Origin of the sequence: Parafrankia soli, from assembly GCF_001854695.1 — a bacterium.
GTDB classification, from domain to species: domain Bacteria; phylum Actinomycetota; class Actinomycetes; order Frankiales; family Frankiaceae; genus Parafrankia; species Parafrankia soli.
This window is the reverse complement of the sequence record NZ_MAXA01000224.1, coordinates 1-57,671: the sequence shown is the minus strand read 5'-3', so window position 1 is coordinate 57,671 and position 57,671 is coordinate 1. Positions and strand designations below refer to the sequence as shown.

General features: G+C 71.9%; 51 protein-coding genes and 1 pseudogene (1 of these 52 running past the window's edge). 30 read left to right on the top strand and 22 right to left on the bottom strand.

The window, feature by feature from the left end; all coding sequences use genetic code 11:
* A protein-coding gene (locus BBK14_RS39025) for a sacsin N-terminal ATP-binding-like domain-containing protein (protein WP_071064926.1) crosses the window boundary here: on the bottom strand, positions 1-2,864 show its 5' portion. The gene continues 1,246 nt to the left of window position 1, outside the view; the window shows 2,864 of its 4,110 coding nt (coding positions 1-2,864); the start codon lies at positions 2,862-2,864; the stop codon falls past the left edge of the window.
* Between the two features lie 153 nt (positions 2,865-3,017).
* Here BBK14_RS39025 and BBK14_RS20770 point away from each other — a divergent pair, with 153 nt between their 5' ends.
* From BBK14_RS20770 to purM, 3 genes are all read left to right on the top strand, one after another.
* The gene (locus BBK14_RS20770; RefSeq protein WP_071064925.1) at positions 3,018-4,028 is read left to right on the top strand and encodes a sterol carrier family protein; all 1,011 of its coding nucleotides are present in this window, start codon (positions 3,018-3,020) and stop codon (positions 4,026-4,028) included.
* Between the two features lie 393 nt (positions 4,029-4,421).
* Complete coding sequence (gene purF / locus BBK14_RS20765; protein WP_071064924.1) at positions 4,422-6,398, top strand: amidophosphoribosyltransferase; 1,977 nt, start codon at positions 4,422-4,424, stop codon at positions 6,396-6,398.
* Entirely contained in the window at positions 6,392-7,555 is a 1,164-nt protein-coding gene (purM, locus tag BBK14_RS20760; protein WP_083391126.1) for a phosphoribosylformylglycinamidine cyclo-ligase, read from the top strand. Before purF ends, purM begins: the two co-directional genes overlap by 7 nt.
* A gap of 383 nt (positions 7,556-7,938) precedes the next feature.
* Here the strand turns inward: purM and BBK14_RS20755 are convergent, their stop codons facing one another.
* Complete coding sequence (locus BBK14_RS20755) at positions 7,939-8,145, bottom strand: DUF3073 domain-containing protein (RefSeq protein ID WP_018503970.1); 207 nt, start codon at positions 8,143-8,145, stop codon at positions 7,939-7,941.
* Between the two features lie 299 nt (positions 8,146-8,444).
* Entirely contained in the window at positions 8,445-9,545 is a 1,101-nt protein-coding gene (locus BBK14_RS20750) for a Leu/Phe/Val dehydrogenase (RefSeq protein WP_071064923.1), read from the bottom strand.
* Between the two features lie 415 nt (positions 9,546-9,960).
* Here BBK14_RS20750 and BBK14_RS20745 point away from each other — a divergent pair, with 415 nt between their 5' ends.
* The 3 genes from BBK14_RS20745 to BBK14_RS20735 all read left to right on the top strand — a co-directional run bounded on the left by BBK14_RS20745 (position 9,961) and on the right by BBK14_RS20735 (position 13,343).
* Positions 9,961-10,791 carry a DUF8083 family protein gene (locus tag BBK14_RS20745; RefSeq protein WP_020464584.1) on the top strand — a complete coding sequence of 277 codons (831 nt, stop codon included), beginning with the start codon at positions 9,961-9,963 and terminating at the stop codon, positions 10,789-10,791.
* Between the two features lie 152 nt (positions 10,792-10,943).
* Positions 10,944-11,150: a developmental transcriptional regulator BldC gene (gene bldC / locus BBK14_RS20740; RefSeq protein WP_071064922.1), complete on the top strand. Its 207-nt coding sequence runs from the start codon at positions 10,944-10,946 to the stop codon at positions 11,148-11,150.
* A gap of 438 nt (positions 11,151-11,588) precedes the next feature.
* Positions 11,589-13,343: a carboxylesterase/lipase family protein gene (locus tag BBK14_RS20735; protein WP_241831711.1), complete on the top strand. Its 1,755-nt coding sequence runs from the start codon at positions 11,589-11,591 to the stop codon at positions 13,341-13,343.
* On the opposite strand, the gene BBK14_RS20730 is transcribed toward BBK14_RS20735, so the two are convergent.
* Entirely contained in the window at positions 13,307-14,227 is a 921-nt protein-coding gene (locus tag BBK14_RS20730; protein WP_071064921.1) for an SAM-dependent methyltransferase, read from the bottom strand. The genes BBK14_RS20735 and BBK14_RS20730 overlap by 37 nt on opposite strands.
* A 426-nt stretch (positions 14,228-14,653) precedes the next feature.
* A complete protein-coding gene (locus BBK14_RS20725) occupies positions 14,654-15,085 on the bottom strand; it encodes a VOC family protein (protein ID WP_071064920.1) in 432 nt (143 codons plus the stop codon).
* Between the two features lie 260 nt (positions 15,086-15,345).
* On the opposite strand from BBK14_RS20725, the gene BBK14_RS20720 reads away from it, so the two are divergent.
* Together BBK14_RS20720 and BBK14_RS20715 are read left to right on the top strand one after the other, a co-directional pair.
* On the top strand, positions 15,346-16,233 hold the full coding sequence (locus BBK14_RS20720) for a DUF4184 family protein (protein ID WP_241831710.1): 888 nt from the start codon (positions 15,346-15,348) through the stop codon (positions 16,231-16,233).
* On the top strand, positions 16,131-16,799 hold the full coding sequence (locus BBK14_RS20715; RefSeq protein WP_241831729.1) for a helix-turn-helix domain-containing protein: 669 nt from the start codon (positions 16,131-16,133) through the stop codon (positions 16,797-16,799). Before BBK14_RS20720 ends, BBK14_RS20715 begins: the two co-directional genes overlap by 103 nt.
* On the opposite strand, the gene BBK14_RS20710 is transcribed toward BBK14_RS20715, so the two are convergent.
* The 6 genes from BBK14_RS20710 to BBK14_RS20685 form a co-directional block, all read right to left on the bottom strand.
* On the bottom strand, positions 16,748-17,584 hold the full coding sequence (locus BBK14_RS20710) for a methyltransferase domain-containing protein (protein ID WP_071064918.1): 837 nt from the start codon (positions 17,582-17,584) through the stop codon (positions 16,748-16,750). The two genes, BBK14_RS20715 and BBK14_RS20710, sit on opposite strands and share 52 nt — an antisense overlap.
* A 139-nt stretch (positions 17,585-17,723) precedes the next feature.
* Complete coding sequence (locus tag BBK14_RS20705; protein WP_241831709.1) at positions 17,724-18,347, bottom strand: SCO family protein; 624 nt, start codon at positions 18,345-18,347, stop codon at positions 17,724-17,726.
* A gap of 142 nt (positions 18,348-18,489) precedes the next feature.
* Entirely contained in the window at positions 18,490-19,662 is a 1,173-nt protein-coding gene (locus tag BBK14_RS20700) for a glycoside hydrolase family 6 protein (protein ID WP_071064917.1), read from the bottom strand.
* A 120-nt stretch (positions 19,663-19,782) separates the two neighbouring features.
* The gene (locus BBK14_RS20695; protein ID WP_338045482.1) at positions 19,783-21,369 is read right to left on the bottom strand and encodes a galactose oxidase early set domain-containing protein; all 1,587 of its coding nucleotides are present in this window, start codon (positions 21,367-21,369) and stop codon (positions 19,783-19,785) included.
* Between the two features lie 27 nt (positions 21,370-21,396).
* Entirely contained in the window at positions 21,397-24,075 is a 2,679-nt protein-coding gene (locus BBK14_RS20690) for a glycosyltransferase family 2 protein (RefSeq protein WP_071064915.1), read from the bottom strand.
* Between the two features lie 86 nt (positions 24,076-24,161).
* Positions 24,162-24,722 (bottom strand): Trp biosynthesis-associated membrane protein, encoded by a 561-nt coding sequence (locus tag BBK14_RS20685; RefSeq protein ID WP_241831707.1) that lies wholly within the window; start codon positions 24,720-24,722, stop codon positions 24,162-24,164.
* A gap of 750 nt (positions 24,723-25,472) precedes the next feature.
* On the opposite strand from BBK14_RS20685, the gene BBK14_RS20680 reads away from it, so the two are divergent.
* Both BBK14_RS20680 and bluB read left to right on the top strand, forming a co-directional pair.
* A complete protein-coding gene (locus tag BBK14_RS20680) occupies positions 25,473-26,621 on the top strand; it encodes a thiolase family protein (RefSeq protein ID WP_071064913.1) in 1,149 nt (382 codons plus the stop codon).
* Between the two features lie 40 nt (positions 26,622-26,661).
* Complete coding sequence (bluB, locus tag BBK14_RS20675) at positions 26,662-27,348, top strand: 5,6-dimethylbenzimidazole synthase (protein ID WP_071064912.1); 687 nt, start codon at positions 26,662-26,664, stop codon at positions 27,346-27,348.
* 104 nt (positions 27,349-27,452) lie between these two features.
* On the opposite strand, the gene BBK14_RS20670 is transcribed toward bluB, so the two are convergent.
* Positions 27,453-28,457 (bottom strand): ATP-binding protein, encoded by a 1,005-nt coding sequence (locus BBK14_RS20670; RefSeq protein ID WP_071064911.1) that lies wholly within the window; start codon positions 28,455-28,457, stop codon positions 27,453-27,455.
* Between the two features lie 556 nt (positions 28,458-29,013).
* On the opposite strand from BBK14_RS20670, the gene BBK14_RS20665 reads away from it, so the two are divergent.
* From BBK14_RS20665 to BBK14_RS20655, 3 genes are all read left to right on the top strand, one after another.
* The gene (locus BBK14_RS20665; protein ID WP_020464569.1) at positions 29,014-29,352 is read left to right on the top strand and encodes an indolepyruvate ferredoxin oxidoreductase subunit alpha; all 339 of its coding nucleotides are present in this window, start codon (positions 29,014-29,016) and stop codon (positions 29,350-29,352) included.
* 179 nt (positions 29,353-29,531) lie between these two features.
* Positions 29,532-29,930 (top strand): pyridoxamine 5'-phosphate oxidase family protein, encoded by a 399-nt coding sequence (locus tag BBK14_RS20660; protein WP_198541365.1) that lies wholly within the window; start codon positions 29,532-29,534, stop codon positions 29,928-29,930.
* 60 nt (positions 29,931-29,990) lie between these two features.
* Positions 29,991-30,434: a nuclear transport factor 2 family protein gene (locus tag BBK14_RS20655; RefSeq protein ID WP_071064910.1), complete on the top strand. Its 444-nt coding sequence runs from the start codon at positions 29,991-29,993 to the stop codon at positions 30,432-30,434.
* Positions 30,435-30,508: 74 nt separating this feature from the next.
* Here the strand turns inward: BBK14_RS20655 and BBK14_RS35645 are convergent, their stop codons facing one another.
* Positions 30,509-31,015 carry a hypothetical protein gene (locus BBK14_RS35645; RefSeq protein WP_157904311.1) on the bottom strand — a complete coding sequence of 169 codons (507 nt, stop codon included), beginning with the start codon at positions 31,013-31,015 and terminating at the stop codon, positions 30,509-30,511.
* Positions 31,016-31,372: 357 nt separating this feature from the next.
* Here BBK14_RS35645 and BBK14_RS20645 point away from each other — a divergent pair, with 357 nt between their 5' ends.
* Entirely contained in the window at positions 31,373-31,876 is a 504-nt protein-coding gene (locus BBK14_RS20645; protein ID WP_071064908.1) for a PPOX class F420-dependent oxidoreductase, read from the top strand.
* A gap of 459 nt (positions 31,877-32,335) precedes the next feature.
* Positions 32,336-33,538, top strand: coding sequence for an amidohydrolase family protein (locus tag BBK14_RS20640; RefSeq protein WP_071064907.1), 1,203 nt, complete (start codon positions 32,336-32,338; stop codon positions 33,536-33,538).
* A gap of 223 nt (positions 33,539-33,761) precedes the next feature.
* Here BBK14_RS20640 and BBK14_RS42315 read toward each other — a convergent pair whose 3' ends face one another.
* On the bottom strand, positions 33,762-34,211 hold the full coding sequence (locus tag BBK14_RS42315; RefSeq protein WP_420849179.1) for a helix-turn-helix transcriptional regulator: 450 nt from the start codon (positions 34,209-34,211) through the stop codon (positions 33,762-33,764).
* 906 nt (positions 34,212-35,117) lie between these two features.
* On the opposite strand from BBK14_RS42315, the gene BBK14_RS20630 reads away from it, so the two are divergent.
* Both BBK14_RS20630 and BBK14_RS20625 read left to right on the top strand, forming a co-directional pair.
* On the top strand, positions 35,118-35,984 hold the full coding sequence (locus BBK14_RS20630) for an LLM class flavin-dependent oxidoreductase (RefSeq protein WP_071064905.1): 867 nt from the start codon (positions 35,118-35,120) through the stop codon (positions 35,982-35,984).
* Between the two features lie 91 nt (positions 35,985-36,075).
* Complete coding sequence (locus BBK14_RS20625) at positions 36,076-37,458, top strand: FAD-binding oxidoreductase (protein ID WP_071064904.1); 1,383 nt, start codon at positions 36,076-36,078, stop codon at positions 37,456-37,458.
* Positions 37,459-37,538: 80 nt separating this feature from the next.
* Here BBK14_RS20625 and BBK14_RS20620 read toward each other — a convergent pair whose 3' ends face one another.
* The gene (locus tag BBK14_RS20620; RefSeq protein WP_131802367.1) at positions 37,539-37,883 is read right to left on the bottom strand and encodes a hypothetical protein; all 345 of its coding nucleotides are present in this window, start codon (positions 37,881-37,883) and stop codon (positions 37,539-37,541) included.
* Positions 37,884-38,413: 530 nt separating this feature from the next.
* Here BBK14_RS20620 and hrpB point away from each other — a divergent pair.
* Positions 38,414-41,074, top strand: coding sequence for an ATP-dependent helicase HrpB (gene hrpB / locus BBK14_RS20615; RefSeq protein ID WP_071064902.1), 2,661 nt, complete (start codon positions 38,414-38,416; stop codon positions 41,072-41,074).
* 101 nt (positions 41,075-41,175) lie between these two features.
* On the opposite strand, the gene BBK14_RS20610 is transcribed toward hrpB, so the two are convergent.
* From BBK14_RS20610 to BBK14_RS20600, 3 genes are all read right to left on the bottom strand, one after another.
* Entirely contained in the window at positions 41,176-41,394 is a 219-nt protein-coding gene (locus BBK14_RS20610; RefSeq protein ID WP_071064901.1) for a cold-shock protein, read from the bottom strand.
* Positions 41,395-41,681: 287 nt separating this feature from the next.
* Complete coding sequence (locus BBK14_RS20605) at positions 41,682-42,668, bottom strand: cold-shock protein (RefSeq protein WP_083391141.1); 987 nt, start codon at positions 42,666-42,668, stop codon at positions 41,682-41,684.
* Positions 42,669-42,749: 81 nt separating this feature from the next.
* Positions 42,750-43,589 carry a class I SAM-dependent methyltransferase gene (locus BBK14_RS20600; protein WP_241831706.1) on the bottom strand — a complete coding sequence of 280 codons (840 nt, stop codon included), beginning with the start codon at positions 43,587-43,589 and terminating at the stop codon, positions 42,750-42,752.
* A 281-nt stretch (positions 43,590-43,870) separates the two neighbouring features.
* On the opposite strand from BBK14_RS20600, the gene BBK14_RS20595 reads away from it, so the two are divergent.
* A complete protein-coding gene (locus tag BBK14_RS20595; protein ID WP_071065041.1) occupies positions 43,871-44,440 on the top strand; it encodes a hypothetical protein in 570 nt (189 codons plus the stop codon).
* Between the two features lie 59 nt (positions 44,441-44,499).
* Here the strand turns inward: BBK14_RS20595 and BBK14_RS20590 are convergent, their stop codons facing one another.
* The gene (locus BBK14_RS20590; protein WP_071064900.1) at positions 44,500-45,177 is read right to left on the bottom strand and encodes a response regulator; all 678 of its coding nucleotides are present in this window, start codon (positions 45,175-45,177) and stop codon (positions 44,500-44,502) included.
* Positions 45,174-46,388 (bottom strand): sensor histidine kinase, encoded by a 1,215-nt coding sequence (locus BBK14_RS20585; RefSeq protein ID WP_241831705.1) that lies wholly within the window; start codon positions 46,386-46,388, stop codon positions 45,174-45,176. The genes BBK14_RS20590 and BBK14_RS20585 overlap by 4 nt, the downstream gene beginning before the upstream one ends.
* Positions 46,389-46,658: 270 nt before the next feature.
* On the opposite strand from BBK14_RS20585, the gene BBK14_RS20580 reads away from it, so the two are divergent.
* The 4 genes from BBK14_RS20580 to BBK14_RS20565 all read left to right on the top strand — a co-directional run bounded on the left by BBK14_RS20580 (position 46,659) and on the right by BBK14_RS20565 (position 50,661).
* Positions 46,659-48,830 carry an MMPL family transporter gene (locus tag BBK14_RS20580; protein WP_071064898.1) on the top strand — a complete coding sequence of 724 codons (2,172 nt, stop codon included), beginning with the start codon at positions 46,659-46,661 and terminating at the stop codon, positions 48,828-48,830.
* A gap of 131 nt (positions 48,831-48,961) precedes the next feature.
* Positions 48,962-49,168 (top strand): hypothetical protein, encoded by a 207-nt coding sequence (locus BBK14_RS20575; RefSeq protein ID WP_071064897.1) that lies wholly within the window; start codon positions 48,962-48,964, stop codon positions 49,166-49,168.
* 234 nt (positions 49,169-49,402) lie between these two features.
* Positions 49,403-50,038 carry a maleylpyruvate isomerase N-terminal domain-containing protein gene (locus BBK14_RS20570; protein WP_071064896.1) on the top strand — a complete coding sequence of 212 codons (636 nt, stop codon included), beginning with the start codon at positions 49,403-49,405 and terminating at the stop codon, positions 50,036-50,038.
* Positions 50,039-50,247: 209 nt separating this feature from the next.
* Positions 50,248-50,661 carry an NUDIX domain-containing protein gene (locus BBK14_RS20565; protein ID WP_241831704.1) on the top strand — a complete coding sequence of 138 codons (414 nt, stop codon included), beginning with the start codon at positions 50,248-50,250 and terminating at the stop codon, positions 50,659-50,661.
* Between the two features lie 41 nt (positions 50,662-50,702).
* Here the strand turns inward: BBK14_RS20565 and BBK14_RS20560 are convergent, their stop codons facing one another.
* On the bottom strand, positions 50,703-51,152 hold the full coding sequence (locus tag BBK14_RS20560; protein ID WP_071064894.1) for a nuclear transport factor 2 family protein: 450 nt from the start codon (positions 51,150-51,152) through the stop codon (positions 50,703-50,705).
* Between the two features lie 32 nt (positions 51,153-51,184).
* Positions 51,185-51,838 carry a helix-turn-helix domain-containing protein gene (locus tag BBK14_RS20555; RefSeq protein WP_116430120.1) on the bottom strand — a complete coding sequence of 218 codons (654 nt, stop codon included), beginning with the start codon at positions 51,836-51,838 and terminating at the stop codon, positions 51,185-51,187.
* 161 nt (positions 51,839-51,999) lie between these two features.
* Here BBK14_RS20555 and BBK14_RS20550 point away from each other — a divergent pair, with 161 nt between their 5' ends.
* The 7 genes and pseudogenes from BBK14_RS20550 to BBK14_RS39325 all read left to right on the top strand — a co-directional run.
* Entirely contained in the window at positions 52,000-53,055 is a 1,056-nt protein-coding gene (locus BBK14_RS20550) for a zinc-binding dehydrogenase (RefSeq protein WP_071064892.1), read from the top strand.
* A 97-nt stretch (positions 53,056-53,152) separates the two neighbouring features.
* On the top strand, positions 53,153-53,659 hold the full coding sequence (locus tag BBK14_RS20545) for a nuclear transport factor 2 family protein (protein ID WP_018503932.1): 507 nt from the start codon (positions 53,153-53,155) through the stop codon (positions 53,657-53,659).
* A 74-nt stretch (positions 53,660-53,733) separates the two neighbouring features.
* A complete protein-coding gene (locus BBK14_RS20540; RefSeq protein WP_071064891.1) occupies positions 53,734-54,576 on the top strand; it encodes an NAD(P)-dependent oxidoreductase in 843 nt (280 codons plus the stop codon).
* A 37-nt stretch (positions 54,577-54,613) separates the two neighbouring features.
* Positions 54,614-55,423 carry an NAD(P)-dependent oxidoreductase gene (locus BBK14_RS20535; RefSeq protein ID WP_071065040.1) on the top strand — a complete coding sequence of 270 codons (810 nt, stop codon included), beginning with the start codon at positions 54,614-54,616 and terminating at the stop codon, positions 55,421-55,423.
* A gap of 18 nt (positions 55,424-55,441) precedes the next feature.
* A complete protein-coding gene (locus BBK14_RS20530) occupies positions 55,442-56,335 on the top strand; it encodes a sugar phosphate isomerase/epimerase family protein (protein WP_241831703.1) in 894 nt (297 codons plus the stop codon).
* Positions 56,336-56,343: 8 nt separating this feature from the next.
* Positions 56,344-57,141, top strand: coding sequence for an SDR family NAD(P)-dependent oxidoreductase (locus BBK14_RS20525; protein ID WP_071064890.1), 798 nt, complete (start codon positions 56,344-56,346; stop codon positions 57,139-57,141).
* Between the two features lie 249 nt (positions 57,142-57,390).
* Positions 57,391-57,671: pseudogene (locus tag BBK14_RS39325) on the top strand (ABC transporter substrate-binding protein); the annotation flags it as partial.

The following is a 57,671-nucleotide window of genomic DNA, read 5'->3' as shown; positions in this document are numbered from 1 at the left end:
GGCGCCCCTGGCACACCGTGCGCTCCCGGCACACCGTGTCCACCCGGCACGCCAGCCGCGCCGGGCCCGCGGCCGGAGCCTCGCCCGTCACCGGAAGCCGCGGTGCCCCGTTCCCCCGTCCGGTCGGCGGCATCGTGGACGTCGTCCGCCCAGGTGTCGCTGTCGTCAAGCTCGAGCAGGACGGGCTCGTCCGGGTCGAGGGTCACGTCCGACGCGTAGAGGACGCCGAAGGTCCGCAGGACGCCGACGGCTTCGAGGACATGGTCCGGCCAGGCGGTGCTCAGCCGTGGGTCCAGGGCGCCGAACGGCGCGTCCTCGGCCAGCAGGCGGTCGAGCGGTCCGTCGGCGATCACCAGCTCGGACGCGGGCGCGAAGCCGCCGCCCTGTTCCGGGAGCAGCAGCCCACCCAGCCACGACGGCATCGCGGACGGCCCCTGCTCCGGGTGCGGATCACCCACGGTGTCGGACGGGAAGCCGCCGCCGTCCAGCCCGTCATTGCGGTCGTGCCCGTCCAAATGTGCGGTGTGCTCGTCCGAATGGACGGTGCGCCCGTCTGAACTGGTGGCGTGCTCGTCCGGATGAGCGGTGTGTCCATCCGGGACAATCGCGCGCACCAGCGCGAGTACGGCGGCGGCGAGGGCGTCCAGCTCGCCGGGGTCGTCGTCGGGGTCGGCCTGGGTGACGGCCTCGCGTACCGCCGGGTCCCGCAGCACCCCGGCCGGCGTGCCCTCCGAGGCGCCCAGGGTCCGCAGCGCGTCGCGGGCCGTACCCGCGCACGCGTCGGGATGGACGACGCGCAGCGGCAGCCCCGATCGGGCCAGGGCCACCACGTCCAGATCGGGGGTGGGTAGCAGGGCCCCGCGCGGTCCGGTGACCATCCGGCTGGGTGGTGTCGCCAGGTCGGCTCCACCCCCGTCCGGTCCGGTCCCGGTGGACGGATCAGCATGGGCGAAGGCCGGCGTGGAGCCGAGGTCGTCGCCGTCGGGCACGACCACGACCGGAACCGGCAGCGCGCCCAGGGCGTCCCGGTCGGGTGCGGTCAGCAACAGCGGGTACAGCCCGGCCCACCAGGACGGCGTCCGCCGCATGCCGCGCAGGACCTCGACGACGGCCCCGGTGTCCAGGCGGCGGACGCCCAGGAGGTCGAGGGCGGGCCGGCGGCGCCGGGTGGCGAACTCGGCCGGCAGCAGCCCGTCGAGCACGGCCTCGTCGGCCGCGGCCTCGTCAGCCTTCCCCGCCGCGGCGAAGTCCGCCAGGTCCGGGTCCGTCATCTCCGTCCGGTCCAGGTCCAGGTCCAGGTCCGCCAGGTCTGTCAGGTCTGTCAGGGCCGCGCCGTCCGGATGGCGGGGGTCACCGGCGCCCGCCCCGCCCCCGGTGAGGTCGGTGCCGGAGCCCGTCTCGGCGCCCGCGCGCAGCAGGTCGGTGACGGCGTCCGTGGCGGGGCCGAGGTCCAGGACGAGGCAGTCCCGGCCGCGGCGGCCGCCCGGCAGGACGGGGGCGTCCGGCAGCAGCGCGAGCAGGCGGTCGCGCAGCCGGCCGTCCACCTCGCTGCGGGGCAGCCCGGTCGGCACGAGGTCCAGGACGGTGAGGGGATCGGGAGCCGCGTGGCGCCCCCCGTCCGCGCCGTGGTCACCGCTCTCGACGCCGTCCGGTCGGGCGGTGGCCAGGTGAGCGGCGAGCGCGACGACCGTGTCGGCGAGCCGGTCGGTGAGCCAGTCCCGCAGGGGCCCGGGCACGGTGTGCCGTCGGGACGGATCGAGCGGCAGGTCGACGCTGATCAGCGCGGGCAGGCCGACGGCCTCGTCGGTCGGCTGCGGCGCACGCACCACCTGCGCCACCTCGGCGGGCCAGCCGCCGTCCGGGATCATCACCCGGGCGTTGTAGGTGGTCCTGTCACGTTCCTCGACCGGGCGGTCGGCGAGCAGCTCGGACGGGATCGAGCCGCGGTGGACACAGCCGCGCCACCGCGTGCCGTCGACGGTGGCGATTTCGAGGTCGGTTCCGTCCGGCCCGGGGAGCACCGGCTCCCAGACACACCGGTGGGTTCGGACGTCGCCGTCCACCTCGACGACGATCTCCTCAAGGCCGGGCAGGACGAGGGGCAGCGTGGGGTCGAACGCGGCGATGAGCTCGCGTGCCGTGGCCGCCGCCGCCGTGTCCCGCAGCGGCAGCCGGACGACGGTGTCGAACCCGTCGTCGGGCCCGGACGCCGGGTCGCCGAGGTCGAAGGGCAGGCGCAGGACGGGCACGGCGCCGGCGCGGCGGTCGAGCTCGCGGCGCAGTGCGTCCGCGCTCGTCGCGACAACCAGGTCGGCGGTGCGCCGGCGCGACCACTCCACCCCGCGCCACGCCGCGCCACGCCGCTCCACCCCGCGCAGGTCCGTACTGTGCTGGTCGGCGCTGTGCTGGTCGGCGTCACGCCAGTCCGCCGCGTCGCCGGGGCCCGAGGGCGCCCGGGAGACGATCGACGGCGTGTCCGTCACCGCGAGGACCGCGGCGAAGCCGGCGCCGAAGCGGCCGACTGCCTGCACGTCGCGCTTCGCGGACGCGCGCAGCGTCGACAGGGCCTCGACGCCGGCGGCGGTCAGCGGGGCGCCGGTGTTCGCCACCTCGAGCAGCCCACCCGGCCCGCCGTGCGGGTGCTGCCCCGACGTGAGCCTGATGTGTACCTTTGCCGGCACACCGGCGGCCGCCGCCGCGTCGACCGCGTTCTGGAGGAGCTCGACGAGCAGGCGGTCTCGGTAGGCGCCGAGAGCGGCGTCCTCCTCGGCGTTCGCGTCCTCCCGGAAGCGGCTCGCGGAGGCGGCCCACGCCTCGATGACACGTGCCCGAAGCGCCGCGGTGTCGAACGGGGTGGCATCCACGGCCTCATCCTCGCCCGTGGCGGGACGGTCGAGCGGCGAGGGGTGCCGCGACCGGCGTCCCGAGAGCCGCCGCCGCCGCGCGGGACCGCTGTGCGCGAGCGCCGTGTGGACGCCGGTGGGACGGCGGCACGCACGAGAGGGGAGACGAGTCCGGTGGCACGGGGCGATGCGCAGGACGGCGATGCGCAGGACGGCGATGCGCGCGGCGGCGCGGCCCGGGAAGGCACTGCGCGGGGTCGCGCGGGGCGGGGGGGCTCGGCGCGGCGTGGGGGGCGCGGCGGCGCGGCGGGATTCGCTCCGGCGCTGCCAGGGGCCCTGGAGGAGCAGTGGAAGGCGATCTCCGGCCACGTCGGCGGGCTCCCCGACGAGGCGTTCGCGGCCCCGAGCGCACTGCCCGGCTGGACTACCGCCGAGCTCGTGCTGCACACCGCGCGCTCGGCACTCGCCCTCAGCGCCGCGCTGCGAGGGGACCCGGCGCCAGGCCTGGCCAGGGGATCAACGCCCGGCCTGGCCGGGGGATCAGCGGGCGGCTCGGGCGGAGGACCGGCGGGCGGCTCGGGAGCGGAGTCGAGCCTGGCCCGGACCGGCGGTGCGCCGCTCGTGACCGCGGCCGACTACCTGGCCGGCACCGGAGCCCGGGCCGAGGCGATCGCGGCCACGGCCCGGGATCTCGCCGCCGGCCAGGCTCCGGAGGCGGTGCGCGTGGCCTTCCGGGACGCTGTCACGGGCACCGCGGCGGACCTGGCTCGTCTCCCACCGGACGAGATCGCCGACCGGCTGGTGATCACCCCGGGTGGGCGCATGCGGCTGGGTGAGTTTTTGCTCACCCGAGCGGTGGAAGCGGTCGTCCATGGCCTGGACCTGGGTGTGCCCCCGGCGCGCCCCGCGCTGAAGACCGTCGTGCGGCTGTTCACGGCGATGCTCGCCCAGCGCGCTCCGGGGCACGCGGTGGAGCTGCGGGTGCCCCCCTTCTCCGCCGTGCAGATCGTCGAGGGGCCTCGGCACACCCGCGGTACACCGCCGAACGTCGTCGAGGCCGACCCGGCCGCGTTCGTCCTGATCGCGACGGGCCGGCTGGCCTGGGGGGCGGCGCTCGCCGACGGCCGGATCCGCGCCAGCGGTGAGCGTGCCGATCTACGATTCCTGCTGCCGCTGCTCGCCTGACCGCATCCGGCCCGCCTGCCGGACGGCACCGGGCCGGCCTGCCCTGACGGCATCCGCCGCCCGCTCGACGGCATCCGCCGCCCCCTGACGGCGCCTGGATGTTTGCCTGGTCGCAACCGGGCGGGCCGGTGTGCGTGTTTGTCGTGTTTTCTCCGTGACCTCTGTGTCGCGTGACGGGGGAGATCGCGCTCGACCGGCCGATCGGCGTCCCCGCTGCTAGCGTTGGTTATGTGGGGAGTCGAGGGCGGGCGTGAACGTCGGGTGGTCCCGGGGTGCTTCCCGTGGCTGTCGGTTGATGTGAGCGTCGTCGTGCTCGGGGGTGTCACGACATCGCCTTGAACCTGCCCCGTTCCTCCCGACATCTCGGTCACCCTGACCTCTCTAGGAGACCTGGTGCCACACGTCGCCCACAGCGACGACCCCGCATCTCGCCGGGAGTCGACGTCCGTCCGCCGCCCGCCGCAGTCTCGCGACGGCCGCCGTCGCGACGGCCTTCTCCACGGTGYCCCGCGCAACGGTGATCCTCTCGGCGGTGATCTTCTCGACGACGATCCCGGCCCGCGCGACGCCTGTGGCGTCTTCGGTGTCTGGGCGCCCGGGGAGGACGTGGCGAACCTCACCTACTACGGCCTCTACGCCCTCCAGCACCGCGGCCAGGAGGCCGCCGGGATGGCGGTCGGCGACGGCCGCACCGTCGTCGTGTTCAAGGAGCTGGGTCTGGTCGCCCAGGTCTTCGACGAGATCACCCTCTCCAGCCTGTCGGGGCACGTGGCCGTCGGGCACACCCGGTACTCGACCACAGGCTCGTCCACCTGGGAGAACGCCCAGCCGTCCTACCGGACGGCGGGTTTCGGCGGGCCGATCGCGCTCGGCCACAACGGCAACCTGACGAACATCATCGAGTTGGCCGGGTCGCTCGGCGACAGCGAGGGCGGCCAGGGCGCCACCACCGACTCCGACCTGATCACCGCGATGCTCGCCGCGCATCCTGGCCCGACCCTGGTCGACGCCGCGATGGACGTCCTGCCCCGGCTGGCGGGGGCCTTCTCGCTGGCGTTCGCGGACGCGTCGACCCTGTACGCGGCGCGGGACCCGCACGGCATCCATCCACTGGTGCTGGGCCGGCTCGACGACCGGCCGGACGGCGCGTGGATCGTCGCCAGCGAGACCGCGGCGCTCGACATCGTGGGCGCCCGCTTCGTCCGCGAGATCGAGCCCGGTGAGCTGGTCGTCATCGACGCGGACGGCCCGCGTTCGCTCACGTTCGCCCAGGCCGACCGGCACGTCTGCCTGTTCGAGTACGTCTACCTCGCCCGCCCGGACACGACGATCGGTGGCCGGTCGGTGCACGCCACCCGGGTCGAGGTGGGCCGGCGGCTCGCCCGGGAGGCACCGGTCGAGGCCGACCTGGTGATCCCGGTCCCGCAGTCCGGTGTGCCGGCCGCGGTCGGCTTCGCCGAGGCGTCCGGCATCCCGTTCGGTGAGGGCCTGGTCAAGAACTCCTACGTCGGGCGGACGTTCATCCAGCCGTCGCAGACCATCCGCCAGCGGGGCATCCGGCTCAAGCTGAATCCGTTGCGCGACGTCATCGAGGGCCGCCGGCTCGTCGTCGTGGACGACTCGATCGTGCGCGGCAACACCCAGCGGGCCCTGGTGCGGATGCTGCGCGAGGCCGGGGCGACCGAGGTGCACGTGCGGATCTCGTCGCCCCCGGTGCGGTGGCCCTGTTTCTACGGCATCGACTTCGCCACCCGCGCCGAGCTGATCGCCAGCGGCTGTGACGTGGAGGAGATCCGGCGCTCGCTGGGCGCCGACTCGCTCGCCTACGTCTCCCTCGACGAGCTGGTGGAGGCCTCCGAGCAGCCGGCGGACGCGCTGTGCCGGGCCTGCTTCGACGGCATCTACCCGGTTCCGCTCGCCGACTCGGACAAGCTGGGCAAGTACCGGCTGGAGCCGTTCGGGCCGCAGACCACGGAGGAGGTCATCGCGCAGGCCCTCCGGGAGCGGGTGACCCTGGGTATGAACGGCGCGGACCCGTCCCCCGACAACCACGATCTCGACCTCGAACCCGTCCCGCTCGAGCCCGCCCAGGACGTCGGCGCCGCGCGCGCGAACGGGGCACGGCCCGACGGGACGAGGGCCGACGCCGTGGCAGTCGACGGCGCACCGGCCGACGGGGTGGCCACGAACGGAGCCATCACCAACGGCGTGGCAGCCAACGGCGTGGCAGCCAACGGCGTGGCCACGAACGGTGTGGCAGCGAACGGAGCCGCCACGAACGGAGCCGCCACGAACGGGGCCGCGGTGAACGGGATGACAGTGGACGGGGTGGCAGTGGACGGCGCACCGCTGGGCAGCGCGCGGTGGTGAGGCGCGCCAACGGATCCGGCCAGGGCTCAGAGGCCGGCGGCCAGGGGAGCACCACCGAGGGGCGCTCGGTCTCCTACCGGGACGCCGGGGTCGACGTCGAGGCCGGCGACCGGGCCGTGCAGCTCATGCGCCAGCACGTCGCCCGCGCCACCCGGCCCGAGGTCGTCGGGTCACTCGGCGGCTTCGCGGGCCTGTTCGCGCTGGACGTGGCCCGTTACCGGCGCCCGCTGCTCGCCTCGTCCACCGACGGCGTGGGCACGAAGATCGCCCTGGCCAGGGCGATGGACGTCCATGACACGGTGGGCATCGACCTGGTCGCCATGGTGGTCGACGATCTCGTTGTCTGCGGCGCGGAGCCGCTGTTCCTGCTCGACTACATCGCCTGTGGCTCCCTCGAGCCGGCACGGATCGCCTCGATCGTCGCCGGGATCGCCGCCGGCTGCGAGCAGGCCGGGTGCGCCCTGGTGGGTGGCGAGACCGCGGAGCATCCCGGCCTCATGGGAATCGACGACTACGACCTGGCCGCGACGGGGGTCGGGGTCGTCGAGGCCGACGCCGTGCTCGGGCCGGAGCTGGTCCGGCCGGGGGACGTGGTGGTCGCGATGGGGTCATCCGGTCTCCACTCCAACGGTTTCTCGCTGGTAAGACACATCCTGTTCGGTCCGGTCGAGCCTGACCAGCCCGGAGGCGTCTCCGTGGCGGGTCGGGAGGCACTGACGAGGCGCGAAGAGGCCCTGGGGACCACACTCGGACAGGCGTTGCTCACGCCCACCCGCATCTACGCCCGGGACTGCCTGGCCGTCATCGAGACGGCCGAGGTGCACGCCTTCGCCCACATCACCGGCGGCGGTCTCGCGGCGAACCTGGCCCGCGTGATCCCGCCGGGGACGGCTGCCGTCGTGGAGAGATCGACCTGGGCTCCGCCGGCCGTGTTCGGCCTGCTCGCCGAGCGCGGCGGGGTGAGCGAGGCCGACATGGAGGCCACGTTCAACCAGGGGGTCGGAATGGTCGCGGTCGTCGCTCCCGCCGAGGCCGAGGCCGTGGTGCGGACGCTGGCTGACCGCGGCGTCGCTGCCTGGATCGCGGGACGGGTCGAGCCGCTGCCCGGCGGAGCTGGAGAGGACGGCGTGGCGCGCCTCGTGGGCACCCACCCCTGACGGGACCGGCGGCCCGGCCACGGGCGGCCCTGGTGCGGCTCGCCCCGCCACGGCCGCCCGGGCAAAGGGGCGGCCGGTCACGAGCCGGCTCGTCGGGGGCCGCGTGCGGACCAGCCCGAACACCTGCCCGCGGGACATCCACGTGGGCGGCCGGCCATCACTGACATGGGAGGCTCCTCGGTCGGGAAGATCCTGACCTCTGAGACTCTAGGACGGAACACCGACAGTTCCGCCCAGCTTGGCTCGGCGCCCGGTGTGCCCGCGCGAGGCGGGCGTACCGGACTCGATCTGCTGCCGACATGGACGACCACCTGTCGCCAGGTGGTCGCAGCCGGTCCCCCGGATTTCCCGGAGGCCCGGCGTCGGCCGGGGCAGCCCCGGGTTCAACGGGACGAGCGGTGCTCGTCCTCATCGTCCAGGTAGGCGTCGTAACCGTAGTCGTCATCCGAGTACGGTTCGTCGCTCTCGGTCTCCCGCGTAGTACCCGCGCCCAGATCCGCCTTCAATCGGTCGAGATCCATAGTGGGCGAGTTGTACTTGAGCTCGCGGGCGACTTTCGTCTGCTTGGCCTTCGCTCGGCCGCGCCCCATGGCTCGACCCCCTCGAACATGACGACGGGGACCCGCCCCGGTGCTCTCACTGTCTCGTGCTTCCCGAGACTACAGGGATCGCAGCCTACTCGGCACGCCAACCCGACAGTTACCTGTCGTCGGACAACACGGCGGAGATCATCTGACCCCTACGGATGGTCCCGGGACTCCCCTGACAGCGGGCCCGCGGGCCCGCCGCGACGCCCGCGCGCCGGTGCCCGATGTGCCCAGCGTCACGGCTTCCGGGGGCGGGAAAGGCGTGCTGGCACACGGGTTCCGGGCGTGCCCGCCGGTGACGGTCAGGGCAGCAGGATGCCCCGCAGCCGGCCGATGTCGGTCATCCGGCGCTCTGCGAAGCGTCCCGCCGCCACCGCCGGGGTGGCGCCCTCCGCCTCGGCGAGCCGGAAGATGTCCAGCGCCGTGTCGAAGATCCGGGCGGCCCGGGCCCTGGCCCGTTCCGGGGAGTACCCCTCGATCTCGTCCGCCACCTGGATCAGTCCGCCGGCGTTGACCACGAAGTCGGGCGCGTACAGCACGCCCGCGTCGGACAGGACCTTGTCCATGCCCGGGTGGGCCAGCTGGTTGTTCGCCCCGCCGCAGACGATCTCCGCCCGCAGCGCGGGCACGACCTCGTCGGTGAGCACCCCGCCCAGCGCGCAGGGCGCGTAGATGTCGACCTCGGCCCGGAGAAGCTCGTCGGGGTCGGCCACCAGCTGGACGTCGGGATGGCGGGCGCCCAGCCGCCGCAGGGCGCCCGGATCGGTATCCCCGGCCAGAACGGTCGCCCCCTCCTCCACCAGGTGCCCCACGAGGCGCAGGCCGACCTTGCCGACCCCGCTGACGGCGACCCTGCGCCCGGCGAGCGAGGGTGTCCCCCATCGGTGCCGGGCGCAGGCGCGCATCCCCTCGAAGACGCCGTACGCGGTCAGGACGCCGGAGTCGCCCGAGCCGCCGTGCGCCGGCGAGCGGCCGGTGACCCAACGGGTCTCCCTGGCGACGGTGTCCATGTCCTCGACGTACGTCCCGACGTCGCAGGCCGTCACGTAGCGGCCGCCCAGCGAGGCGATGAAGCGCCCGTAGGCGCGCAGCAGCGCCTCGGTCTTGTCGCGGGCGGGGTCGCCCAGGATGACGGCCTTGCCGCCGCCGAGGTCCAGGCCCGCGCAGGCGGCCTTGTAGGCCATCGCGCGGGAGAGCGCGAGGGCGTCGGCTAGTGCGGACGCCTCGTCCGGATAGGCGTGGAACCGGGTGCCTCCCAGCGCCGGCCCCAGCGCGGTCGAGTAGATGGCGATCACGGCGCGCAGGCCACTGGCCCGATCGGAGCAGAACACCACCTGCTCGTGCTCCGCGCCGGCCTCGAACACCGACGAGACTCCCGTGGACGTGCCGACCACCGCTGACATGACCGAGCCTCCCTCCGGACGGCTCCGCGAGCCGACGGCCCGTGAGCCCTGTGCGCGGCGGGCTCCCGCCGGCCGCTGCGGCGAACATTACGGGCCCGGCCCACGCGGCTCCTGTCGTGCGGGCCGCCGCCGTCCGGGCGGCCCTGACGGGCGCGGAGCCGGCCCGGGAGGGGGTCCGGCGGGGTTGCGGTGCGGCTGGCGCTACCGGGTCTCACCGGGGCGATCGCGCGGGTTGCCCGACCTCTCATCGCCGCCGGGCCCGCCGCGCCCGTGGTCCGTGCCAGGATCGGAGGCATGCCAGGATCCAGGGGCATGTCCGCACCTGTTCCGGCCCTCCACGGGGGGTCGGCGTCCGTGGCGATCCCGCTGCCGGCGGGCATCGCGGGTGACGCCGCCGTCGAGGCCGGTGTCTAGCGTGGCTGTCGTCTCACCCGCTGCCTACCTGCGGGTCTACGAGCCATTGGCAGCCTTCCCGCCCGCGGACCGCGTCCGTTGGCAGCGGTACGCGGCCTCGGGGCCGCCCTCGCGGCGCGCGGGCGCCCGGCGGGAGCGGGTCGTGGCGCTGGTGGCGGCCGTCCGGCCGTCGCTGGACGTCGCCGACGAGTCCGCCTTCGTCCAGTGGGCGGACGGCCTGATGTTCGTCTGCCCGTGGTCGACGCAGCTGCGGGTGTGGCAGGCGGCGATGGAGTTCCGCGGGCTGATGCCGGAGCGCGTCGCCGAGGCCTTCCTCCCGCGCCGGCTGGTGGACCCGGCGGAGACAGAGCTCGACCGGTGGAAGGCACGCCGGCCCGAGATCAAGGTCCATGTCCAGACCTGCACCTGGATGGTGCCGCCGACCTGGTTCGTACTGTTCGACCCAGCGGAGCGGGCGTTGGTCACCGGTGACAGCGCCGACCGTTCCATGGTCTACCGGACCACGATGAGCCTCGCCCGCCGCCGGGTCGGCCGCGCGGTGGAGGCGATGGAGACCCTCCGGGCGGCGAACACCGACGCCCCCGCGATCGAGGGCGTCGCCGAGCTGGCCCGTTGGCTGGGGTCCTTCCATCCGCAGAGCAGGGTCGAACTGGACTACGACGGGCTAGTTGACCTGCTGGACGACGACATGCTGCGGCGGGACACATCCGTCGAGGACATCGTCGAGGCGGTCAGCGCGTTACGCCGTGGGCGAACAGACCTTGCGGTCGAGGCGTACGAACGAGTGCTGATCAGGTGGAGACCCCTGCAGTCACGGGAATCTGCCAGTTGATCGGCGCGGCCTGTTAGCGCAGCGTTGCCCTCCGCTTCGGACGAGCTGTGACTAGTCAGCAGATGGTCCTGACGTGCCATGTCCGAAATGCCCCCGAAGGATGCACGATCTGTATGGGACGGAGCGACGCTCTGTGACGGGAGGCCAACGCAATGACGACGAGAACGCCGGATGCCGAGCCGCTGCTGACGCCCGCCGAGGTAGCCACGATGTTTCGGGTGGACCCGAAGACCGTGACCCGGTGGGCCAAGGCTGGAAAGCTGACCTCGATCCGGACTCTGGGCGGTCACCGCCGGTACCGCGAGGCGGAGGTGYGTGCCCTGCTGAAGGGAGTTCCGAGCATCGGAAGTGACATCTGATAACTGCGCCGAACCGGCGCTGATGGCGGCGTCCTGGTAGGACCAGGCGTTCGGCGGCTGCCCGGCCGGGCGAACAACCCGACGGCCGGACCCGCCTGCTGAGCGGACGTCCCATATGCCTGAACTCTCCACCGCTCCGGGAGGGCGGTGGTGGTTCACGTGTCGAAACCGACGGGCGGCACCCATGCTGTCCGTCGGTTTCGTTCGTTCCAGCTCGCCTCGCGGGTGCGCACGCACCCGCGTCGCGGCCGGAACGGCGGCTTGGGAGGGCGGCTGGGGACGGCCGTCGCCATGTCGGCTCGGGGCGGCCTTCGTCATGCCGCGCGGGAGCTTGGGGCCATGCGCGATCTTGCGTGGTTCGGCGGCGCCCGTGAGGCTGTTCGCATGGTGGGAACAGCCGGCGGCCGGGCCGTGGGTCGACGTGGTCCGCGGGCCCGAATGCCGGGTGCCCTCCTGGCCTTTCTCACCGTGGTGCTGCTGGTGGCCCTGTGCCCGGCCTGCGGCGGCGGGGCCGGGGGACGTCCCGGAGCATCGGGAGCGGGCACCGGCGCGGCGGGAGGCGTTGGCGCGGCGGGCCCCGGCGGGGTGACGGCGACGGCCGTGCCGGTCGTGGCGACCACCGGCGGCGAGGTCCGCGGGGTGGCCGAGGGGCCGGTGCTCTCCTTCTACGGGCTTCCTTACGCGGCACCGCCAGTCGGTGCGCTGCGCTGGAGGGCGCCCGCCCCGGCGGCCCCGTGGAGCGGCGTGCGGGACGGCTCGGCGCGCGGCCATCCATGCCCGCAGGAGGGGCCACTGGCAGCCGGCGCCAGCGAGGACTGCCTGTTCGTGAATGTCACCATGCCGGCGGACGCGCCTCGGGCCACCGGGACGCCGCCGGCCGCGGGCGGCGGCGGTACTGGCGGTAGCGGTGCGGGGCTGCCGGTGCTGGTGTGGATCCACGGCGGCGGCTTTGTCACCGGATCGGCCAACGATGTGGACATGTCCGCGTTCGCGGCCGGCGGGCCCGCCGTGCTCGTGGGCGTCAACTACCGGCTTGGCGCGCTCGGCCAGCTCGCGCTGCCGGCACTGAACACCGAGTCGGGCGGCGACGCGGGCTCGTACTCCCTGGCGGACATCATCGCTGCGCTGCGCTGGGTGCGGGCGAACGCCGCCGCCTTCGGCGGGGACCAGGGGAACGTGGCGATCTTCGGAGAGTCCGCCGGTTCGGTGAACGTCTGCGGGCTGCTGGCAGCGCCGTCCGCGCGCGGGCTGTTCCAGCGGGCGGTCATGCAGAGCGGGCCGTGCCAGTGGTCGCTGCCGACCATGGCCACGGCCGAGGGCACGGGCCAGCAGTTCGCCGCCCGAATGGGCTGTACGGACCCCGCCGGGGTGCTCGACTGCCTGCGGGCGCGGCCGGTGGAGCAGATCGTCGCCGGCTCCGGGCAGGCGGACATCCTGACCGCTCCGACCTGGGCGCCGGTGGTCGGCAGCCGGACGCTGCCCCGCTTCCCGGTGGATGCCGTCGCCGCCGGCTCGGCGGCGGGGGTACCGGTCCTCCTCGGGACGGTGCGCGACGAGGGGCGGGCCTTCACCTCCAGCTACGACTCCGGTGGGGAGCTCACCGCCGAACGGTTCGCGCAGATCGTCCGGGCGGAGATCCCCGACCGGGCGGACGCTGTCCTCGCGGCCTACCCGCCGGGGGCCGTCCCCGCCCGCGAGCGGCTCGCACAGGTGATCACCGACCGGGTCTTCGCCTGCCCGACCGCGCACTCCGCTGACCTGTTCAGCCAGCCCCGCGGCCAGCCCGGGTCGGGGGCTGTCGTGCCCGGGCGGGCGTTCATGTACGAGTTCGACGTCCCGGGTCTCGGCCCGGTGACCGACAGCGTGGCCACGGGAGCCACCCACGCCGGGGAACTGCCGTACCTGTTCCGCTCCGCCGCCTCGGACGCGCCGCACGCGGGGGCGACCGCCAGCGAGCGCGCGCTGTCCGCGGCGATGGTCGACTACTGGACACGGTTCGCCGCCACCGGTGATCCGAACACGCCTCCCGCCGGAGCCGTCGGTGGGGGATCCGGGGAGCGGGTGCTGCCGGGCTGGCCGCCCTGGCCGGGGGAACGGAACTCGACCGTCCCGGACCGGCTGGCCCTCGAGCCAGGCGTGCTGCTCGCGCGGTCCGGCTACGCCGTGGCGCACCACTGCGACCTCTGGGGCTGACCCGCGCCCCGGTGATTGTTGCCGTCTGGGCGATTCACGGGTTTGCGTGCGATCACCCCGTAGCTGCTGACCTCGGCGTCCGTGAGCTCCGCCGACCCGTCCTCCGGCTGCCAGCGATGGGCCGGGACCAACCCGGGCGCCACCAGCTCGAGGCCGCCGAGCAACGCGGTGATCTCGGCGCGGGACCGGGGCTGGAAGGGGATCCCGCGGTCCTGGTAGATCGTGGTGCCGAGCTCGGCGACCTCCGGGGCCACGAAATCCCCGGTCGCGTGGGCGATAGCCAGGTAGCTACCCGGAGAGAGGGCCCCGAGCAGCTCCTGGACGATGCCCGCCGGGTCCCGGTCGTCCGGCACGAAGTGCAGGATCGAGAACAGGGACAACGCGACGGGCTGGTCGAGGTCGAAGGTGTCGCGCAGCTCGGCGGAACGGATGATCCTGCTGGGATCGAGCAGGTCCGCGTCCAGGTAGGCCGTCCGGCCCCGCGGGGTGCTCGTCAGCAGGGCACGGGCGTGCGACAGCACGATCGGGTCGTTGTCCACGTACAGGACCCGAGCCGCGGGGGCGGCCGCCTGTGCCGTCTCGTGCAGGTTGGGGCTGGCCGGGATGCCCGTCCCGATGTCGAGGAACTGGCGTATCCCGGCGTCGCGGGCCAGGTGGCGGATCGCCCTCGTCATGAACGACCGGCCCTGTAACGCCGTCGTCCTGGTGGCCGGGTAGACGGCCATCAGGTCTTCGGCCGCTTCGCGGTCGGCGGGGAAGTTGTCCTTGCCGCCGAGGAAGTAGTCGTACATCCGGGCGGAATGTGGGACGTCGGTGCGCAGCTCGACCTGGGGCGCACTCCGGTGCGCCGGCCATTTCACCTCAGCGCGCGTGGCCTCGTCCATCCCCGCCTCCGGGCTGTCGCAGTCACCCCTGGCCGCCGTCGCCCAGGCGGGTGCTCTCCGCGGACCGCCCGCGACCAGCCGCTTCAGGACCGGTCGGCGGGGGCGGGACGTCCGGAACCCGCTCGTCGATGAGCGCGCCGGTCGGGAGCCGTCCGGGCGAACACCACCAGAGCCGGTACCGGAGACCGCGCACCGTGCTGGTGTTGGCACGATGTGTGGAGGGCACTTGCCGCGATTATGTCGAACTCGGACAGTTCTCGCGCCCAATGTTTCATCGAGGGAATCCATGGACCGATTGATCCCGATCCGTCGGGCCGGATCTCGCCATGATCATCTGGTCCGACGGATCGGTCCGCCCGACGAACCGACCCGGGCGGGTGGATCGATCCCAGGTCGGCGGAGTGTCCCGGGCCCGAGCGGCCTCCGTCAGGTCGGGCGGGGCGCGCCCCGGTAGGTCCCGAACGACCAGCTGTTTCCCTCGGGGTCACGGGCGGCGAAGTCCCGTGATCCGTAGTCGGTGTCGTGCAGTTCCACGGTGATCTCCGCTCCCGCGGCCCGGGCGCGGGCGCACAGGGCGTCCGGCTCGGCTGTCACCACGTAGGCGCCGAAGCCGCCCGGCTGGAAGGCCCACGGATCGTCGGGGTTGTCACGGGTCGAGCCGAGCATGACACCACCACCCTCCGGCCACGCGAGCTCGGCGTGGTCCACCCGGTCACCGGCTTCGCCGTGGTCGGCGGGGCCGTACGAGACGACCTCCTCGAAGCCGAACGCCTCGGTGAGGAAGGCGATCAGCGCCCGCGCGTCGCGGGCTCGCAGCGTCGGCCAGACCTGGGGCGGCGGTGCCTTGTCATCGCTCATGACTGGTTCGCGTCCTCTCCACGGCAGACTCTCCGCGGCCGATGGTCAGCGGACCCGGGACGGGTCCGGCCCGTCCAACGATCCGCCGAACCCAAGGCCCCCGGCTTGGACGTTTCGGAACTCCCCGGTGAGCCACCTCCGAAGGGCAACCGGTGCTTGTGGTGCACTGGTCACGGTTCGCCCTGAAACGAGTTGTGCCAGGGGTGTACGGGCCGGACGGCAGGGAGTGACCTGACCCGCGCGGGGCCGTGGAGGAGACTGTGCCTTTCACGTTGAGTCATCCCGTCGCGGTGCTGCCGTTGCGGCGGCTCGGGCTGCCGATGAGTGCGATGGTGGCCGGGTCGATGGTTCCTGATGTGCCCGTGTTCCTCGGGTGGTCGGCGATGTACCACCTCAGCCACAGTCTGCTCGGTGTTGTGACCTTCGTTCCGCTGCTGTCGCTGGTCGCGTTGGGCGTCTGGTTCTGCCTGGCTCGCGATGCCCTGCTCGATCTGGCTCCGGATCCGGTCAGGCTGCGGCTGCCTCCCCGGGCACGGCCCACGGGACGTCAGTGGCTGCTGGCCCCGGTGGCCGCGGTCGTCGGAGGCCTGACGCACACCGGGTGGGACGCCTTCACGCACGAAGACCGGTGGGGTGTCCGTCATGTGGCCTGGCTGAGCGCCGACCACGGAGCCCTGCCCGGCTACAAGTGGCTTCAGTACGGCATGGGCGCGGCCGGGCTGGTCGTTGTCGCGGCGGCTGTCGTCGTCCACCTGCGGGCGCTGCCACGGGGACCGCGGCGGCCACGGCGGTACTCGGCGGAGGCGGCGGTTCTTCCGGCGGTGGTGGCCCTGGCAGCGGGGGTCGGCGCTGTCGTCGGCCTGGCGCAGGCGTCGAACGGGCTGCATGCCGTCGCCTTCCGCGGCGTCGTCACCGGTGTGATCGCGCTGGTGGCGGGCCTGTTCCTGGTCGCCGCCGGATGGCGGGCATCGGGCCGCACACTGGAGCAATGGCCATGCCAGCCGACACGTTCGCCGTGGTGGACGAGTACGTCCGCGCGGCGCCGGTGCCCGCGCTGCGCCCGTACATCGCCTGGTACAGCGGCTACCGCCAGCGTGGGGTCGCACCTGCCCTGCACCGCGGCCTGCCCTCGCCGTACCTCACTCTGATCTTCACCCTGGACGAGCCGCTGATCGTTGTCGGCCACCCTGATCCGCATCAGGCGCCGGGCGGCTACGACACGCTGCTCGGCGGCCTGCACACCTCGCCGGCGTTGATCTCACACGACGGCGCCCAGTCGGGAGTGCAGGTCGCGCTGCGGCCGCTCGGGGCGAGGGCGCTCCTCGGCCTGCCCGCGGGTGAACTTGCCGACCAGGACCTTCCGGCGGATGCGGTCCTCGGCGACGTGTGTGCGGAGATGGGGGAGCGGATGCGGGCCGCCTCCGGCTGGGCGGAAATGTTCGCGGTGCTGGACGACATCCTGTGTCGGCGGGCCGCGTGCCGGACGTCGGCGGTCGCGCCGGAGATCGCCGAGGCATGGGCGATGTTGGAGCGTGCCCGGGGCTCCGTCTCGGTGGCGGACCTGGCGGCCGGTTGCGGATTCTTCGATCAGGCGCACCTGGCACGCGAGTTCCGCGCGCTGGCCGGGGTGCCGCCGAGCCGCTGGCTCGCGGAGGAGGCGGGCTACCCGCCGACCGGTCGGCGGGCGCGGGCCGAGAACACCGGGACGAAATAGGTCGGGCGGTCGGTGGCGGCGTCCACTTCGGCGAACGCCTTCTCCCAGCGTCCGACATCGTCGCTGTGGGCGTGCCCGGCGGCCGTCATCGCCGGTACGGCGGCCCAGGACGGTGGCCGCAGCTCCGGCGGCGGCTCGTTGACGTTGTACCAGCCCCGGTGGTGGACGTCGACGAGCCCGGCCGTGCGCAGTAGGGAGCCGAGCCGCAGCCCGACGGACAGGTCATTGCCGAGGGCCGTGTGGAAACGGTGGTACCGCTCATTGAGCTCGAGGATGTCGGTGACTGCCGGCGGGCCGCCGACGATCCGGAGCGCCGACGCGTCGATGTCGAGGAGGTACACCCAGCCGCCGGGCTTCACCAGCGTCGCGAGGTGGTCGACGATCGTCTGCTCGCGACCGCCGTTGTGGGCGAGGACATGGCGCATCATCACCGTGTCGTAGCTGGCGGCCGGGAGTCCGCTGGCATCCGCGGAGCCCTCGGTGATCGAGATGTTGTCGGCCTTCCCGGCCGCGACGACCTGCCCGGCCCGAGCCCGCGCGTCGGGGTCCCGGTCCACGGCGTCGACCTTCCCGGTCGGTCCGACCACGGCGGCCAGGGCGAGGGCGAGCGCGGCCGGTCCGCAGCCGACGTCCGCGACCCGCGCGCCGGGGACGATCCCGGCCGCGGTCCATTCGGCGGACTCGTCCTGTTGCGCCACCGCCGCCATGAACTGGTAGCGAGCCAGCTCACTCGAATCAAGGGTCAGCACATAGGCGTTCTGGCCGCCTTCACCGTGATCGGTCACGGGGCGAAGCTAGTACGCGGGTCGGGACTTCGGGCCGCACAGTCGCCTGGCCGTCACGGCGGCCGGCCCGGGCGGCCGCCCGCACCGGACAGGACGCCGTCCTGCCTCGCCCGACGGGCGGCCGCGCCGGCAGGCACTGTCAGGTCTCGCCGCGGGCCAGCAACGGCAGGTCGTGGGCGTAGTCGGCGACCGAGGTGCCCGTCAGGTAGGCGACCCGGGCGGTGCCGTCCGGGCTGAACGCGGTCACCTGCGCGCTGTGCGTCACGTTCACGGTGCCGTCGGCCTCGCGCACCGCCGGCTCGATCGCGACGTCCAGTGCGTCGGCGAACTCCTTGATGTGCGGCCAGGTGCCGGTCAGGCCGATGAAGGACGCGTCGAACTGGTCCAGCCAGCGGCGGATGACCGGCCCGGTGTCACGGTCCGGGTCGGTCGAGACGAACACGACCCGGATCCGGTCGCGGTCGGCCGCGGGGAGGCTCTCCAGCGCCGCGTCGAGGTCGGCCATGGTGGTCGGGCAGATGTCGGGGCAGTTCGTGAACCCGAAGAACACCAGCGTGACCCGGCCGGCGGTCGCCTGGTCCGTCCGCAGGTCGAACGGCGCCCCGGCGGTGTCGACCAGCGTCGTGGCGGGCTTCGCGACGGGGGCACCGAGAGACACACCGCGCACCCCGGCCGCCCCGCTGGCCTCGCTGAGATCGACCACGGCCGGGCCGGACGAGCTGTCGCCCCCGGAGCCGCAGGCCGCCCCGGTGAACAGCAGCACGGCCGCCGTCGCGGCGCACGCCAGGCCGGTGGACGTCCGCCCGCGCCGCCCGCGCTGTCGGTCCTGCCAATCCCGTCGGTCCCGTCGAGGCTCCGGCCGTGGCGGGCCTGGCGGTTCAGACCCCTCGGGCGGCGCAGGCCGCTCAGGCCGCAAGGCGGACCAGCTCCTCCGCCTGCTGCTGCCACCAGGCGCCGGCCTCGGGGTCGCCACGTCCGCATTCGCCGTCGCTGGCACCCGGGGTCTTGATCCAGAGGAACGCGTCGGCATGCGGTGAGCCCGTCTCGGTCGTGGGGGCGATGCCCAGGCCGCGTCCCGGCGGGTTGCACCACGGGTCCTGGAAGCCGTCGGCGGGGCCCTGGCCGTTGCGGGAGGTGTCCACCACGAAGTGGGTGCCACCGGTCAGAGCCGAGACGACCTCGCCGCGGGCGACCTCGCCCTCGGTCCGGTAGTAGTTCGACACGTTGACCGCGAAGCCGCGAGCGTTCTTCACCCCGGCCCGCAGGAGCCGCTCGGCGATCACCGGGGCGGCTCCCGCGGGCATCCAGCCGCAGTTCGCGCCGTCCAGGTAGACGCTGGTGTTGGGCAGCGCGCCGTAGACGCCGACCGCGTCGTTGAGCAGCGCGTAGCGCTCGGCCTGCTGGTCGGCGGGCAGGCTCTCCATCTGGCCGAGCGAGTCCGGCTCGAGGACGATGACCGCGCGGGCGTCGCCGATCGCGCCGGCGACCTGGCGGGTGAACGTCCGGTAGGCGTCGGCGTTCGGCAGACCGCCGGCGGAGTGGCCGGCCGCCGCGTCGCGGTGCGGAATCGCGTAGATCATGAATGTCGCGGTCGTGCCGGTGTCACGGCTGGCGGACGCGCGCTTGTGGACCTCGCCGGGCACGTCCCGCAGCCAGTCGCCGACCGGGTAGGCGGTGGGGGTGTTGACCAGCGGCGCGAGGATCTGGGCACGGGCCGGGTTGCGCTGAGCCTCCTCGGCCGCCTGGCTGCCGTGGTCGACGAGGAAGGGCGCCGCCGGAGCCGGATCGGCGGGGGCGACGGACTCGGCGGGCCGCTGGGCGCCGGCCGGGTCGCCTGCCGGGCAGTGTGGTCCGACCGCCGTCAGCGGACCGGCGGGAACGTTCGGCGCGCCCGCGGTCACGGTGGGTGCCGCGGGGTCGGGGTCCGACCCCCCGCTGCAGGCGGCGAGGGCGAGTACCGCGACCGCCGTCGCCCCCGCGGCACAGGCCCGGCGCCGGAGGCGGGTACGACCTGGCCGGTCCCGAAGCCCGCGCCACCGCGGCTTCGGCCCGTTGCCGTCTTCCGCCCGGAGGCTCACCCGGCATCCCCCCTGCTCCCGTGATCCAGCCGGCCGGGCCAGACGATTGTGTTGTGCCGATTCAACCCGTCCCAGGCTAGTACTGACCGTCCGGCCGGCCCGAATGGTGGGGGTGGCGGCTCACTGGACCTGCACCCAGGTGGCGACGGACGGAATGTTCTCGCCGTTGTCGACGAAGAGCATGTACCAGTCGGGCGGGAGCAGGTTGCCGTTCTCGGGGACACTCACCGTCACCTTGCCGTTCGCCTGGCTCACCAGGGGGAGGGCCACCGAGCGCTGCTCGGTGTCGGTCACGTGCGTGTAGGCGCCCGGGCGGATCAGACGGACCTTGGACACCTCCTGAGAGACGCCCAGGTCGATCGTGGTACCACGGGTCACCGAGGTCGGCGCGGTCTGGATGACCGGCCGCTCACCCTGATACATGTAGGGCGGACTGTAGATCTCGATCTGGGTCTCGAAGAAGTTTTCGTCGCTCAGTGGATTCGAACCGAAAACCGCCACCCGGCCGTCGGGCATCAGCAGATAGCTCGAGTGGTAGTCCCGGCCGACGAGCGGGTCGGCGGCCGGGGTGAAGGTGTTCGTGTCCGGGTGGTAGATCTCCGCCGTCTGGGTGTCCTTCTGGCGGTAGGCGGTGGAGCCGCCGGAGACGAGCACGGTGTCGTCCGGCAGGACGACGACGCCCGGATAGCGCTTCGCGACGGTGGTGTCCGGTCCCTGGACGTAATGGGGATTCGGCTCGTCCAGGTCGACGACGGCGGTGCGGGCGGTGGCCACCTGGGTGTCGCCGACGCCGCCGCCGGCGACGAACATCACCCRCTGTTCCTGGGCCGGCGGCAGCAGCACCGTTCCGGCGGTCTCGTTGATCTCCGGATCGGGCAGGCCAGGAATCTCCTGGAACGTACCGTCCGCGAGGCTCCAGAGACCGGGGTGGCGGGCTTCCAGCGAGGTCGGTCCGTAACCGGCGTTCGCTCCGGAGAAGAACAGCCGGCCGTCCCCGGCGAGCAGCAGCGACGGGTAGGTCGGGAACTCCTTGACCAGTCCCTCGTTGTGGTTCCACGTGCGGCTCGCCTGGTCGAACCACTCCGTGTTGCCCGGGTCGATGTCGCCCTTCTCGTTCAGGCCGGAGACCGCGACCACCTGGCCGCTGGCCAGCGTGACCAGCGTCGGGTACCACCTGGCGAATTGCAGGTCGCCCGTCTTCTCGTACCGCTCCGTCTGCGGATTGAACGTGTAGCTGTCCTTCAGCCCCTGGTACTCCTGCTTCTTGCCGTCCGGCGAGTCCTGGGCGAGGACCTCGTACTTCTTCGTGCCGCCGGCGATGAGCAGCTCACCGCTCGGGAGAAACGCCTGGCCGGCGCAGAAGACGTCCCACGGCGTGTACACCTGCTCGAAGGTGTTGGCGACYGGATCCCACAGCAGGGTCTCGAAGCGTTTCGCGTCGAAGCTGGCCTGGTCGTTTCCCGATCCGGCCAGCAGCAGAATCTTCCCGGTGCGCAGCAGTGCCGCGTGGATGGAGCGCGAGCCGGGGTCTGCGACGATGTCCCAACGGCCGTGCTGACGCATGTAGTCCGGCTGGTGCGAGCGCCAGGTGTCGTACTTGTCGGTCGCCCAGGCGCTGAGGAACGGGCCGTTCCCGGCCACGATGACAATGGCTAGGCAGCAGACCTGGACCACTCGCCACCGACGCGGCCCGCTGATTATTTTCATCGTCCCATCAGATTCTCGTCATGGCCATCAGCCGATCTCTTCCAACAGGCCGTCGAGTGACACCCGCCGGCGGCGGGGATGCAGGGTCATCGTGACGTCCTCGGTGTAGTGCGGAACGCCGGCGGGGGAGCGGCCCTCCCGGGCGAGCGCCGCCCGCCGGGCGGCGAGGACCTCCTCCGGCGACCCCTGCCGGGAACGGAGAGTCACGACGGTGTCCTGATCGACGTCGTCGGGGTTAGCCGAGTCACGGCGCAGCCCGGCGGCGGCCAGGACGGCGCCGACGACCGGCCGGGACGTCCGGACCGTGTCCTCAGGAGTGCCGGTGCCGGTGCCGGTGCCGGGGCTGTTGGCGTCGGCGGCGGCGACGATGGCCGCGATCCGCGGCTTCTCCGTGCGCACGGTGTCGTCGCTGAACCAGCCCGGGTCCCGCGGCCGCGACTGCTCGGCATCCCCGCCGCCCGCCGCGCCGCCGCGGGCGCCGACGGGCTCGAGGCCGGTCAGCGTCGGATCGTCGCGCTCCCACCCGGCCCGCCCGGCGCCGGCGTGCTCCGGGGAGCCTGCCGGCCTGGCACGCCGCCGCCCGGGTGCGGGGGGACGTCCCGGCTGGGCCCGGCGTGGCTGGGCGGGCCGGGGCTGGTTCGGGCGCGCCGGCCGTACCGGGTGCGGCTGCGTGAGCGGCGGCGCCGGCGGGGGGACGGGCGGAACCGTCCGCTCGGTGCCGGGTGCCTCCGGGAGCGGCGTGCCGACGGTCGCCGGGTCGACGTCGGACGGCCTGGCACCGAATCCCTTCCCGCCGGGTCCCCTTCCGCCGGGCCCGTTCCCACTGGCGTTCCCTGCGCCGATCGCCCCCATGACGGTCGTGTCCGCGGCGCTCGGGTCGAGGGTGGACGTCTCGACCGTTGCCGGGTCGAGGCCGCCGCGACCGGCGGGGGTGCGGTCGGCGCGGCGCTGGGCGCCGGGGCGCGCGTCGGCCGGTGCGCGGTCGCCGGTGCGCTGCGGCGGGATGTGGGCGGCCGGCAACGGGTTGGGAGCGACCGCCCGCCGCGGGGCCAGGATCGGCTCGATCAGCCACAGCCCGATGGGAATCAGGCAGGTGATGATCGACAGTGAGGCCCAGACCATGTTCGCCGGGTACAGGTGACCGAAGACCGCGGCTCCGGCCACGGATCCGCCCGAGACCGCCGCCCAGAACAGGTGCTTGCGGAAGGTCATCAGGCGGTCCGGGCTGGCCGCGTTCCCCTTGGGGGTGACCACGAAGCCGAGCTTGCGGCGGGTGAGCGCGCCGACGAAGGCCGTCGAGTAGAAGGGCGTGCACAGCACGGACACGAAGATCCCGCTCATGCCCGCGCTGCCCTTCTCCTCATGCGGGCTGATGTTGAACCGCCGCAGCCAGAAGTAGAGCAGCATCCGCGCGACGAACACGTCGACGTAGAGCGCCAGCCAGAACGAGACGTTGACGAGGACGCCGGTCGAGCCGAGCGCCATGTAGAGCACGGTGAGCAGGTTGCCGACGATCCAGGTGATCGCGACGGTGGGGTAGTGCACCATCAGCGTCAGGTAGTGCAGGCGCGGTCCCCAGCTCAGCGCCTTCAGTCGCCGCGGGGCCTCGGTGACCATCAYCTCGTTGGCGCCCCGCGCCCACCGCAGCTGCTGGCTGAAGAAGTCCGTCCAGTTCGCCGGGCCCTCGCCCACGGCGACCACGTCCGGGGTGTAGACCGACGTCCAGCGGTGCCCGGTGACCTCGTTGAACGAGCCGTGCACGGCGAAGGATGTCGCCAGGTCCTCGGTGATCGAGTCCTGGAACCCGCCGATCTGTTCCCAGGTGGACACCCGGTAGGCGTGGTTGGTACCCACGAACATGCCGGCCGCGAAGCGGTTCGCGGCCCGCTGGATCACCGAGTGGAACATGTAGTTCTGGGCCTCGGCGCCCCGGGTCAGGTAGTGCCGGAAGTTCCCGTAGACCTGCGGGCCGACCACGAAGGCCACATTCGGGTCGCGGAAGTACCCGAGCATCCGGTCGGCGAAGTTCGGCAGCGGGATGTGATCCGGGTCGACGGAGAGCACGACGTCGTACTTGTGGCCGTTCGCGTCAAGCCACGAGTTGTGGTTGCCGTGCTTGGTCTTGGCACGGAACCGTCCCTTCGGCGTGTTCCATTTCTCGACGCCCTTGCGGGAGAAGTGGTGGACGCCGGTCTCCTGGCACATCGCCTTCACGGCCGGGTCGTTGCCCTCGTCGAGCARCCAGACGTCGATCTGCTCGCTGTACTGAATGTTGCGGGCGGCGATCAGGGTGTCGCGGACGATGTCTACGGGTTCCTTGGACGGCACGATCGTTGTGGTGAACGCCACTCGAAGCCCCGGGGGCGGCAGCACCGGCACCGGGTCACGCATGATCACTGATGACCAGCACAGGATGATGGAGCTGAGCAGGCGGATGCCTTCGGTCACCACGATCAGCCAGAACATGATGTGGTTACCGACGGCCACCGCCGTCGGTATGTATTTCGTGCTGGGATAGTGCTGGGGCTGGAGAAGCCAGACGAAGAACAACGACGACAGGCCCAGTGTCGCGATGAGCAGCGGCATGACCTGCCAGAGCACACGACCTGCCATGATGCGTCGGTACTCGACGTGGTGCACCGCACCTTCGGCCGGGCGCGTCAACGGCCCGGCGAGCGTCGAGAAGGTCGCGTAGTCGTATGCCACTGCTGTCCCAAACGGTCGTCGCGGAGATGGTGCCGAACGGATCCTGGGTAAACCTGTGGAATTCGGCGCGGGACTCCGCGGTCAGGTCAGGATGTGTCGCGGTCGGGGCTGCGGTCGGGGTCGCCTTCACGCTCCGGGCTGAGCTCGTGGTCGGGTGCGCGGCCCGCCGGAGAGGAAGCGGCGTCTGTGGACCGGGATACGTCGCCGCCGGGTCGTGCGCTTCGCTCTAACACCAGCCGGGCGCATCCCGCGACCAGGATGACGGCTCCGGCCGCCAGAATGACCCAGAGACCGAACGCGGTTCCGTGGGTCGCCGTCGGATTCTCGGTCTGGAAGGTTCCGATTCGGAGCCGTTCGAGCTTGCGGGCCACCGGTTCAGCGGTCTGCAGCGCGGTGAGCGGAATGATGACCATCACCAAACCGGCGACCGGGATCAGTCGGCGCAGCCAGATGTTCTCCTCGGCCGGTGGGATCAGGACGAGCAGAGTAACGACCACCCCGACCGCGAAGACAAGCTGCCCCGCCGGCGCGAGCTCCCAACCCGTCTGGTTCACGACGAGGAGATCGGCGCCCCGGTCGGCGAGGGTCGCGTGGGTCCAGGGACGGAACGACGCGAGTGCGGCGATCACACCGGCGAGCGAGCACACCGGTCCAGTCGCGGTGACGAGCCGGAAGCGGAGAGTTCTCGTCTCTGCCCCGCTCGGTCGCGGCCTCGCTGGTGAATCCGCCCCCATTGATGTATCCCGCCCTCGAGGAACACGAAGTGCTTGCCGTCAATCGGCCGTCATCGTACATACCTCCGCTGTGGGCCCTGGCTCGTGGTGCTTTACGGGCCATGATTGCGTGCCTCTCACGTAACGGTTCACCGTGCTGTGAGCGCAACCACGTCATTACAGTGACGTGAGTGTCGGGCTCTCGGGTTTTCTCTGCCACGAAGGCTCGAAGGTGGCGGACGGTCGCCCATCGGCCACACTGCTCGCGCACGCCGGAGCGTCAATTATTCGGCCGGAGTTGTTCGCGTGCGTGCTACTTGGCCTGCCTGGAGCGCGACGACGTCTGTGCGTAGCCAGCCGCCGCGCCTTCGTGGCCGTCCCGAATCAACGTGCGGCACCCGGTGAATCTCGACACCAACGAGGGCGCCCAAACGGTGGTCGGGATCACCGAGCCCGATCGACGCGCGGGTCGGGACGAACAGGAGAACGGCCCGCGCGGTGTCGTCGACGTCTACGACGGTGCAGTCGACGTCTACGACGGTGCCGCCGACGCGCACGGCGCAGCCCCGGCGCGTGCTCGTGTGCCACTCGTCACGGTGGGCCCCGGAACGAGTCGGGCGGCAGGGACGTCAAGGCACGAACTGTGGCACGGTTGGGCGCAGGGACGAGAGAAGAGGGACTGCCGTGCGAGAAGCAGTGATCGTGGAGGCGGTGCGCACGCCGATCGGGAAGCGCAACGGCTCCCTGGCGGGCGTGCACCCGGTGGAGCTGGGCGCCCTGGTGCTCAACGAGCTCGTCAACCGGACCGGGATCGATCCCGCGCTCGTCGACGACGTCCAGTGGGGGTGCGTGACCCAGCTCGGTGACCAGTCGAGCAACGTCGGCCGGTACACCGTCCTCGCCGCCGGCTGGCCCGAGAGCGTCCCCGGGGTCACCGTGAACCGGGCGTGCGGATCGAGCCAGCAGGCGCTCGACCACGCCGCGTTCGCCGTCATGTCCGGCCAGCAGGACCTCGTCGTGGCCGGCGGTGTCGAGTCGATGAGCCGCATCCCGATGGGTGCCACCCGGCAGATGGGCGAGCCCTACGGGCCGAGCGCCAAGGCACGCTACGACGGCACCGACTTCAACCAGATCGTCGGCGCCGAGCGGATCGCGCGGCGGTGGGGCTTCTCCCGCCAGCAGCTGGACGAGTTCTCCTCGCTGAGCCACGAGCGCGCGGCGGCGGCGATCGACGCCGGCGCCTTCGAGCAGCAGATCGTCGCCGTCCCGACCGAGTCCGGCCCGTTCACCGTCGACGAGGGCCTGCGGCGCGGCACGACGCCGGAGAAGCTCGCCGGGCTCAAGCCCGTCACCGGCGAGGACGGCCTGCTGCACGCCGGAAGCTCCTCGCAGATCTCCGACGGCGCCGCCGCGCTGCTCGTGACCACGCCCGAGAAGGCGCGCGAGCTGGGCCTGCGACCGATCGTGCGCTACCACAGCGGCGCGGTCGTCGGCTCCGACCCGTTGCTCGTCCTGAGCGGGCCGATCCCGGCGACGGAGAAGGTGCTCGCCCGGGCCGGGCTCTCCATCGGTGACATCGGCGCGTTCGAGGTCAACGAGGCGTTCGCCTCCGTCCCGCTGGCCTGGCTGGCGGACACCGGCGCCGACCCGAAGGTCCTCAACCCGCTGGGCGGCGCCATCGCGGTCGGGCATCCCCTGGGTGCCTCGGGCGCGATCCTGATGACCCGCCTCGCCCACCACATGCGCGACAACGGCATCCGGTACGGGCTGCAGACCATGTGCGAAGGCGGCGGCACCGCCAACGCCGCGGTTGTGGAACTCGTCACTGACTGACCAGCCGCTCCCGGAGGATCCCCGACCCCGATCCGCCGGAGTGAATCCCGTCGCCGAGGCGCTTTACCGGACCATCCGGCAGCGTCGGGACGTCCGCGGGCAGTTCACCGGGGAGCCGCTCGGGCCCGGTGTGCTGCGCCGTGTGCTGGCCGCGGCGCACGCGGCGCCCAGCGTCGGCCTCAGTCAGCCGTGGGACTTCATCCTCGTGGCGAACGCCGCGACGAAGGCGGCGCTGCACGCCCACGTCCAGCACGAGCGGCAGGTGTTCGCCGCCACGCTCAGCGGCGAGCGGGCGGAGCGCTTCGCGGAGATCAAGATCGACGGCGTGCTGGAGTCGACGCTCTCGCTGGCCGTCACCTACGACGCGTCCCGCGGCGCCCCGGCCGTCCTCGGCCGGCACGCCATCGCCGACGCCGGCCTGTACTCGGTGTGCCTGGCGATCGAGAACCTCTGGTTGGCGGCCACGGCGGAAGGGCTCGGCGTCGGATGGGTGTCCTTCTACCAGGAGGCTTTCGTCCGCGAGCTGCTCGGCCTGCCGGCGGGCCTGCGTCCGGTGGCCTGGCTCTGCCTCGGACCGGTGACCCATCTGGAGTCCACCCCCGACCTTGAGCGCCACGGCTGGGCCCACCGCCGCCCCCTGGACGCCGTCGTCCACCACGAGCGCTGGACGCCCTCCCCCACCGAAGCCGAGGCAACGGTCGGGAACGGAACCGGCCCCCCGGACTGACCGGAGCGCACGCCGCGACCGGAGCCGCCCCCGGAGCCGCCACCCCGGGGGCGGGGCCCGGGAAGGGGCCACCGACCCGCCACGCAACTCCGGGTGGGGTGGGGCTAGCGAGTGGGGAACCGGGCTGGGATTCGGGTCGGGGTCGTGCGCGGCTCGGGCACCGGCGGGTACGGGGGGCGGTAGGCGGGGTCGATCTGCGTGGTGAGGTCGGTGCCGGCGGACCTGTTCGCCCAGGCGCGGGCGTTGCGGCGGTGGATCTCGTGCATCTGCGCCACGAACCGTTCCGGGTCGCGCACGGTCCGGTCGACCAGGCCCTGCAGCGTGGCCAGGGATGACCTGGTCTCCGGGTCGAGGTCGTCGAGGTGGAACGGCCGGCCCTGCTCCAGGGCGCGGACGGGCGGGCAGTGGCGGAAGCAGGCGCGCAGGTCCGCGCCGAGGTGCTCGCGCAGGAACGCGACATCCGAGTCATCGGAGATCTTGTTGCCCACGGCCGACACGGTGATCTCGTAGTCCGCCGCGTACTCCCGGTACTGGTCGTGGACGGCGACCGCCTTCCGGGTCGGCTCGCAGACCAGGAAGGTGTGGTCGAAGCGGGTGAACAGCCCGGACGCGAACGCGTCGGCCCCCGCCGTCATGTCGACGACGACGTACTCGCCGGCGCCGTCCACCAGGTGGTTCAGCAGCAGCTCGACCGCGCCGAGCTTCGAGTGGAAGCACGCGACGCCGAGGTCGTCCTCGGTGAACGCGCCGGTCGCGAGTAGCCGGACACCGTCGACGTCCACACCGAAACGCTCCCACAGCGGGTTGTCGTCACCCGTCCGCAGCAGCCGCGACCCGGGGCCGGGCGGTGTCGTCTTGACCATCATCCCGGCCGACGGGATGCGCGGGTTACTGCCGCGCAGGTAGTCCTTGATCACGTCGAGGTGTTCACCCATCGGCGGCGCCGTGGCCTCCTCGCCGCCCGCTCCGCCGAGCGCCGCACCGAGGTGCTGGTTGATGTCGGCGTCGATGGCCAGGACGGGATGACCTCGCGCGGCGAGGTGGCGGCACAGCAGGGCCGAGAGCGTGGTCTTTCCACTCCCACCCTTACCGACAAAAGCGATCTTCATGGTGGCTGTCTCCGAGGTCGTGGCGGCGGTGCCGCGATCAGAGCGGCATCATAACCGTTATCGTTTTCGATAGCCTGGAGGCGGGCCGCCGGGTGACAACGCGGACGCGCCGGCACGCGGGCGGGCCGTGAGGTACGGGTGTGGGGAGTGCCCGGCTCGCTCCCGGGTCGATGGTCTGACCCGTGCCGGTGACCCCGGTGCCGCGCGGCTGTCCCGCGCGCGGCTGCCCACCACATGGCTGCCCTGCGTGTGGGCTGCCCCGCGCGGGCGCCGCGGGATACCGCTGATGAAAGCGTTATCCTCGGGAAGATCCCGCGATGTTTCGGCGTGGCGAATTTGTTCAATTTCTTTTTCGGTAAACGGAAAGTTTTCTTCGTTACCTGTCGTTTACCGGGCGAAGCGTCGCTGTGACATGCGCCCGCCAATAATCTATGCGGGTTCGCCGGAATTCGGCCTACTCCGGTCGGCACGCGGCCGAGAAAAGCGGGCTGTCGGGCGCGGGTGCACCGCGGTCGGCGGCCGCCGTCCTGTTCGGCTGATTGGAGAGGATATCATCATGCCATTCGTGATCACCTCCGCGTGCATCGATGTCAAGGACGGCGCGTGCCTGGGTGGCGGATGCCCGGCCGACTGCATCTACGAGGGAAACCGCAAGATGTACATAAACCCCGATGAATGCACCGAGTGCGGGGCGTGTGCGGTCGCCTGCCCGGTCGGGGCGGCGATGATCGACGAGATGGTCCCGGACGAGGAGCAGGATTTCATCAAGAGCGAGGAGCTGTTCTTCTCCGAGGTCCTGCCCGGCCGGGACGAGCCGCTCGGCGAGCCGGGTGGTGCCGCTGAGGTCGGCAAGATCAATGCTGACTCGGAATTCGTCGCCGCGTACAAGAAGTAGGTATCGCGGCGGGTGGAGGGGCACCTCGCCACGAGGCCACGCCGGCGGATGATCGCTGCCGGCCTCCAGACAGATGCGCCTGGTCCGCTCCCTGGTCGATACTCCGACCAGGGAGAAACAGCGCCGTGAAGCCGTGCTTGCGATGCCCGTCCGTGGCCGAGGGGCGGCGTGCCACCACGGTGAGCGGACGCCGCAGCGAGGGCATTCTTGCCACGATCGGCGAGACCGGGCTGCCCCACCTCTCGAACGTCTACTACGTTGCCGACGCCGAGCGCCGGCTGGTCCGTGTCTCGACGACGGGCGTCCGGGCCAAGGGCCGCAACCTGCTCCGCGACCCCAGGGCCGTGCTGCACGTGCCCGGCGGCGACTTCTTCAATTTCGCCGTCGCGGAGGGCGAGGTCACGCTGGCGATCCCGAGCGCGCCGGGCGACGAGGCGACGGACGAGCTGTACGCCGTGCACTCGGTCTTCAACGGGGCGGCGGAGCGGCCGGCGTTCGACCACCAGATGCTCGAGGCAAGCCGCATGGTCATGCGGCTTGAGGTGAACCGCCTGTACGGCCTGTTGCACCGGGCCTGACGGGCCCGCCTCGTGGACGACTGGCAGGTCGGGGAAACGCCGGGAAGTGGAGGAACGCCCGTGGACGACTTCGCGGTGAGCTTCGAGGTGAGCAAGGACATCGAGGCCATCAAGCAGTTGAAGGCCCGTTACTTCCGGCTGCTCGACACGAAGGACTGGGACGGCCTGCGCGGGCTCTTCACCGACGACCTGGTGATCGACACCACCGGGTCGGGTGGCGGGGTGATCGCCGGTGCCGACGCGTTCGTGGGATTCGTCAGCTCCCACCTCGCGGAGGCGGTCACCGTCCACCATGGACACACCCCGGAGATCACGTTGACCTCACCGTCGGAGGCCACCGGCATCTGGGCCATGGAGGACCGGATCTGGTTCGCGAACGGCCACGCGATGACCGGTTTCGGTCACTACCACGAGACCTACGCGAAGATTGACGGCTCCTGGCGGATCGCCTCCTCGACGCTGACCCGCCTCCGCGTCGACATGACCGGACCTGCCACCGCCTGACGGAAATCGACCCCTCGCGAACGCGGGTCGTGGTATTCCCGTCGGCAAGGTCAGGGATAACGGGGCAGGTTAACCTACGGTGCCGGTCGGGCCGCCTCGGACCAGCCCCGGTCGCGCAACGCCTCCCAGGCGATGCGGACATGGGYGCTGGTGAACATCCTGTCCTTACGAGGGCTCCACTCCCGGACGAGCCGGGAGGCCAGATCGGCGTCGTCGGCCGCGTCCGGCTGTTCCTGGATCACCCAGTGCACGCTCGCCAGGAGCTCCAGGCCATAAGGGGTTTCGAAGCCTCCGACGAGACCGAGGACGCGGTCGATGCGACCGACGGTGCCGGCATGACTCACAAGTACTTCGCGGGCGCGGTCGTCGACTCCCGGCAGCACGCGGATCGGCTCCGCGTCCGCGACTTTCGCGCTGCCGTCGCCGAATCCCACGACAAAATGCCCCTCAATGCTGCTCGGCGCCTGCCGCAGCCCGTCGGAGTAAGGACCATACTTACCTCGGACGTAACGCAGGAGTAGAGCTTCGCCCGCCACCTGCAGGAAGTACAGGAGTTTCTGTACCTCGATGAGAGATGACATCACCGCTGATCTTGCCGGCGAGGTCGGCCAGCGGCAACTGCAGGGACGAGGAGTCGGGCGTGAAGGACATGACGGCTCCGTCTGGTCGAGCGGTGTCGAACGGGACGGGATGAGCGTGCGGTCCGCCGCTTGGACCCCACTTGTCGTTCGCCGCCGCCCGCTTGCGCCCCGCCGCCGTGCCACTTGGACGCCGCCGCCGTGCCGCTTGGGCCCCGTGGCCGTGCGGCTTGGACGCCTGGTCGCGCCGCCCGGAGGCGCCCGGAAAGCGAGCAGGCACCGCGCTCGGAACGCGCGGCAGCGATGAGGCCGAGCGCTTCTCCAGCGGCCCGGACCGCCCCCGGGTCTTACGATGGCCGGGTGAGTCCGACCGCCGCGCGAGACGTCGTCGTCGACCGTGCCGCCCTGTTGGACTTCATCCGTCCCCGGCACCGCGGCATCCTCATGACCACCCGCCGGGACGGCAGACCGCAGGCGTCACCGGTGACGATGGGCGTGTCCGGATCCGGCGACGTCGTGATCGCGACCTACCCGGAGCGGGCCAAGGTCCGCAACGCCCGCCGTGACGAGCGCGCCTCCCTCCTCGTGCTGTCGGACGAGTTCAACGGGGAGTGGGCGCAGGTGGACGGCACGATCACCGTCGTCGACCAGCCGGCGGCCGTCGAGGAGCTCGTCGACTACTACCGCAGCATCAGCGGCGAGCATCCCGACTGGGATGAGTACCGCCAGGCGATGGTCCGGCAGGGCAAGGTGCTGCTGCGGCTGCGCGTCGACGGCTGGAGCCCGATCAGCCGCGGCGGTTTCCCGGCCCGCCTGCTCCAGGGCGCCGACCAGCCGAGTCCGTCGAGCCCGGGCGGCGCCTGACCGCGACCGGGCGTCCTGGCGTCTGACCGCGGCCCCGGCGTTCCGGCGCCTCCCGCCCGCCGCGGTTCACGGCTTCGCACTGTTCCTGGAAGCTCGCGGCCCGTGGCTGTTCGCTGTCCGTCGTGGCTCGTGGCTCGTGGCTCGTGGCTCACGGCTCACGGCCGCTGCCCGCTGTCCGTCACGTTCCCGCCCTCGGCTCCGCCGGACGCCTGAGGTCTGGATCTCGGCGCGCCGCCGGCGGTGCCGCCCAGCTGGACTCGGGCGGGCGCTGCGACCCGTCCCGGGACAGCCATCCAGACAATATTGACGTCGATATCAATAAGTGGTAATTTCGCCTCAGGTCAGTGATGACGTAAGGGGGTAGTCGTGCGTCCCGGCCCCATGCCGTGCCGGGGTAGTCGTGCGGCTGTCTCGTGGCATTCGGCTGGAGTGGTTCGGCCAGCCAGTACGGAGGAATACGTGCCCGCGACCAAAGTCGACTTTCCCGTCTTCGACGCCGACAACCACATGTACGAGACACCCGACGCGTTCACGAAGTTCCTCCCCGAGGAATACGCCGGCCTGATCAAGTATGTGCAGGTCAACGGGCGTGACAAGATCGCGGTCAGGGGTGTGATCTCCGAGTACATCCCGAACCCGACCTTCAGCGTCGTCGCGCGGCCGGGCGCCTGGGAGGACTACTTCAAGAACGGCAACCCGGACGGGAAGTCGACCCGGGAGCTTATGGGCAAGCCGATCCGCTCCCCGGAGGCCTTCTTCTCCCCGGAGCCCCGCCTCGCCCTGATGGACGAGCTGAACATCGACCGGGCACTCATGTGGCCGACGCTGGCGAGCCTGCTCGAGGACCGGCTCCGCATGGACCCGAAGGCCACGCACGTGGTCGTCCACGCGCTGAACCAGTGGATGCACGAGCACTGGAGCTTCAACTACGAGGACCGCATCTTCGCCACGCCGGTCATCACGCTGCCGATCGTGAGCGAGGCCATCAAGGAACTCGAGTGGATTCTCGAGCGCGGGGCGAAGATCATCCTCATCCGGCCGGCTCCCGTGCCCGGCTACGAGGGTTTCCGGTCGTTCGCGCTGCCCGAGTTCGACCCGTTCTGGCAGAAGGTCGTCGAGGCGGACATCACCGTCGGCCTGCATTCCTCGGACGACGGCCTGACCCGCTACTACAACATGTGGGAGGGCCGGCAGGACGGTGAGCACCTCCCGTTCGCCTCGCCGTCCGCCTTCCTCGACATCATGCACCTCCAGGGCCGGGGCATCTTCGACACCGTCGCCTCGCTGATCGGGCACGGACTCCTCACGCGGTTCCCGAGCCTGCGGATCCTGCCCGTCGAGAACGGCTCCGGGTGGGTGCGTCCCTTCGTCGAGGCCGTCGGCACCTCGTACGCGCACAGCCCGAAGCTGTACGACGAGGACCCGCTGAAGGTGCTCAAGCGCAACGTCTGGATCCACCCGTTCCACGAGGAGAACCCGCGCGGCCTCATCGATCTCCTGGGTGTCGACCGGGTCGTCTTCGGATCCGACTACCCGCACGCCGAGGGGATGTCCGACCCGGTCTCCTACGTGAACGAGCTCGAGGGCCTGCCCAAGGAGGACATCGCCCGAGTGATGGGCGGCAACCTCGCCGAGGCGCTGAAGCTGCCCTTCGCAGCCTGAGGACGTCCCGCCTTTCGCGGGTCGCACCCTGACAGACCGGCCTGGCCGGCATCACACGAGTGATCCGTGCGGTGCCGGCCAGGCCGCTTTCGTGTGTGGTGGAACCACGAGCGCCGTCCCGCGAATGATCGTCGGCGGAGTCGGCGGAGTCGGCGGCAGCGGCGGCAGCGGTGGTGTCGGTGTCGGCGCCGGACTGGTCGTGCGGCCGTCGGGACTGCTCCGGTCAGTACTGCACGTGCGTGATGGCGGCCGCCGGGTCGTGCAGGGCCGGCCCGTAGTGCTCGGCGAACAGCTTCGCGACGAGCTCACCGCGGCTGCCGACGCCCACCTTGGCGAAGACCGCCTTGAGATGGTCCCGCACGGTGTGCGGTGACAGGAACAGCTCGGCGGCGATCTCCTGGTTGGACAGGCCCCGGGCGACCGCCCGGGTGATCTCCTGCTCGCGCACGGTCAGGCAGTACGCCTCGACGATGATCGGCGCGATCTGCGCCGACTTCGCCGGCTCGATCGTCAGCGCGGTGGGGCCGGGCCGGCCGTTCGGCTGGCGCAGGCAGGACGCGTGAATCGAGATCCAGCGTCCGGAGACCGCCCGCAGCCGCGCGGCGGCGGGCCCGCGGTCGCGGCCCTCGTGGACGGCGGCGGCCCGGGCGACCACGGCCAGCACCGGCGTCATCGACACCGAGGGCAACGCCCAGGACGGGCCGGCGAGCTCGGCGAACAGCCGCTCGGCGTTCTCGTCGAGCGAGAGCAGCGTCCCCGACGTGTCGAACAGTGCGGTGCCCGGACCGCTGGCCGCGCCCGCGGCAGCGGGCCGCGTAGGCACGGCGGTGGTGAAGGCACGCAGCGCGGCCGCGATCACCGGCATGAGCGTGCGGACGAGCTCGACCTCGGTCGCGGTGAACGAGCCCCGGGCCCGGTCCCGGTACAGGTCGACGACGCCCCAGGTGTTCCCGCCCGACCGGAACGCGGCGCGCAGCTCGTCGCCGTAGCCCTGCGGGGCGATGAACTCCCGGTACCGGGCGCTGCGGGCGGGCTGGTCGTCCGTCGCCGTGTAAAGCGTCGCGACGCCCGATTCGGAACGGGCGAGATCACGGAAGAGCAGGACGTCCTCGACGAGGCATTCGCGTTCCCAGTACGACTCGCATCGGCTGTTCTCGATGTTCTCCACCCGGACCGGGCTGGTGGCAAGGACGGTCAGCGGGTCGGTGGCGAACCAGCCCGCCCCGTCGAAGGGCACCAGCCGGCGAAGCCGGTTCGAGACATCCTCGAACAGCCCTTCGCAGGTCTCGGCTTTCGTGCAGACATCCGCCAGCGATGACAGCTGGCTCTCGACTGTCGACGTCGACCCGCGCACTGTTTCCCCCCGTTGGCCACGCGCACCGCCCGGACGCGTCCGCGTGGCAAGTGTGCGGTCGGCGGGCGCGGGGCGACAACCCCCCATCTGTAGGGGTCGGTGAAAGGCCGGCCATCGAACCGGGGGAGGTGCGCTCGCGGAGGTCCCGCGATTCGCGGGATGGGTCCGGTCGGCGAACGGCAGCAGGCTTCTCGATGACGGCGACCCCCACCACGGGAGCACATCATGAAGCTCGGAATCGCCCTTCCCAATGCTGTCCCCGGCGCACCGGGAGACGCGGTGACGACCTGGGCGCGCCGCGCCGAGGAATGCGGATTCGACTCCGTCGCCGTCATCGACCGCGTCGTGTACGACAGCGTCGACCCGCTGGTCGCGCTGGCGATGGCCGCGGCGGTGACCAGCCGCGTCGAGCTCGTCACCAACGTCCTCATCGCCCCGCAGCACCGGACGGCGCTGCTCGCCAAGCAGGCCGCGAGCATCGACCGGGCCAGCGGCGGGCGGCTCACCCTCGGCGTCGGCGTCGGCGTGCGCGCGGACGACTTCGCCGCCTGCGAGATCCCGTTCCGCAGCCGGGGCGCCCGCCTGGACCGGCAGCTCGACGAGCTGCGCGGAATCTGGAACGGGGAGTGGGGCATCGGCCCCGCCCCGGCCCGGCCCGGCGGGCCCCGGCTGCTCATCGGCGGCGACGCGGCGCTGGCCGGCCCGCGCGCGGCCCGGCACGGCGGCGGCTGGACGATGATGGTCGGCACTCCCGACCAGTTCGCCGCCGGTGTGGACACCGTGCACCGCGCCTGGCGGGAGGCGGGCCGACCCGGGACGCCGCGCACCATGGCGGTCTTCTACGCCGCGCTCGGCGAGGACGGTCCCGAACTCGCCGCCGGCGCGATCGGCCACTACTACTCCTGGCTCGGCGCCGACCTCGCCGGCTGGATCGCCGGCACCGCCGCCACCGACGAGGACGCCGTCGCCCGCCGCGTCGAGGAGTTCACCGCCGCCGGTGCCGACGAGATCGTCATCGCCCCCTGCTCGGCCGAGATCTCCCAGCTCGAGCGGCTCGCCGGCGTCGCGCTGCGCACTCCCGCCGCCGTCTGATCACCACCCGCCCAGCTCCTGATCGTCTTCGTTCGCCTTTCGCCTTTCGCTTTTCGTCGTCCTTCGCGCTCCTGTCACTGGAGGAAATCTCATGACCATCGCGCCTCCCGCCGCCTCCGCACTCGACCTGCTCGCCACCGACCTCGACGGCAGCCTGCTGCGCCCCGGCGACACCGGCTGGGACGCCGCCCGGCAGGCCTGGCACCTCGCCGTCGACCAGCGCCCCACCGCGGTCGTCGTCGCAGCCTCCGTCCGAGACATCGTCATGGTGGTCAACATCGCCCGCATGCTCGGCCTGCGCGTCGCGGCCCAGTCGACCGGCCACAACGCCGGGCCGATGGGCGACCTGGCCGGCTCGATCCTGCTGCGGACGTCCGCCATGCGCGGCGTGCACATCGACGCCCGCGCGCGGCTCGCCCGGGTGGAGGCGGGCGCGCAGTGGGCGGACGTCACCACGGCGGCCGGTGAGCACGGCCTCGCCGCGCTCGCCGGATCGGCCCCGGACGTCGGCGTCGCCGGCTACACGCTCGGCGGTGGACTCAGCTGGCTGGRCCGCTCACACGGGCTGGCCGCGAACAGCGTCGTCGCGATCGAGGTCGTCACCGCCGACGGCGCGCTCCGCCGGGTCGACCCCGACCACGACCCCGACCTGTTCTGGGCGCTGCGCGGCGGGGGCGGCAGCTTCGGCGTCGTCACCGCCCTGGAGTTCCGGTTGTACCCGATCACGCAGGTGTACGCGGGAGTGCTGTTCTTCCCGGCCGAGCGCGCGGTGGAGGTGCTGCGGGCGTGGCGGGAGTGGCTGCCGTCGGTGCCCGACGAGGTCGCCTCCGTCGGCCGCATCCTGCACTTCCCGCCGCTACCGGAGCTGCCACCGCATCTGTCCGGCCGCTCGTACGTCGTCGTCGAGGCCGCCTGCCAGCTCTCGGTGGGGCAGGCCGACGAGCTGCTCGCCCCGCTGCGCGCCCTCGAGCCCGAGCTGGACACGTTCCAACCCACACCGGTCGGTGAGCTCGGGCTGCTGCACATGGACCCGCCCGGCCCCGTCCCCGCGCACGGCGACGGGATGCTGCTCGGCGAGCTGCCCGAACAGGCCGTCGACGTGTTCGTGGACGTCTCCCGCGCGCACGGGCCGGCCCTGCTGTCGCTCGAGCTGCGCCACCTCGGCGGCGCGTTGCGACCCGGCGCGATGGCGGGCGGGGCCGTCGACGGGATCGACGCGGCGTTCGCGGTGTTCGCCGCCGGCATGACCCCGACCGAGGAGGCGACCCGCGCGGTGACAGCCGCGGTCGATGCCGTCCACCGTTCGCTCGCACCGTGGTCGACGGGCGGGTGCTACCTGAACTTCGCCGAGCGGCCCAAGCCGGGGCAGGCGCTGTTCGGCGCGGACGTCCACCGTCGGCTGACCCGGATCAAGGCGGCCTACGACCCCGCCGACGTGATCCGGGCCAACCACCCGGTGCCACCCGCGAGCTGACGCCGCCGGCCCACCGCCGGCCCACCGCCGGCCCGCCGCCGGAACGCGGCCGGGACACGGTCGGGAGGCCGTCGGCCTGTCTATGCCGCGGATCGGGGGCCGTGCGCGGTCCAGCCCAGGCGGTTCAGTACCGCCTGGGCAGTGGCCGTGACCGGCGGCTGAACGGTGAAGTCGCCGTACAGCGCCACGAATCTCGGCCAGTAGAAGTCGATCACCTGCTTTCCCCGCTCGAACGGGTGGACGTACATCCACCTGAGCTCCCACACCCCGTCCATGAGCTTGAAAGCGACGGCGCCGGCGGCCACGAAGCTGACCGCGTTCACCCGCGGGGCGGAGAGCAGCCACACCCGCTGCTCCCCGAAGTTCAACGCCCGGGCGAGCGGAAAATCGTAGCCGCATTCCCGCTTGGCCGCGTTTCCGAACATCTCGGCGGCCTGCCGGAGGTCGAGCGGTGAATCCCGGGAAACCTCGATACAGTCCGGACCTTCACTCGCGCGACGCTGATAGGGAAGAACCGGCATGTCGATCCGGTATCGAGGTGAAAGCCGTTCCTCCTCGCTGAGCCATGTTTCGCGGTCAACCGGAGTGAGGTCGGTCATCGTTCCCCTTCACTGCGTGGTTCGGTTGTTCGCCGTTGAACCGGATCCGGGTGGGCGACGCCCTCGGGGTTGTTCCGGGCGGCGCCCCGGGCGGCGAACGACGACGATCACCCGACGGGGATGCCACCAAGCCTGACCGACCCGCCCGCCCCGCGAAAGATGCTGGATGGCCCCAGAACCGAAACGGATGGCACCTCGGTGCGGGCACCGCCCGCTCGCCGCCCGCTTGCCGCCCGGTCTGCCGCGGCCCGCGCTTCGGCAGCCCGTTTCTCCACAGCCTGGTCTTCCGCCACACGGTCATCCACAGCCCGGGGCCGCGCCGCCCTCAGCCGCGTTGATCCGAGGACACTGGGCGCATGTTGCCCGACCTCACGGTCGCCGGGGCGGACCTGCCCGTCCGGTCCGCTCTGCCGGCGCTCGTCGCCGCGCTGACCGGTGGTGACGAGCACGGGTCGCGCTCCGCCGGCGGGGCCGCGGTGCTGGTGGCCCCGCCCGGCACGGGCAAGACGACGCTTGTCCCGCTCGCGCTCGCCGACCACGTCCCGGGTCGGGTACTGGTCGTCGAGCCGCGGCGGATCGCCGTCCGCGCCGCGGCACGGCGGATGGCCACCCTCGCCGGCGGTGGTGTGGCGGGTGGTGCCGGGGCTCGCGCTGATGCTGTGGGTCGCGGCGGTGTGGGCGGGGGCGAGGTGGGTGGCGCGGTCGGCTACACGATCCGCGGCGAGCGCAGGGTCGGGCCGTCCACCAGGGTCGAGGTGGTCACGACAGGAGTGCTCGTCCGGCGGTTGCAACGCGACCCCGAGCTACCCGGTACCGACGCGGTCATCCTCGACGAGTGCCACGAGCGGCACCTCGACGCGGACCTGGCGCTCGCGTTCCTGCTCGACGTCCGCGCGGCGCTGCGCCCCGACCTGCTCCTGCTCGCCGCCTCCGCGACAGCCGACACCCGGCGGCTGGCCGCGATGCTCGGCGCGCCCGACCAGCCCGCGCCGGTCGTCGGGACGGACGCCTCGATGTTCGACGTCGAGGTTGTCTGGGCGCCCCCACCAGGGGTGATCGCCCCGGCGCACGGCCTGCGGGTCGACCCGCGGCTGCTCGACCACGTCGCCGCGACCGTCGGGCGCGCGCTGCGGGAGACGTCCGGGGATGTGCTTGTCTTCCTGCCCGGGGCCGGTGAGATCGCCGCCGTCGCCGGCCGGCTCGCCGGGCACCGGGACGCGGTCGACGTGCTCACCCTGCACGGCCGCCAGGCCGGTGGGGCGCAGGACGCGGTGCTGCGCGCCGGTCCGCGTCGCCGGGTCGTCCTGGCGACCGCGGTCGCGGAGAGCAGCCTCACCGTGCCCGGCGTGCGGGTCGTCGTCGATGCCGGCCTGGTCCGCTCCCCGCGGATGGACCACGCCCGCGGGCTGGGCTCGCTGGTCACCGTGCGGGTGTCACGGTCGTCCGCCGGGCAGCGCGCGGGCCGGGCCGGCCGGGAGGCGCCAGGCCGGGTGTACCGCTGCTGGTCCGCCGCCGAGCACGATCGGCTGCCCGCCCAGCCGGAACCGGAGATCGGCGTCGCCGACCTGACCGGCTTCGCGCTGGAGCTGGCGGTCTGGGGCCATCCCGGCGGCGTGGGCCTGCCGCTGCTCAGCGACCCTCCCGTCGGCGCGATGGAGGCCGCCGGGGCCTCGCTGCGGGCCCTCGGCGCTGTCGACGAGACCGGCCGGGTCACCCCGCGAGGACGTTCGATCGCCCAGGTCGGGGCCCATCCGCGGCTCGCGCGGGCACTGCTCGACGGCACCCGGGCCGTCGGCGCGCGGCGGGCCGCGGAGGTCGTGGCGATGCTCTCCGGGGACGGCCCGGTGGGCGGCCCCTCCGACGACCTCGTCGCCGCGTGGCGCCGCCTGCGCAACGACACCGACCGGGCCGCGTCCGTCCGCTGGCGGGAGGAGGCCCGCCGGCTGCGCTCGGCCGCGGACGCCACACCCGCCGGGCCGGCTGGGCCTGCCGGGCCCGCGGCCGGGGGAACGGGTGGGATGACCGACGATCTCGCGGCGGGGCTCGTGGTCGGCCTCGCCTTCCCCGAACGGCTCGCGCGGGCCCGTGATCCCGGCGGGGCGAGCTATCTGATGGCCGGCGGAACCGGCGCCGAGCTCGCCGCGGGCTCGGCGCTGGCCGGGGCGGAGTGGCTCGCTATCGCGGTCGCCGACCGCGGGCCCGGCCGGACGTCCGCCCGTGTGCGGCTGGCCGTCACCCTCGACGCGGCCACCGCGTGGGAGGCGGGCGCGGCGCTGCTGCGCACCGAGGACGAGGTCGCCTGGTCCGGTGGCGACATCGTCGCCCGCAGACTCGAGCGTCTCGGCGCGATCATCCGCACCGAGCGCCCGGTGACCAGGCCCGACCCGTCCCTGCTGCGGGCCGCGGTGCTCGACGGGCTGCGCGACGCGGGTCTCCCCGTGCTGCGCTGGAGCGCCGACACGCTCGCTTTGCGGGACAGGCTCGCGTTCTGCCACCGGGTGCTCGGCGCCCCCTGGCCCGACGTCACCGACGCCGCCCTGCTGGACTCCGCCCCCGACTGGCTCGGTCCGGACCTCGACGGCGTGCGGCGCCGCGCCGACCTCGAGCGCATCGACGCCGGCCGCGCGCTGCGCCGGCTACTGCCCTGGCCACAGGCCGCCCGGCTGGACGAGCTGGCGCCCGAGCGGGTGGCGGTGCCCAGCGGCTCCCGGGTGCGCCTCGACTACAGCGGCACCAGCGGCGCGGCCGGCCCCGTGCTGGCTGTGAAGATCGCCGAGGTGTTCGGCTGGGAGCGGGTACCCGTCGTCGCCGACGGCCGCGCGCCACTGGTGCTCCACCTGCTGTCGCCGGCGGGACGCCCGGTGGCGGTGACGAGCGACCTGGCGTCGTTCTGGCGCACGGGCTACCCGCAGGTCCGCTCGGAGCTGCGCGGCCGCTACCCCCGCCACCCCTGGCCGGACGACCCGACCACCGCCCCGCCGACCCGCCGCGTCGCCCCCCGCACCCGCGGCCGCTGACATGTCAGACGGCGCCGCCCCACGGGCCGGTGATGACGCAGGTCATCCCTGAAGGGGCGGGGCCGGCCCGCGACCAGCATCAGCGCAGGTGGGGGCACCTGTCAGAGCTTGCGGACGCGGGTCGCGCGGTAGCGGAAGCTGTCCTGCCGGACCTGTTCGTAGTCGAACTCGACGCGGTCGCCGGCCTCCAGGAAGCGGTACCCGTCCATCTCGATCATGCTGAAGCCAACCCACGCGTCGAACCCAGGCGGCAGGTCGGGGGAGGAGATCGCTCCCCACCCCCGCTCGGCGTTGTAGAACTTCACGGTGCCCGTGGTCATTGAGCCAGAATGACCTGTTCGCTCCTGCGCGGCGATCGAGTTTCGCGGGACAGATCGTTCCAGCACGCCGCTCCGGACGGCCCCGAAAACCGCGAAGGCGGCGGCAACTCCCGCGAGGAACCACATCCAGCGTCTGGTGCGCCGCCAACCCGCTTCCCCGCCGTCAACCATGAACATGGTTGTACGGCAAGGAGCGTGCCGCCACCCCTCGGTCCTCGCTCGGAGATGGGCAGAACCGCCTTGTCTCCGCCTGGGCGATCCCGTCCGGACCGTCGGGTGGGGGTCGATCAACCGGCCGCACGCAGGTCCGCGCATCCGGACTCGCCTGGCAGCAGCGGGCGGAAGGCGACCCTCCACTGCCTGCCGTCGGACGTCCACCGTGTGGTGGTCACAGCCGTACGCGCCGCCGCCAGCAGATTCGTAGCCTCCTCACCGCTGGCTGTCACGCAGCTCAGATCGACGCCTCCGCCGACCGGCTCGCCCGGCAGCGCCGGCCCGGGCCACACGCGCTCCGTACCCGCGGTACCGCCGCCGCACGGAACGTCGGTGCCAGACGGAGCGGTGCCGCCAGACGGAAGGCCGCTGCCGGACGGAACGGCCGCTTCGGAGGGCGAGGAACAGTCTCCGACCCAGGGGGAGGCGATCGCGGCCACCGCAGCCGGAATGTACGACTCGGATTCGCTGACCGCACCCGGGCCCAGCGCGGTGGGCAGGTCGGTGAGTGCCGTGAACAGCTCCTGGGCTGCTCGCCGCGCGGACTGCTGCTGCGCTGTCAGCCCGTGGCCATCCGCCTCGAAAAGTGCTTCCACCTGCATCTCGACGCCGGCCGCGGTTCGGAGGGTGAAGCGGGTCGACGGTGCGTCCGCGACCGGTGGTTGGCCGAAGTCCTGTTCGGCGCCGACGCCGGCCGCGGCCGCGCGGTCGACAAGCTTCCGCACATCGGCGGCCGAGATCCGCCTCAGTTGGATGTTCGGCAGCGCCGGCCCCGGATAGGTGAGGGTCTGCGGACCCTCGCTCATGACCCGGCCGTCGGGGTAGACGGCCACTATCGGCAGCCGGGTGGCCAGCATCTCCGGTGTCACGAAGCCGCCGACCCAGTCCACCCGCAGCACGGCGGTGTCGGCGCGGGCACCGGTGCCGGGGCTGTCACCGGCGGCGGCGCTGCCGCCGACGACGCTGTCCCGCACGTCGGCGGCGGCCCCGGCACAGGCCGCGGCCGTGAGAACCAGGGGTACGACGGCGGCCACCAGGCGGGCGCCGCGGAGCGTCATCATCGCCATGGCCCTTGGACGCAGCGGGCCCCGGTCCGGTTCCCCTCAGGAAGGGATGAACCCACAGTCCGCTGTCACGCCTTCCTAATGGCCTTCAGTGCGTACAGCAGCGGCACACGTGGATCCGTCTCCGGGTAGCCGCCACCAGCCGTCCTCCCCGCGGACCATACGTTTCCACCGTGGCCACGGCAGCGCGTCGGTCTCCCTCAGCCCGGTCACGGTCAGGTCCGCCCCGACCAGCGCGTCGATCACCTCGCCGAGACCGTGCGTCCATTCATAGGCGACCGTCGCGCTCCCCAGCGCGGGGCCGTCGGTGTACGTGTAGGTCGCGTCGCGCTCGATCGGGCCCCGGCCCGCCAGGTAGTCATGGCGCAGCAGCAGTTCCTCGCCGACGCCCGGCGGGGGCTTGGGACCCAGCGCATTGAACAGCGGATGAAACTCCACCAGATACAGCCGGCCACCGGGACGCAGCAGACACGCGACCTCGGCGGCCCACCGGGGCAGATCGGGTAGATAACACAGCGCACCCTTGCCGGTGTAGACGACATCGAAACAACCTTGGCCCAGCACGCCCGCCGCGTCGTATACGTCAGACCGCACGTACCGTAGGTCGGCGCCGGCCCGCGACGCGATCTCCCGCGCCCGTGCGACGGATTCTCCGGAAAAATCCAGTCCCACCGCGCGGGCGCCTCGGCGTGCGAACGCAATGGTTTCCGTGCCGAGATGACACTGCAGATGGACGACGTCCCGGCCCGCCAGGTCGCCGAGGTCCTCCCATTCGAACGGCGCAAACCAGTCGAATGGTTTCCTGCTACCGTCGAGGCCGTAGAACGCGCTCGCCACGTGCACCGGGGTGCGGGCGTCCCAGTTCGCCTCGTTCGCCCGAATCATCCGCCGGACCTCGGCATCGAACTCCTGCGTCATGAGCCACAAAATAAGCGAGGCGCGCTCCGCGGCCTGTCGAACGCGGAACGAGTCTCAGTGGCCTTGGTGGGCCAGCCACGCCAGGGTGTCGTCGGTGATTTGGCGCCAGCCATAATCGAACAGAGCGGTGTGGGGGATCGGGAGATCCCTGGCCTCGAGGGCGTGGTCGCCGACGCCGGACTGGCATGCTGGAGGCCCATGCCTGTCAGCATGATGTGAGACGGTGACAGCCAACATCGAGAATGCTCTCGTTGCGGCCAGCCGTCTGGGACACTGCTGAGGTGAGTACCGGCTCGGCGCCGCCGCCCCTGAATATTCGATGCCTCACCGAGACGCCGAAGGACTACGGCGACTACGGAAAATTACTTTCTCCGCATCCCGTCGACGGCGAGATTGCCGCGTTGCTGCGTGAGGTTGAGGCGTTTGACCGGTTCCCCGAGCTGATTGGTGCCCTGACGCCGCGGGTGGGCTGGGAGGCGCTGTGGGTCTTCGCGTGGCGCGCGGCCACGTTCGCGGTCCGGCGGCGTGACCCGGAGCTGCTCCGTGCCGGCCTGGTCGCGATCGGCGTGGCCAGCCGCAACAGCCTCGACTACCGGGACGAGCTGGTAGCGCTGGCGATGTTGTGGCACAGCGCAGGACTTCTCGACCTGGATGCGGAGGAGGAGGTCCGCGCAGCCGCGGCCAAGCTCCCGCTCTTCGTCGGCACGGCGAGGCACGCTCCGCCGTCGGAAGCCGAGGCCGACCGGCTGACGTGCTGGCTCGAACGGTCGCCACGCAATCAGTCGCTGGCCGTGATGGGGCTGCGTGAAGGAAAAGAAAAAAGTGGTTTTCGCTATGTTCAGCATCTTTGACCGCGGTGCTCCGCCGACGACCGGCAGCTCGAGCTGCGCGAGCTACCGTCGGTCCGGACTCATCGGCCGATGTCATGGTCGCCGGCTTCGACCAGTCCACTTTCGTACGCGAAGACCACAACCTGGGTACGGTCGCGCAATCCGAGCTTGGTGAGGATGCTCGACACGTGCGACTTGACGGTCGCGGGTCCGATGAAGAGTTCCTGGGCGATCTCCGAGTTGCTGGACCCCCGGGCGACTGCGACCACCACATCACGCTCCCGGTCGGTGAGGCGTTCCACGCGGCGGGAGGGGGCGGAGCCGACAGCCCGGCGCTCGGTGAACCGCCCGATGAGACGCCGGGTGATCGACGGTGCCAGCAGCGCGCCGCCGTCTGCCACCGTGCGGACAGCGCCGGCGAGCTGGTCGGCGGGGATGTCCTTGAGCACGAAGGCGCTGGCGCCGGCGCGTAGTGCCTGGTAGACGTACTCGTCCGGATCGAACGTGGTCAGGATGAGCACCCGCACGTCCCAGTCGGCCTCGGCGAGGATTCTCGAGGTCGCTTCGAGTCCGTCCATCGCCGGCATCCGGATGTCCATGAGGATCACATCGGGACGATGCTGTCGCGCCACCTCGATCGCCTCGAGCCCGGTCCCGGCCTCGGCCACGACCTCGATGTCGCCGTGTACCCGCAGGACCATGGCCAGGCCTCCGCGGACCAGCGCCTGGTCGTCGACGATGAGGACGCGGATGCTCATGCGGGACTCCCTCCGATCGGCAGGCGGGCGACCACCCGGAACCCGCCGCCCGCGGCCGGTCCCGCGTCGAGGCTCCCGCCCAGCAGCAGCGCTCGCTCCCGCATGCCGATGATGCCGTGGCCGCCCAGGCCCTCGCGGACGGCACCCGGCTCGAGCGCGGCGGCGCCGCGCCCGTCGTCACGGACCTCGATGACGAGGCCGTTCTGTTCGGTGACCAGGCTGACCGTGGCGGGTGCGCCGGGGCCGGCGTGCTTGAGCACATTGGTGAGCGCCTCCTGGATGATGCGGTAGGCGAACAGGTCCAGGCGGGCCGGAAGCCCGGCCGGCAGTCCGTCCGTGGCCAGCGTCACATCCACGCCCGCCCGGCGGATCTGCTCGATGAGCCGGGGCAGTTCCGCGAGGCTGGGCTGGGGCCCGAGATCGTCGGGGCTGGTCTCCGGTCGTAGGACGCCGAGCAGATGGCGCAGCTCCTCAAGCGCCTGGCGCCCCGCCTCCTCCACCGCCTCCATCGCCCGCAGGGCGGCCGCCAGGTCCTCGGCGGCGACGGCTCTGGCCCCGCTGGCCTGCACCGTCATGAGGCTCACCCGGTGGGCGACGACATCGTGCAGCTCCCGTGCGATACGGGTCCGCTCGTCGGTGACGATCCGGCGGGTCTCGGCGGCCCGTTCCCGCCGGAGCTGCGCGGCACGGTCCCCGCGGAGTTGCACACGGCGTCCGACATACCAGGCCCCGAACATCACGAGGCTGCCGAAGACGGGCACCTGCCACCAGGGGCCCGGATCGTCGAGACCGTCGACGCTGGCCAGCGCGGTTGCGGCGGCGGCTCCCGCGGGTCCCCGCCAGTCCACGGCGGCGTAACGGCCCACCGCGTACAGGCCGATGATCGTGGGCCAGCCGAGATGGGTGGTACCGCCGCCGAGCAGCACGGCCCAGGTGGTCAGCGCCACGCCCAGCACGAGCAGGGGCGCTCGTCTGCGCCAGTACAGCGCCGGGTTGGCCACGGCGCAGCCCACGAGGACGAGGATCGGGGCGTCACCGATCGAACGAAACAACAGCGTGTCGCCGGGCCCGTCCACCACGAACACCGTCATGACGAAGGACGCGAGGGCTAGGCCGGCGTCCGCGGCGCGCGGCCAGCGGGCGAAAGGACCCCGAAACCGCCCCGGAGCGTTCTCTGGTGGCGTCCGGAAGGGCGGCGCCGTGCGGTTCACCGTCACTTCTCAGCGCGGTTCACGGCTGGCGGCCGCGGTTTCGCAATGGGCACCGCCTCACGGTAGGCGAGGCCGGAAGAGTAGTCGCCAGCCTCCAGGCGTAATGCGGCCTCCCCCGTGAGGCGGAGAGGAACCCCGAATCCGCGCCGTGCGACCGCCTTCCGGCGGGGCACCGAACCCCTCCGTGGGCGGGCGACGACCCGGGATGCCGACAAGCACAGTGGAGCGGCGCAGGAACGGAACGCGACGCCGCTCTCAGGAGAACCAGCCATGAAACAGTTCACCCGCCGCATCGGGGACGCGGCCGCGCACCGGCCAAAGCTCACGATCGCCGTCTGGGGGGTCGTCGCCGCTCTTCTGCTGGCTCTGGCCGGTGCGGTCGGCGGCCCTTTCGCCGACGACCTCGTCGCTCCGGGCAGCCAGAGCGAGAACGCGATGGAGCTGCTCGAGGAACGTTTTCCCGAGGCGGCCGGGGGCAGCGCCCTGGCGGTGTTCGCCGTGGCGGAAGGACAGCGACTCGAGCGTCACCGCGACGCCGTCTCCGCGGCGGTCGCCCGCATCGAGGGCGTGGAGCACGTCGCCACCGTGACCGAGCCGTTCACCGCCGGCACCGTGTCGCCCGGGGGACGCATCGGCTTCGCCGAGATCACCTTCGACGTGCCGGTGACGGAGGTCGGCACGGAGGCCCTCGCCGCGATCACCGACCAGCTGCGGCCGGCGCGGGACGCCGGTCTCGTGGCGGAGCTCGGCGGCGACGCCGCGTTCATCAACGCCGAGGCGGCGACTTCGGGCACGGAAATGGTGGGCCTGCTGGCGGCGCTGGTCGTGCTGGTCGTCGCGTTCGGCACGATCGTGGCCGCACTCGTCCCGATCGTGCTCGCCCTGGTGACCGTCGCCGCCGGGGTGGGTGGCATCGTGCTGCTGGCCAACGCCATGGACGTGTCCTCGGCGGCCCCCACGATCGGGGCGATGATCGGTCTGGGTGTGGGCATCGACTACGCCATGTTCGTCGTGGCCCGCTACCGCGAGAACCGCGCGGCCGGCCAGGACGATCCCACCGCGCTCTCGAACGCGATGGGATCGTCGGGCACCGCGGTCCTGCTCGCCGGGGGCACCGTCGTCGTCGCGATGCTCGCCCTCGTGCTGACCGGTCTGGGTTTCCTGGCCTCGATCGGTCTCAGTACGTCTCTGGTAGTGCTGTTCGCCGTGGCGAGCGCCCTGACACTTCTGCCGGCGCTGCTCACGCTGCTCGGCGGCCGCATCGACGCGGGGCGGGTCCTGGGGCGCAGGCGCGCCGCCCGGCATCCCCGGGACACGGCCTGGTGGCGCCTCGCCCACCGCGTCTCCGGCCGGCCGTGGCCGTACCTGCTCGTCGCCGCGGCGGTGCTGCTCGTGCTGGCCGCGCCGGCGCTGTGGATGCGGACGGGCTTCCCGGACGCCGGCGACGACTCGACCAGCACCACGCACCGCCGTGCCTACGACCTGCTGGCGGAGGGATTCGGCCCAGGGGTGAACGCCCCCCTGCTGCTCGTCGCCGACCTGCGCCGGCCGGGCGCGGACCTCGACACCGTCCGCGCGCTGGCCGGGCGCGTCGCCGCGGACACCGGCATCGCCACGGTCGGCGACCCACAGATCTCTCCCGCCGGGGACACGGCTGTGCTGCACGCTCTCCCCACCACGGCCCCCGCGGACACCGCGACGTCGGAGACCCTCGCGCGCATCCGTGACCTCGTCCCCGGCAACGTCGCGGTGTCGGGGACGACCGCGCTGACCGACGATCTCACCAGGCAGCTCGCCGACACCCTGCCGATCTTCATCGCCGCCATCCTGGCCGCGTCGTTCCTGCTGCTGATGGTGGTGTTCCGGTCTGTCGTGCTGCCGTTGAAGGCCGCCCTGCTGAACCTGTTGTCGATCGGCGGCGCGTACGGCGTCGTCGTCGCCGTGTTCCAGTGGGGGTGGCTCGGGAGTTTGTTCCGCCTGGAGGGGACGTACCTGATCGCGTCGCCGCTGCCGACGATCTTCTTCGCGGTCCTCTTCGGTCTGTCCATCGACTACGAGGTGTTCCTGCTCTCACGGATCCGTGAGGAGTACGACGCCACCGGGGACAACGCCGAATCGGTGGCCCGTGGCATGGCGGGAACGGGTCGCGTGATCACTTCCGCGGCACTGATCATGACGGTGGTGTTCCTCAGCTTCGTCGCCAACCCCTCTCCGCTGGTCAGGATGATGGGTCTCGGGCTGGCGGCGGCGATTGTGCTCGACGCGACGATCGTCCGCATGGTGCTGGTTCCCGCCACGATGGCGCTGCTGGGCCGGGCGAACTGGTGGCTACCCCGCTGGCTCGACCGCCGGCTGCCCCGGGTGGACTCAGGCGGTGCCGGCCTCCCACGGCAGTGCGAGCCCGTGCTCGCCGTGCCTGCCGACCTGGCGAAGCGCGGCTGACCGATGGTCCACAGGCACCGGCACATCAGCCGGGAGGAGCCTGCCGGGCTGCACGACTCCGGTTACGTCTCTGTCACGGAAACCTTCTGGTCGGGGTCCGGCCCGGCGCCCACATCTTCGTCGTCGCGACGGTGAGCCGGGACGGCGGCAACGGCCCGCGCCTGCGCCTGTCTGCCGACCCCACAGGCGAGGGGACCACGGCCTGCACGCGCGCGCAGACGCTGGACCACCTGGCCACCCGCGCCGCCCGCTGGGCAGCGGGCGCCAAGGCTACCGCGGTGACCGGTCTCGTCCTCACCAACGCCGGGCTCGTCCTGATCCTGACTGGCTTCGGCTGACCCGGCGCCCCCAGGGGCACCGCACCCACCGAGCGGAGTCGTCGTGTGCGCCAGCTCCACCCGCGGGGCGAGGCCGGTCAGGACTCCGACAGCGACCATGATTGTTGTCCGGCGAGTGGCGCTTGTCCGCGGACACAGCCGTCAGCCGGCCACCGTCGCCGGTCAATGAAGGAGATATCCGCAGGCGACTCCTGGGCGTGCCGCTGGCAAGCAAGTCGCGGGAGGATCGGCCGTATGACATCAGGTAGGCAGCTTTTTCTGGACGTCGCCGCATCGGCTGCGGCGCTGCTGCGCGATCCGGCGGTCGCCGCGTCGTGGGAAACAGACAGCGCGTTGGCTGAATTCCGCGTCAGCGGGCTGACCGCGCACCTGGCCTGGCAGATCACCATCATTCCCCGGCTGCTCGCCGAAAAGCCACCGGACGAGGAACCCGTCGCTCTGTTCGACCACTACACCACCCAGGCGGTGTGGATCGGCGCGCCCCTGGACGACGACCTCAACGTGACCATCCGCCGCCTCAGCGAGGAGATGGCCGCGGACGGTCCGGGCGCGCTGGCGGCCCTGGTCGACGCCGCCATCGGTGAGCTGCGCGACCTGCTGCCAGCCGAGCCTGCCGGGCGGATCGTGAGCCTGGAGTCGATGGTGCTGTCCCTCGACGACTTCCTGACCACCCGGACACTGGAGATCGCCGTGCACTCGGACGACCTGGCGGTAAGTGTGGGCGTGCCGACACCGGAGCTGCCGGCCCCGGCCGCCGACGCGGTAATCGCCCTGCTGACCCGTCTCGCGGTGCACAGGCACGGGCCCACGGCCGTCCTGCGTGCGTTCAGCCGCGCCGAGCGTGCCCCCGCCACGATTACGGCGATCTGAGCGGCGGGTAACCCGACGCGGGCGGCCGGATGTCGCCGTGAACCGCGCAGGCGTTCGGCAGGCGTGCCGGCGCCGACCGAATATGGTCGTGCGTCATGCGGAACTCGTTCTGTTCGTACTGCGGCACGAAGTATCAGCCTGATGTGGCGTGGCCGCGGGTGTGCGCTGGCTGCGGTGAGACAACGTGGCTCAATCCGCTTCCGGTGGCGGTGGCGTTGCTGCCTGTCGTGGAACCTGACGGCGGACGCGGTCTGGTGGTGGTGCGCCGCGACATCGACCCCGGCCGTGGCGAGCTGGCGCTGCCCGGCGGTTTCATGGAGCTGGACGAGGCCTGGCGCGACGCCGTCGTTCGGGAGCTGAGCGAGGAGACGGGAATTACCGAGCAGGCGGCGGATGTCCGCCTGTTCGACGTGCACAGCGGGAACGACGGCCGGTTCCTGCTGGTGTTCGGCCTCCTGCCGGAACGGCGTTGGGCCGAGCTACCGCCGGTGATCGCGACGAACGAGACGACCGAGTGGCTGGTCGTCACGGAGCCGCRGCAGCTCGTGTTCCCGACCCATACCGACGCGATGGCCTTCTACTTCGCGCGAATCGAGGGGCAGGTGCCGGCCTCCGCCTCCTGAAGCTCGTTCAGGGCCATCCTGGCGGGGTCCCGGACCAGGGATCATTCTGGGGCGAGCTGTGCGGCCGGGGGTGTGGTGCTGGCGGTCAGTGTCCGGGCGGTGCGGGCGACACGCCGGCTGATGCGCCAGCCCTCCGTGGTTCGGAGGAAGATGTCCTCGTAGCTACCGATCACATCGACCCAGTTCGCCGGATCGTCGGGAGTTACCAGGAGGACGCCGTGGACGTAGGACCGGACAGCCGCCCGGTCCCCGTCGATCCTGATGGCGATGTTCGATATGCGGTGGAACGTCGGGCCCATGTTCTCGTGGGTCCGTGCCATGACCTCGGTGAGCGCGTCGGCGCCGGTGAACTGTCCGAAGGAGCCGTAGTCGGCCTCGACGTCGGGCGTCCAGCAGGTTCGTAACAGTTCCCAGTCTCGTTGGTCGATTCCCGTGGCGTAGCGGACGACCACGTCGCTGATCTGCGCGTGGTCTTCCTGGAAGTTGGACACGGCTACCTTCCTGTCTTTCCCTGGTCAGCAGGCTATCCCCGGCCGGCGGTGCCGTGGTTGGTCTGCATCTGGGTGTACGGGCTGGCCTGGTCGGCGGCGTGGCCGGGCCGGGGCTGCAGCAATCTGATGATCATTTCGACGGTGCGTTCCACGGGACGGCTCCGTGCCGTGGCCGCGGACAGGAGGGTACGGGCCAGGATGGCGCCGAGCAGCATGTCGAAGACGTCGTCGGGATCGACGTCCGGGTCGATGCTGCCGGGCGGTGCGGCGCGGAGGATGTCCTGGAACTGTGGCCGTGCGGAGACCCGTAGGTAGAGATCCGGCGGGCGGGGCCGGCTGGACGCCTGGTGGTGGGCGAGGAGACCGGCCGCGGCCGCGCGGGACGCGGGGGCGCTGAAGGCTGCCAGGTAGGCGCGGACGAACCGGCGGATGTCTCGGCGGAGGTCTCCGGTCGGCTGCACGCTCGGCGGGCTGAGCCCGGGGAAGGTCGCTTCTTCGATCAGCTCGATCCGTGACCCCCAGCGACGGTAGATGGCCGAGGCGTGCACGCCGGAGTGTGCCGCGACGGCCTGGATCGTGGTCGCGTCGAAGCCGCGTTCCACGAGGAGCTCGCGGGTCGCCGCCAGCGYGCGCTCGTCGATGCTCGCGTCACGTGGGCGTCCTGGGCGGCGAGCAGGCTCTGCCATGCCCGCGATCGTATGGTCCCGGCGTTACAGCCGGCACCACTCCCGCAACTTCCAGGACATGATCTCCTGGAAAATTTCAGGACGATGTCTTCTATAACTGGCTGGATGTCACTACAGTCCCGTGACGGGATCGTGTCCTGGTCGCTGACGAGGGAGAGCCGATGAGAGCAGCCGTACTGCGAGAGGGAGCCGTCGAGGCCCGGGTCATCGACGACCCGGTGCCGGGGCCGGGCCAGCTGCTGGTGCGGTCGCTCGCGTGCGGCATCTGCGCGTCCGACATCCACTTCATGGATCACCTGGAAGCGGGCGTCGACGACGACAGCGGGATGTCGACCTACGACCGCGATGTCGACATCGTCATGGGCCACGAGTACTGCGCAGAGGTCGTCGACTACGGCCCCGGAACCGAGCGGCGGATCCCCGTCGGCGCCCGGGTGAGCTCGCTGCCGGTGCTGTCCACGCCCACCGGGAGGAAGATCATCGGCCAGAATCCGGAGTCACCCGGCGGGTTCGGCGAGTATCTCCTGCTCGACGAGGCCATGACCCGGGTCGCGGTCTCCGAGCTGCCGAACGAGATCGTCTGCATCGCCGACGCGGTCTCGGTCGGCCTGTCGGCCGCGTCCCGAACGCAGGTGACGACGAAGGAGGTGCCGCTGGTCATCGGCTGCGGGGCGATCGCCCTGTCCGTGATCGCGCAGCTGAAGCGGCTGGGGGTCGGRCCGATCCTGGCGGTGGACTTCGTCGCCTCGCGTCGCGAGACCGCGCTGGCCATGGGAGCGGACGTGGTCATCGACCCCGCCGAGGTGTCCCCGTACCAGGCCTGGCGTGACGTGGCCTACGGGACGTCCGAGGCGACGAGGGAACTGATGACGGTCGCCGGCCTGCCGGGATGCGTCGTGTTCGAGTGCGTCGGCATTCCCGGCGTCCTGGATTCGATCATCAAGGGCTGTGAGCGCAACACCCGGATCTTCTCGGTGGGAGGGCCTCCGGAAGGCGATCACCTGCACACCCTCACCGCCAAGCGGAAAGGCATCAACATCCAGTTCGGGGGCGGCCCGTCGATGCAGCACTGGGACGAGGCATTCGCGGCGGTCGGCTCGGGCGACCTCGACGTCACACCGATGCTCGGCCGGACCGTCGGGCTCGACGGCGTGGCCGAGGCGCTCAACGCCTCCCGCGACGCCAACGGACCCGTCCGCATCGTCGTCGTGCCCTGAACCAGAGCCGTGCGCTGAACCGCCCCCGCTCGGCCGGCACCCGCGTCCGACGTCCGACGCACGCAGATAGCGCACCCCTTCGGAAGGGCTGTCATGGATGAGTGAGATTGAGGAGCTGCGCGCCGCTGTCGAGATGCTGGCGGCGAGGGTCCGGCTGCTGGAGGACCAGGTCGAGATCATGCAGCTCGTCGCCCAGTACGGGCCCGCCGTCGACAGCGGGTCGGCGACCGCCACGGCGGAGCTGTGGACCGAAGAAGGCACCTTCGACGCCGTTCCCCACCTGCGGATGCGCGGCCGGGACGCCATTGTCGACATGGTCAACGGCGGCCACCAGCGCCTGATCCAGGGCGGCTGCGGCCACGTCCTGACCGTCCCGCACATCGTGATCGACGGGGACCAGGCGACCGGCCGCAGCTACGCGCTCAACATCCGCTGGGATGCCGACGCCGACCGGTTCTGGGTCGCCCGCGTCTCCGCGAACACCTGGCGCTGGACGCGCACACCGCATGGCTGGCGTATCAGCGAGCGGGTCAATGCCAACCTCGACGGCACCCCCGAACACCGCGCCATGCTTGCCCCACGCCCGCCTGCCGGCGGCGACTGACCCGCCCTCGGTGACCGGCCTGTCGGCAGCGACCCGCCGGCCGAGCGCCAGTACGCACGCCGTCTGGAGGATCAATGAAGATCGGATTCGTCGGGCCGGGCCGGATGGGCCGGCCGATACTCGACAGGCTGACAGCCGCCGGCCACGACGTCACGGTGCTGGTGCGCCGCCCGGAGGCCAGGCCAGCGGCCGAGGCCGACGGGCTGCGCTGGGCGGCGACCGTGGCGGAGACCGTCCATGACGCGGATGCGGTGTTCATCGTCGTGCTCCGGGACGACCAGGTCAGGCAGGTGTGCCTCGGCCCCGACGGGGCCATCGCCGCCATGAGGCCGGGAGCGACGCTCGTCCAGCACACAACCTCGGACCCCGCGAGCGCGCACCTGCTCGCCGACCAGGGAGCGGACCGGGGAATACGAGTCCTTGACGCCGCGCTCTCGGGCGGCCCGCACGACATCGCCGCCGGCCGCCTCACCCTGTGGGTGGGCGGCGACGAGGCACTGCTGGACGAGCTGCGACCGGTCCTCGGGGCGTACGCGTCGCCGATCATGTTCGTGGGGGAGCTGGGCAACGGTCAGCGGGTCAAGCTCGTCAACAACGCGCTGTTCGTCGCGCAGGTCGGCCTCGCGGTCGACGCGGTGCGCCTGGCGGCTTCGCTGGGAATCGAGGAGAAGGCGATCCTGGCGGCCGTTCAGCACGGCAGCGGCGCCAGCCGCGCCCTCACGATCGTCGCCAGCGGCGGGTCGGTCGACGCGGTCCCCGGGCGCATCGGGGACCTCATGCTCAAGGACGTCACCGTGGTCCGCGAGGTCGCGCGCAGCACAGGCGCGGACCTCGGGGTCATCGGGACAGTACTGGCCTCCGACGCCGTCGAGACGAAGGTGCTCCGCCAGACCGGTGCACCGGCCCGGACACCATGACCACCAGTACGCCGAGAGCTACCACGACGAGGACACCGTGAAGACTGGATTCATCGGGCTCGGCAGCATGGGGCTGCCGATGGCACAGCGGCTTCAGTCGCAAGGCCACGACCTCACGCTCTACGCCCGGCGGCCGGCCTCGCTGGAACCGTTCGCCGGCACCAGCGTGGCCATCGCGGCCACCCCGGCGGAGATGGGCGCGTTGGTCGACGCCGTCGGCATCTGTGTCTTTGACGCGGCAGGTGTGGAAGAGGTCATGTTCGGACCGGACGGTCTGGCCGAAACCCTCAACCCTGGCGCGATCGTGCTCGTCCACAGCACGGTGGCACCCGAACAGATCCGCAGGATCGCCGGGCGGGCGGCGACGCACGGCCTACGTGTCCTGGACGCGCCGGTGAGCGGCGGGCAACCGAGGGCGCTGGCCGGCGAGCTGACAATCATGATCGGCGGTGACGCTGACACGCTCGCCGATGTCGCCGAGCTGCTCTCGGCGCTGTCGAACCATGTCGTGCACCTGGGCGCGGTCGGGGCGGCGTCGTACGCGAAGCTCATCAACAACACGATGTTCTCCGCGCAGATCGCACTCGTGGACGACGCGATGAAAGCCGGGGAATCGCTCGGAGTGGACCCCGTGGGACTCGCGGCGGTCCTGGCGACCAGCAGCTCGGCCTGTGTAGCCTCGGGCGTGCGGTTGCGTGCCGGTTCCCTCGCCGGTCTCGCGGACTCGCCCGCGAATCTGAYGCTCACCAAGGACGTCACGCTGATGGCCGAGCTTCTTGGCGACGCTCCGGGAAGCGGGCTGGTCGAGGTCGCGCAGCGTTTCGTCGCCGCCATGAGATCCAGCTGAATGCGGACGGACACCCGGATGTCGACGACCGCAGGACAGTTGGGTATCGAGCATCAGACCGTCTTCGGGCTGCCGCCGGTGGAGTTCGTGCATCTTGCCGCGGATCTCGGTTGCAGATACATAGCCGCTGTGCTTTCCGGCAACCCGGTCAACCCACATGGCTACCCGCCGTTCTCACTGCGTGACGACGCCGCGCTGCGGCGACGGACGATCGCGGCGATGCGCGAGCGAGAGGTGTCGATCTCCCTCGGCGAGGGGTTCGTCGTCCGTCCCGGGAGCGACATGCGCGGCTACGCCGCTGATCTGGATGTGATGGCCGAACTCGGCGTCGCGATGGTCAACACCGTCACGATGGACCCGGACCTCGACCGCAGCCATGACGAGTTCGGGACGCTCGCCGAGATGGCCAGCGAACGCGGGATGCAGACGACGGTCGAGTTCGCACCTTCGCTGACCATCAAGGATCTTGACTTGGCGCTGGCGGCGGTCCGTCACGTCGCGCGCCCGGACTTCCGGCTACTCATCGACACCATGCACCTGGCGCGGTCCGGGCACACCCCGGCAGACCTGGCCGCGGTCGATCCCGCCCTGATCGCCTACGCGCAGCTCAGCGACAACACGCTCCAGCAGCGCGGCACGGTTTACCGTGAAGACTCGATCAACAGGATGGTGCCAGGCGAGGGTGAGCTCCCCCTACGGGACATCCTCGCCGTACTCCCTCCGGACATCGTGATCGGGCTCGAAGTTCCGATGCTTTCCGCGGCCCAGGCAGGCGAGCCGACCGAAGAACGTGCCCGCCGCTGCGTGCAGGCAGCACGCGACCTCCTGACCGCTGAGGCGCTGAGGCCGCCGGGGACGCTGAGGCCGCTGGGGGCGCCGTCGACCGCCCACCCATCCACCATCGAAAGGTGACAACAGTTATGACAGCCAAATACGGACCGTGGGGCATCATCGCTGGCGGGTCCGACGGAGTCGGCGCCGCGTTCGCGCACGAGATGGCAGCCCGGGGCCTGAACGTCGTCCTGGTCGCCCGGCGGGTTCCCGTCCTGGAGGCGTTCGCCGAGGAGATACGGGCCCGGCACGGCGTCGAGGTCCGCACGGTCGCGCTGGACCTCAGCGTGCCAGGCACCGTCGCATCGCTCGCGGACGCGACCTCCGACCTCGAAATCGGACTGTTCGTCTACAACGCCGGCGGCGACGACACCAGCACCCTCTTCCTCGACAAGGACCTCGACACCCATCTGAAGTTGATCCACCGCAACTGCGACAGCGTCCTCGAAGCCGCCTACCGCTTCGGCGGCCCGATGGTTGCCCGGCGGCGCGGTGGCCTGGTTCTGGTGACCTCCGGCGCGGCCTGGGCCGGCGGCGCGACGCTCGCCACCTACGGTGCCACCAAGGCCTTCGATCTCCTCTTCGCCGAGGCGCTCTGGGCCGAATGGCACACCAGCGGCGTCGACGTCCTCGCTCTCGTGCTCGGCAGGACAGACACCCCGTCCATGCGCCGCGTGTTCGACGCGAAAGGTGAACCCTACGGCGACGCCGCGGACCCGGCCGACGTCGCGAAGCAGGCACTCGACCACCTCACCGACGGGCCCACCTGGATCTTCGGCAGCCAGAACCCCACCGGCGGCTCACCCTTCGGCGCGACAAGCCGCCGCGACGCCGTCCTCGTGATGAGCCGGGGATCATCCACGAGTAGCGCCAGCACAGGGTCCTGACACCACCCTGGGCCCGGGCCTGCCTCTGCCTATAGCGGCCGGGCGGCTAGAGGAAGCCTGCTGTTCTCGTTCGCGAATGATCACAAATCCACCCAGATGACCCGAAATCGTCGACGCCGAATCACGAGCCGGACTTTGGCTGCTACGGGCAAAGAGTTGGCCGAATGCGCAAAGACCTCCACGGTCCCACCACCGATGATGTGTCGAGACGGCATCGCCGGTAAATCCAGGAGGGCAGGGATGACGCCCATGCCCATGGAAGGGTGGAAGATGAATCGTGGGACGCGATTATTCGTCACCGCTGCCGCATGCTGTGCGGCGCTCCTCCTGGGGGCCTGTGGCGGCGGCGGCAGCGATCCCGCCACGTCCGCGGGGCCCTCGGGCGAGCCGGTAGCGGGTGGCGAAGGACGGATTCTCACGCTGAGTGATCCGCGTACTCTGGATCCGGCGATCCTCGGCAACGCGTATGCGTCCGGCGCCCTCCTGGGTAACGCCCTGTACGGGACCCTGATGACCAACGATGAGGCAGA

Coding starts and splice junctions, on each gene's coding strand:
- BBK14_RS20755 (WP_018503970.1), bottom strand. CDS start 8,145: ATGGGGCGCGGCCGAGCGAAGGCCAAGCAGACGAAAGTCGCCCGCGAG.
- BBK14_RS20750 (WP_071064923.1), bottom strand. CDS start 9,545: ATGTCAGCGGTGGTCGGCACGTCCACGGGAGTCTCGTCGGTGTTCGAG.
- BBK14_RS20735 (WP_241831711.1), top strand. CDS start 11,589: ATGCCGGGTGCCCTCCTGGCCTTTCTCACCGTGGTGCTGCTGGTGGCC.
- BBK14_RS20730 (WP_071064921.1), bottom strand. CDS start 14,227: ATGGACGAGGCCACGCGCGCTGAGGTGAAATGGCCGGCGCACCGGAGT.
- BBK14_RS20725 (WP_071064920.1), bottom strand. CDS start 15,085: ATGAGCGATGACAAGGCACCGCCGCCCCAGGTCTGGCCGACGCTGCGA.
- BBK14_RS20670 (WP_071064911.1), bottom strand. CDS start 28,457: ATGAAGATCGCTTTTGTCGGTAAGGGTGGGAGTGGAAAGACCACGCTC.
- BBK14_RS20665 (WP_020464569.1), top strand. CDS start 29,014: ATGCCATTCGTGATCACCTCCGCGTGCATCGATGTCAAGGACGGCGCG.
- BBK14_RS42315 (WP_420849179.1), bottom strand. CDS start 34,211: ATGACGCCGGTGCTGGCCGTGGTCGCCCGGGCCGCCGCCGTCCACGAG.
- BBK14_RS20630 (WP_071064905.1), top strand. CDS start 35,118: ATGAAGCTCGGAATCGCCCTTCCCAATGCTGTCCCCGGCGCACCGGGA.
- BBK14_RS20620 (WP_131802367.1), bottom strand. CDS start 37,883: ATGTTCGGAAACGCGGCCAAGCGGGAATGCGGCTACGATTTTCCGCTC.
- hrpB (WP_071064902.1), top strand. CDS start 38,414: ATGTTGCCCGACCTCACGGTCGCCGGGGCGGACCTGCCCGTCCGGTCC.
- BBK14_RS20610 (WP_071064901.1), bottom strand. CDS start 41,394: ATGACCACGGGCACCGTGAAGTTCTACAACGCCGAGCGGGGGTGGGGA.
- BBK14_RS20605 (WP_083391141.1), bottom strand. CDS start 42,668: ATGATGACGCTCCGCGGCGCCCGCCTGGTGGCCGCCGTCGTACCCCTG.
- BBK14_RS20600 (WP_241831706.1), bottom strand. CDS start 43,589: ATGACGCAGGAGTTCGATGCCGAGGTCCGGCGGATGATTCGGGCGAAC.
- BBK14_RS20590 (WP_071064900.1), bottom strand. CDS start 45,177: ATGAGCATCCGCGTCCTCATCGTCGACGACCAGGCGCTGGTCCGCGGA.
- BBK14_RS20580 (WP_071064898.1), top strand. CDS start 46,659: ATGAAACAGTTCACCCGCCGCATCGGGGACGCGGCCGCGCACCGGCCA.
- BBK14_RS20570 (WP_071064896.1), top strand. CDS start 49,403: ATGACATCAGGTAGGCAGCTTTTTCTGGACGTCGCCGCATCGGCTGCG.
- BBK14_RS20545 (WP_018503932.1), top strand. CDS start 53,153: ATGAGTGAGATTGAGGAGCTGCGCGCCGCTGTCGAGATGCTGGCGGCG.
- BBK14_RS20540 (WP_071064891.1), top strand. CDS start 53,734: ATGAAGATCGGATTCGTCGGGCCGGGCCGGATGGGCCGGCCGATACTC.
- BBK14_RS20530 (WP_241831703.1), top strand. CDS start 55,442: ATGTCGACGACCGCAGGACAGTTGGGTATCGAGCATCAGACCGTCTTC.
- BBK14_RS20525 (WP_071064890.1), top strand. CDS start 56,344: ATGACAGCCAAATACGGACCGTGGGGCATCATCGCTGGCGGGTCCGAC.